The organism is Coleofasciculus sp. H7-2 (genome assembly GCF_042747725.1).
Taxonomy (GTDB): domain Bacteria; phylum Cyanobacteriota; class Cyanobacteriia; order Cyanobacteriales; family FACHB-T130; genus FACHB-T130.
On the sequence record NZ_JBHZGO010000114.1, the window covers coordinates 1 to 55,938 of the forward strand.

Annotated in this window: 55 protein-coding genes and 1 tRNA gene (1 of these 56 only partly in view); 29 read left to right on the forward strand and 27 right to left on the reverse strand. The window is 49.1% G+C overall.

Going from position 1 to position 55,938, the window contains the following annotated elements; all coding sequences use genetic code 11:
- A partial coding sequence (locus ACFW2W_RS26670; RefSeq protein WP_378184990.1) for a hypothetical protein occupies positions 1 to 645 on the reverse strand: 645 nt, incomplete at its 3' end.
- Positions 646 to 2,694: 2,049 nt separating this feature from the next.
- On the opposite strand from ACFW2W_RS26670, the gene ACFW2W_RS26675 reads away from it, so the two are divergent.
- Together ACFW2W_RS26675 and ACFW2W_RS26680 are read left to right on the forward strand one after the other, a co-directional pair.
- A complete protein-coding gene (locus ACFW2W_RS26675) occupies positions 2,695 to 3,597 on the forward strand; it encodes an MBL fold metallo-hydrolase (RefSeq protein WP_378184992.1) in 903 nt (300 codons plus the stop codon).
- 57 nt (positions 3,598 to 3,654) lie between these two features.
- Positions 3,655 to 4,776, forward strand: coding sequence for a bifunctional riboflavin kinase/FAD synthetase (locus tag ACFW2W_RS26680; protein ID WP_378184994.1), 1,122 nt, complete (start codon positions 3,655 to 3,657; stop codon positions 4,774 to 4,776).
- On the opposite strand, the gene ACFW2W_RS26685 is transcribed toward ACFW2W_RS26680, so the two are convergent.
- Positions 4,709 to 5,017 (reverse strand): hypothetical protein, encoded by a 309-nt coding sequence (locus ACFW2W_RS26685; protein WP_378184996.1) that lies wholly within the window; start codon positions 5,015 to 5,017, stop codon positions 4,709 to 4,711. The genes ACFW2W_RS26680 and ACFW2W_RS26685 overlap by 68 nt on opposite strands.
- A gap of 90 nt (positions 5,018 to 5,107) precedes the next feature.
- On the opposite strand from ACFW2W_RS26685, the gene ACFW2W_RS26690 reads away from it, so the two are divergent.
- The 3 genes from ACFW2W_RS26690 to secA all read left to right on the forward strand — a co-directional run bounded on the left by ACFW2W_RS26690 (position 5,108) and on the right by secA (position 9,829).
- On the forward strand, positions 5,108 to 6,016 hold the full coding sequence (locus ACFW2W_RS26690) for an AAA family ATPase (protein ID WP_378184998.1): 909 nt from the start codon (positions 5,108 to 5,110) through the stop codon (positions 6,014 to 6,016).
- Between the two features lie 114 nt (positions 6,017 to 6,130).
- Positions 6,131 to 6,754, forward strand: a complete 624-nt coding sequence (locus tag ACFW2W_RS26695; RefSeq protein ID WP_378185000.1) for a diheme cytochrome C — start codon at positions 6,131 to 6,133, stop codon at positions 6,752 to 6,754.
- A 258-nt stretch (positions 6,755 to 7,012) separates the two neighbouring features.
- Entirely contained in the window at positions 7,013 to 9,829 is a 2,817-nt protein-coding gene (gene secA, locus ACFW2W_RS26700; RefSeq protein WP_378185002.1) for a preprotein translocase subunit SecA, read from the forward strand.
- A 55-nt stretch (positions 9,830 to 9,884) separates the two neighbouring features.
- On the opposite strand, the gene ACFW2W_RS26705 is transcribed toward secA, so the two are convergent.
- The gene (locus ACFW2W_RS26705) at positions 9,885 to 12,866 is read right to left on the reverse strand and encodes a GAF domain-containing protein (protein ID WP_378185004.1); all 2,982 of its coding nucleotides are present in this window, start codon (positions 12,864 to 12,866) and stop codon (positions 9,885 to 9,887) included.
- A 374-nt stretch (positions 12,867 to 13,240) separates the two neighbouring features.
- On the opposite strand from ACFW2W_RS26705, the gene ACFW2W_RS26710 reads away from it, so the two are divergent.
- Positions 13,241 to 14,413 carry a quinone-dependent dihydroorotate dehydrogenase gene (locus ACFW2W_RS26710; protein ID WP_378185006.1) on the forward strand — a complete coding sequence of 391 codons (1,173 nt, stop codon included), beginning with the start codon at positions 13,241 to 13,243 and terminating at the stop codon, positions 14,411 to 14,413.
- A 63-nt stretch (positions 14,414 to 14,476) separates the two neighbouring features.
- Here ACFW2W_RS26710 and ACFW2W_RS26715 read toward each other — a convergent pair whose 3' ends face one another.
- Positions 14,477 to 15,664 (reverse strand): PAS domain S-box protein, encoded by a 1,188-nt coding sequence (locus tag ACFW2W_RS26715; protein WP_378185008.1) that lies wholly within the window; start codon positions 15,662 to 15,664, stop codon positions 14,477 to 14,479.
- A gap of 1,483 nt (positions 15,665 to 17,147) precedes the next feature.
- Here ACFW2W_RS26715 and ACFW2W_RS26720 point away from each other — a divergent pair.
- The 3 genes from ACFW2W_RS26720 to ACFW2W_RS26730 all read left to right on the forward strand — a co-directional run bounded on the left by ACFW2W_RS26720 (position 17,148) and on the right by ACFW2W_RS26730 (position 18,878).
- Positions 17,148 to 17,405, forward strand: coding sequence for a DUF1816 domain-containing protein (locus ACFW2W_RS26720; RefSeq protein WP_378185010.1), 258 nt, complete (start codon positions 17,148 to 17,150; stop codon positions 17,403 to 17,405).
- Positions 17,406 to 17,801: 396 nt separating this feature from the next.
- Positions 17,802 to 18,017: a hypothetical protein gene (locus ACFW2W_RS26725; protein WP_378185012.1), complete on the forward strand. Its 216-nt coding sequence runs from the start codon at positions 17,802 to 17,804 to the stop codon at positions 18,015 to 18,017.
- A 189-nt stretch (positions 18,018 to 18,206) separates the two neighbouring features.
- Positions 18,207 to 18,878, forward strand: a complete 672-nt coding sequence (locus ACFW2W_RS26730; RefSeq protein WP_378185014.1) for an alternative oxidase — start codon at positions 18,207 to 18,209, stop codon at positions 18,876 to 18,878.
- A 28-nt stretch (positions 18,879 to 18,906) separates the two neighbouring features.
- Here ACFW2W_RS26730 and ACFW2W_RS26735 read toward each other — a convergent pair whose 3' ends face one another.
- Positions 18,907 to 19,905, reverse strand: coding sequence for a DNA polymerase III subunit delta' (locus tag ACFW2W_RS26735; protein WP_378185016.1), 999 nt, complete (start codon positions 19,903 to 19,905; stop codon positions 18,907 to 18,909).
- Positions 19,906 to 20,056: 151 nt separating this feature from the next.
- Positions 20,057 to 20,719 carry a dTMP kinase gene (gene tmk / locus ACFW2W_RS26740; RefSeq protein WP_378185018.1) on the reverse strand — a complete coding sequence of 221 codons (663 nt, stop codon included), beginning with the start codon at positions 20,717 to 20,719 and terminating at the stop codon, positions 20,057 to 20,059.
- A gap of 48 nt (positions 20,720 to 20,767) precedes the next feature.
- Between tmk and ACFW2W_RS26745 the strand changes: the two genes are divergently transcribed.
- Both ACFW2W_RS26745 and ACFW2W_RS26750 read left to right on the forward strand, forming a co-directional pair.
- Positions 20,768 to 20,926, forward strand: a complete 159-nt coding sequence (locus tag ACFW2W_RS26745; protein WP_378185020.1) for a hypothetical protein — start codon at positions 20,768 to 20,770, stop codon at positions 20,924 to 20,926.
- Positions 20,927 to 21,025: 99 nt separating this feature from the next.
- Positions 21,026 to 21,373 (forward strand): hypothetical protein, encoded by a 348-nt coding sequence (locus ACFW2W_RS26750; RefSeq protein WP_378185022.1) that lies wholly within the window; start codon positions 21,026 to 21,028, stop codon positions 21,371 to 21,373.
- A gap of 61 nt (positions 21,374 to 21,434) precedes the next feature.
- On the opposite strand, the gene ACFW2W_RS26755 is transcribed toward ACFW2W_RS26750, so the two are convergent.
- The 5 genes from ACFW2W_RS26755 to ACFW2W_RS26775 all read right to left on the reverse strand — a co-directional run bounded on the left by ACFW2W_RS26755 (position 21,435) and on the right by ACFW2W_RS26775 (position 26,629).
- Positions 21,435 to 21,857: an FHA domain-containing protein gene (locus tag ACFW2W_RS26755; RefSeq protein ID WP_378185024.1), complete on the reverse strand. Its 423-nt coding sequence runs from the start codon at positions 21,855 to 21,857 to the stop codon at positions 21,435 to 21,437.
- A gap of 69 nt (positions 21,858 to 21,926) precedes the next feature.
- Positions 21,927 to 22,121 (reverse strand): hypothetical protein, encoded by a 195-nt coding sequence (locus ACFW2W_RS26760; RefSeq protein WP_378185026.1) that lies wholly within the window; start codon positions 22,119 to 22,121, stop codon positions 21,927 to 21,929.
- Between the two features lie 112 nt (positions 22,122 to 22,233).
- Positions 22,234 to 24,684, reverse strand: coding sequence for a heavy metal translocating P-type ATPase (locus tag ACFW2W_RS26765; protein ID WP_378185028.1), 2,451 nt, complete (start codon positions 24,682 to 24,684; stop codon positions 22,234 to 22,236).
- Positions 24,685 to 24,829: 145 nt separating this feature from the next.
- Positions 24,830 to 24,958 (reverse strand): hypothetical protein, encoded by a 129-nt coding sequence (locus ACFW2W_RS26770; RefSeq protein WP_378185030.1) that lies wholly within the window; start codon positions 24,956 to 24,958, stop codon positions 24,830 to 24,832.
- Positions 24,959 to 25,084: 126 nt separating this feature from the next.
- Complete coding sequence (locus tag ACFW2W_RS26775) at positions 25,085 to 26,629, reverse strand: type II CAAX prenyl endopeptidase Rce1 family protein (RefSeq protein WP_378185032.1); 1,545 nt, start codon at positions 26,627 to 26,629, stop codon at positions 25,085 to 25,087.
- 259 nt (positions 26,630 to 26,888) lie between these two features.
- Here ACFW2W_RS26775 and ACFW2W_RS26780 point away from each other — a divergent pair, with 259 nt between their 5' ends.
- Complete coding sequence (locus tag ACFW2W_RS26780) at positions 26,889 to 28,232, forward strand: histidine phosphatase family protein (RefSeq protein ID WP_378185137.1); 1,344 nt, start codon at positions 26,889 to 26,891, stop codon at positions 28,230 to 28,232.
- A gap of 69 nt (positions 28,233 to 28,301) precedes the next feature.
- Positions 28,302 to 29,567, forward strand: a complete 1,266-nt coding sequence (locus ACFW2W_RS26785; protein WP_378185139.1) for a dihydroorotase — start codon at positions 28,302 to 28,304, stop codon at positions 29,565 to 29,567.
- A 94-nt stretch (positions 29,568 to 29,661) separates the two neighbouring features.
- On the opposite strand, the gene lepB is transcribed toward ACFW2W_RS26785, so the two are convergent.
- Positions 29,662 to 30,258 (reverse strand): signal peptidase I, encoded by a 597-nt coding sequence (gene lepB, locus ACFW2W_RS26790; protein ID WP_378185034.1) that lies wholly within the window; start codon positions 30,256 to 30,258, stop codon positions 29,662 to 29,664.
- Positions 30,259 to 30,516: 258 nt separating this feature from the next.
- On the opposite strand from lepB, the gene ACFW2W_RS26795 reads away from it, so the two are divergent.
- Positions 30,517 to 31,848: a dihydroorotase gene (locus ACFW2W_RS26795; RefSeq protein ID WP_378185036.1), complete on the forward strand. Its 1,332-nt coding sequence runs from the start codon at positions 30,517 to 30,519 to the stop codon at positions 31,846 to 31,848.
- Between the two features lie 195 nt (positions 31,849 to 32,043).
- Here ACFW2W_RS26795 and tsaE read toward each other — a convergent pair whose 3' ends face one another.
- Positions 32,044 to 32,496, reverse strand: a complete 453-nt coding sequence (tsaE, locus tag ACFW2W_RS26800; RefSeq protein WP_378185141.1) for a tRNA (adenosine(37)-N6)-threonylcarbamoyltransferase complex ATPase subunit type 1 TsaE — start codon at positions 32,494 to 32,496, stop codon at positions 32,044 to 32,046.
- 35 nt (positions 32,497 to 32,531) lie between these two features.
- Complete coding sequence (gene yvcK / locus ACFW2W_RS26805; protein WP_378185038.1) at positions 32,532 to 33,923, reverse strand: uridine diphosphate-N-acetylglucosamine-binding protein YvcK; 1,392 nt, start codon at positions 33,921 to 33,923, stop codon at positions 32,532 to 32,534.
- Positions 33,924 to 34,309: 386 nt separating this feature from the next.
- Here yvcK and ruvC point away from each other — a divergent pair, with 386 nt between their 5' ends.
- Both ruvC and ACFW2W_RS26815 read left to right on the forward strand, forming a co-directional pair.
- Complete coding sequence (ruvC, locus tag ACFW2W_RS26810; protein WP_378185040.1) at positions 34,310 to 34,840, forward strand: crossover junction endodeoxyribonuclease RuvC; 531 nt, start codon at positions 34,310 to 34,312, stop codon at positions 34,838 to 34,840.
- A gap of 292 nt (positions 34,841 to 35,132) precedes the next feature.
- Positions 35,133 to 35,837, forward strand: a complete 705-nt coding sequence (locus ACFW2W_RS26815; RefSeq protein ID WP_378185042.1) for an SH3 domain-containing protein — start codon at positions 35,133 to 35,135, stop codon at positions 35,835 to 35,837.
- A 222-nt stretch (positions 35,838 to 36,059) separates the two neighbouring features.
- On the opposite strand, the gene ACFW2W_RS26820 is transcribed toward ACFW2W_RS26815, so the two are convergent.
- The 4 genes from ACFW2W_RS26820 to mgtE form a co-directional block, all read right to left on the reverse strand.
- On the reverse strand, positions 36,060 to 36,374 hold the full coding sequence (locus ACFW2W_RS26820; RefSeq protein WP_378185044.1) for a hypothetical protein: 315 nt from the start codon (positions 36,372 to 36,374) through the stop codon (positions 36,060 to 36,062).
- Positions 36,375 to 36,541: 167 nt separating this feature from the next.
- Complete coding sequence (locus ACFW2W_RS26825; protein ID WP_378185046.1) at positions 36,542 to 37,039, reverse strand: molybdenum cofactor biosynthesis protein MoaE; 498 nt, start codon at positions 37,037 to 37,039, stop codon at positions 36,542 to 36,544.
- Between the two features lie 140 nt (positions 37,040 to 37,179).
- Entirely contained in the window at positions 37,180 to 38,226 is a 1,047-nt protein-coding gene (locus tag ACFW2W_RS26830; RefSeq protein ID WP_378185143.1) for an aspartate carbamoyltransferase catalytic subunit, read from the reverse strand.
- A gap of 97 nt (positions 38,227 to 38,323) precedes the next feature.
- Positions 38,324 to 39,673, reverse strand: a complete 1,350-nt coding sequence (mgtE, locus tag ACFW2W_RS26835; RefSeq protein WP_378185048.1) for a magnesium transporter — start codon at positions 39,671 to 39,673, stop codon at positions 38,324 to 38,326.
- A gap of 216 nt (positions 39,674 to 39,889) precedes the next feature.
- Here mgtE and ACFW2W_RS26840 point away from each other — a divergent pair, with 216 nt between their 5' ends.
- Positions 39,890 to 40,462, forward strand: coding sequence for a sporulation/spore germination protein (locus ACFW2W_RS26840; RefSeq protein ID WP_378185050.1), 573 nt, complete (start codon positions 39,890 to 39,892; stop codon positions 40,460 to 40,462).
- Here ACFW2W_RS26840 and ACFW2W_RS26845 read toward each other — a convergent pair.
- The gene (locus tag ACFW2W_RS26845; RefSeq protein WP_378185052.1) at positions 40,459 to 41,052 is read right to left on the reverse strand and encodes a DNA-3-methyladenine glycosylase; all 594 of its coding nucleotides are present in this window, start codon (positions 41,050 to 41,052) and stop codon (positions 40,459 to 40,461) included. The genes ACFW2W_RS26840 and ACFW2W_RS26845 overlap by 4 nt on opposite strands.
- A gap of 289 nt (positions 41,053 to 41,341) precedes the next feature.
- Here ACFW2W_RS26845 and ACFW2W_RS26850 point away from each other — a divergent pair, with 289 nt between their 5' ends.
- Positions 41,342 to 43,003 carry an MBL fold metallo-hydrolase gene (locus tag ACFW2W_RS26850; protein WP_378185054.1) on the forward strand — a complete coding sequence of 554 codons (1,662 nt, stop codon included), beginning with the start codon at positions 41,342 to 41,344 and terminating at the stop codon, positions 43,001 to 43,003.
- A gap of 72 nt (positions 43,004 to 43,075) precedes the next feature.
- Here the strand turns inward: ACFW2W_RS26850 and ACFW2W_RS26855 are convergent, their stop codons facing one another.
- Positions 43,076 to 43,387: a DUF6679 family protein gene (locus ACFW2W_RS26855; protein WP_190414032.1), complete on the reverse strand. Its 312-nt coding sequence runs from the start codon at positions 43,385 to 43,387 to the stop codon at positions 43,076 to 43,078.
- A gap of 93 nt (positions 43,388 to 43,480) precedes the next feature.
- Here ACFW2W_RS26855 and ACFW2W_RS26860 point away from each other — a divergent pair, with 93 nt between their 5' ends.
- Positions 43,481 to 43,702, forward strand: a complete 222-nt coding sequence (locus ACFW2W_RS26860; protein WP_378185056.1) for a hypothetical protein — start codon at positions 43,481 to 43,483, stop codon at positions 43,700 to 43,702.
- A 411-nt stretch (positions 43,703 to 44,113) separates the two neighbouring features.
- Here ACFW2W_RS26860 and ACFW2W_RS26865 read toward each other — a convergent pair whose 3' ends face one another.
- Positions 44,114 to 44,356 (reverse strand): hypothetical protein, encoded by a 243-nt coding sequence (locus ACFW2W_RS26865; RefSeq protein WP_378185058.1) that lies wholly within the window; start codon positions 44,354 to 44,356, stop codon positions 44,114 to 44,116.
- A 350-nt stretch (positions 44,357 to 44,706) separates the two neighbouring features.
- Between ACFW2W_RS26865 and ACFW2W_RS26870 the strand changes: the two genes are divergently transcribed.
- The 4 genes from ACFW2W_RS26870 (at position 44,707) to ACFW2W_RS26885 (ending at position 47,571) form a co-directional block, all read left to right on the forward strand.
- A complete protein-coding gene (locus tag ACFW2W_RS26870; protein WP_378185060.1) occupies positions 44,707 to 45,576 on the forward strand; it encodes an aldose epimerase in 870 nt (289 codons plus the stop codon).
- Between the two features lie 84 nt (positions 45,577 to 45,660).
- Positions 45,661 to 45,732, forward strand: a tRNA-Lys gene (locus ACFW2W_RS26875).
- A gap of 340 nt (positions 45,733 to 46,072) precedes the next feature.
- A complete protein-coding gene (gene fba, locus ACFW2W_RS26880; protein ID WP_378185062.1) occupies positions 46,073 to 47,152 on the forward strand; it encodes a class II fructose-bisphosphate aldolase in 1,080 nt (359 codons plus the stop codon).
- Between the two features lie 293 nt (positions 47,153 to 47,445).
- Complete coding sequence (locus ACFW2W_RS26885) at positions 47,446 to 47,571, forward strand: hypothetical protein (RefSeq protein WP_378185064.1); 126 nt, start codon at positions 47,446 to 47,448, stop codon at positions 47,569 to 47,571.
- A gap of 219 nt (positions 47,572 to 47,790) precedes the next feature.
- Here ACFW2W_RS26885 and ACFW2W_RS26890 read toward each other — a convergent pair whose 3' ends face one another.
- Positions 47,791 to 48,603 carry a carbon-nitrogen hydrolase family protein gene (locus ACFW2W_RS26890; RefSeq protein ID WP_378185066.1) on the reverse strand — a complete coding sequence of 271 codons (813 nt, stop codon included), beginning with the start codon at positions 48,601 to 48,603 and terminating at the stop codon, positions 47,791 to 47,793.
- Positions 48,604 to 48,862: 259 nt separating this feature from the next.
- On the opposite strand from ACFW2W_RS26890, the gene ACFW2W_RS26895 reads away from it, so the two are divergent.
- Entirely contained in the window at positions 48,863 to 49,075 is a 213-nt protein-coding gene (locus tag ACFW2W_RS26895; protein ID WP_378185145.1) for a hypothetical protein, read from the forward strand.
- 359 nt (positions 49,076 to 49,434) lie between these two features.
- Positions 49,435 to 50,028, forward strand: coding sequence for a MarC family protein (locus ACFW2W_RS26900; RefSeq protein WP_378185147.1), 594 nt, complete (start codon positions 49,435 to 49,437; stop codon positions 50,026 to 50,028).
- Between the two features lie 255 nt (positions 50,029 to 50,283).
- Here ACFW2W_RS26900 and ACFW2W_RS26905 read toward each other — a convergent pair whose 3' ends face one another.
- Together ACFW2W_RS26905 and ACFW2W_RS26910 are read right to left on the reverse strand one after the other, a co-directional pair.
- Positions 50,284 to 50,715, reverse strand: a complete 432-nt coding sequence (locus tag ACFW2W_RS26905) for a hypothetical protein (RefSeq protein WP_378185149.1) — start codon at positions 50,713 to 50,715, stop codon at positions 50,284 to 50,286.
- Complete coding sequence (locus tag ACFW2W_RS26910) at positions 50,643 to 50,813, reverse strand: hypothetical protein (protein ID WP_378185068.1); 171 nt, start codon at positions 50,811 to 50,813, stop codon at positions 50,643 to 50,645. The genes ACFW2W_RS26905 and ACFW2W_RS26910 overlap by 73 nt, the downstream gene beginning before the upstream one ends.
- Before the next feature lie 303 nt (positions 50,814 to 51,116).
- Between ACFW2W_RS26910 and rplU the strand changes: the two genes are divergently transcribed.
- The 4 genes from rplU (at position 51,117) to ACFW2W_RS26930 (ending at position 54,178) form a co-directional block, all read left to right on the forward strand.
- Entirely contained in the window at positions 51,117 to 51,560 is a 444-nt protein-coding gene (gene rplU / locus ACFW2W_RS26915) for a 50S ribosomal protein L21 (protein ID WP_378185070.1), read from the forward strand.
- A gap of 51 nt (positions 51,561 to 51,611) precedes the next feature.
- Positions 51,612 to 51,917 (forward strand): 50S ribosomal protein L27, encoded by a 306-nt coding sequence (rpmA, locus tag ACFW2W_RS26920; RefSeq protein WP_378185072.1) that lies wholly within the window; start codon positions 51,612 to 51,614, stop codon positions 51,915 to 51,917.
- 309 nt (positions 51,918 to 52,226) lie between these two features.
- A complete protein-coding gene (gene hemB / locus ACFW2W_RS26925) occupies positions 52,227 to 53,204 on the forward strand; it encodes a porphobilinogen synthase (protein ID WP_378185074.1) in 978 nt (325 codons plus the stop codon).
- A 512-nt stretch (positions 53,205 to 53,716) separates the two neighbouring features.
- Positions 53,717 to 54,178, forward strand: a complete 462-nt coding sequence (locus ACFW2W_RS26930; RefSeq protein ID WP_378185151.1) for a GNAT family N-acetyltransferase — start codon at positions 53,717 to 53,719, stop codon at positions 54,176 to 54,178.
- Here ACFW2W_RS26930 and ACFW2W_RS26935 read toward each other — a convergent pair.
- The 3 genes in view from ACFW2W_RS26935 to prmC are tightly spaced (at most 36 nt apart) and all read right to left on the reverse strand, a layout consistent with a single transcriptional unit that may run on beyond the window.
- Positions 54,162 to 55,001, reverse strand: a complete 840-nt coding sequence (locus tag ACFW2W_RS26935) for a sensor histidine kinase (protein WP_378185076.1) — start codon at positions 54,999 to 55,001, stop codon at positions 54,162 to 54,164. The two genes, ACFW2W_RS26930 and ACFW2W_RS26935, sit on opposite strands and share 17 nt — an antisense overlap.
- Positions 55,002 to 55,037: 36 nt before the next feature.
- Entirely contained in the window at positions 55,038 to 55,625 is a 588-nt protein-coding gene (locus tag ACFW2W_RS26940; protein WP_378185078.1) for an L-threonylcarbamoyladenylate synthase, read from the reverse strand.
- Between the two features lie 35 nt (positions 55,626 to 55,660).
- A protein-coding gene (gene prmC / locus ACFW2W_RS26945) for a peptide chain release factor N(5)-glutamine methyltransferase (RefSeq protein WP_378185153.1) crosses the window boundary here: on the reverse strand, positions 55,661 to 55,938 show its end. 625 nt of this gene lie beyond the right edge of the window; the window shows 278 of its 903 coding nt (coding positions 626-903); the start codon falls outside the window, past its right edge; it ends in the stop codon at positions 55,661 to 55,663.

A 55,938-nucleotide genomic window follows, 5' to 3' on the forward strand; every position in this document is an offset into this window, starting at 1 on the left:
GGGGGCTGGTGCGGGGGCTGGTGCGGGGGCTGGAGCCGGTGCTGGTGCTGCGGTTGCGATTAGTTTGCTACTTCCCTCACGATTGTTTCCAGTGCCTACGCTCATCACGCGCACTCCGAAGTCCTGACCGTAAAACTGAGCGAGGGTTAAAGCTGTTGTGGCATGGGACAGGGTAAAAATGGCCGTTTGAAAGTCGTCCTTACCGCCCTTCAAACCTTGCTCACCAATTTCTATACCAAATTCAAATGAGTGATTGCCTCCATCGCCATTCAAATTAGCTTGACCAACGCTGCTAAGGTTCCCGCTGGTGTTATAGGCAGTCGTCGTTATTAATGGGTCTTTACCTGCTTGGTTCTGACCAACTACGCTTAGACCGCTTAGGAGCGAGTTATCCAGAATGTTAAAGAAGACTCCGCGTAGGTCGGCAAGCGATACGCTTGTGTCAACATCCACTTTGAACTGAACTTTGCCTGCTCCTGCTATGGTGTCATCCAAAGTATAGTTGACCTTAGCCACAGAACCTGTGAAGGGAGAGGCGCTAAAAGTCATAGAGGCAGCATTGGCTGGGGAAAATGCAGAAGATGCGATCGCAACACCAGCAGCCACGAAGGAATAACCAAGTAAAGTCGGAATTGTCCTTTTCATCGTAATTAAAACCTTTACCAATTTAAGAGTGAAACGAAGTTGCGCTATGTAATCTGCGATCTTTGCACTACAGTGCAAGGTTGTATATCACAGGATGTTTAACCATCAATGAAATGCCTTGAACTTGTAGATTCCCCCTGGCTTTTTTAGAAGCTAATCATAATTTATCTGTCGTAACCTTACTTTAGAGATTATTTTCGGGCTTGTCTATCGATTATTTAAAACTTCTTCATATCTTTATTTAAAAGAAGCTTTAGATTAATTTTTTGCAAATCTTGCGACATCTAACTAGACACTTACTTACAAAATCTGCTGTGAGCAGAACAGATATACTGCGTTTAGAAACCCATGCCCGTCCTTAGTTCTGACTGTTAATAACAGAATTTTGACTTTTGCGATTATTGCCAATAACCGAGATTTCCTATTAAGTATTTCACATTTACATCTGTAATGTCTTCAGCAGAACCACGCACTTATTTTAATGATGCAAATGTAAAGAAAACAATTTTAAGTGTTTACCGAATAGAAACACTGGGTTGAATATTTTCGGGGAGTTAATCAAACACCGATTTTATAAGTAAATAGTTTTTGGCACTGATATCAATACGGATTTATTTAGCGACAAACTAAATAAATCCTGCTTGCTTTGAGTATTTACCGAGGGTAAACAGCCTACTCAAGGGTGAGTGTGCGAATCGCTGAAGCGGCATTGCTCCTATACAGAGATTAGGTTTAGATAAAATAAACAACGTTGAAACTGATATCTGGCACCATTCTCAACAAGCCGCCAATCCCGCTCGGAATTCAAGTTCTGGGCTAACAGAATCAAGCCCATTGAAATGTACTTGATTCTTCCCCAGTCCACGAAACGTGGACCTTAGCTATAAGCTGTGGGGTTTGAACCCCACATCTGGCGGGTTAATGCCATAGGTGCAAGATGTGAGGCTATCAACTTGAGCAATCTTGTCAGGACTTACGCAACATCACCACATATGGGGGCAACCACAGGGGGATTGAACCGACAAGAACCCTATATGTATAAGCTTTGCGTAAGTCCTACTTGTTAAAGGCAATCTCAGTAGTGAGCCGGGTGCCCTCGGTGCTTGGCAAGCGATGAGTGAACGATTTACGGCTTACAAGACCTGGTAGAAGGCAGATATCTGTCCTTGCCTATAGCTGCTGCGGATACCGAGCTAACGAAGGCTGTTGAAGAAGCAGACCTTCTCAGCGCACGCTACGCAATCAGTGACGACAGAAGTGAAGGAGTTTACTGATGAAAGCGCCTGAGTGCCATAGTGCCCGTCGCAAAAAGCGCTTTTTTGATGGCTCTGATACTTGGCTCTGATACTTGGCTCTGAATTGATAGGCAGCATTCCCAAGAGACACCCTCAATCTATACGTGGGCAAAGAGTTCAGGAGAGCATTGTGTTTCTAAGTCAACTCTAACTAAAAAAGTTTCGCTCAACTAAGCGGCAGGCAATCCAGGCTCAGACTTGGTAAGATCCATATAGAGAGGTAGAGGCAAGGCCGCTCCTCTTGGGAAATTTTGCTCTCCAGGTGTGCAACTTCATCTGTCTACACAAGGCAAGTTCTGTCCTCTAGCAACTTGTTTATATTTTGAAGGTGAGCTAGATCACAGATTACTGTTGCACAAGTGCCAGACGTTTTTACAACTAAACTGCTAAGCTTTTTAAATTAATCCAAAAGCTAGCGTCCTCCTAGTTTGGATGCGTGTCCTACCAGAGGCAGTAGCGTAACCTAAAAAGTTTCCTTAAGAAACGCTTGCCAAAGCGGCATCTGCAATCATGCCAGTGAGCAGTTTTGAGTCATACTCAAATAGAAGAATAGGGTCTTCTGCCGAATCACTCTCTAGTACGTCAGCAGCTGAATTGTTGAGCCTGGTTTGGCAACCAAGGCTTTTTGGGATTGGCTGGACTTTCCTCAAGCAGGCACGGTCACAATCTCGCGCAGGCTTCTGGTACAAAACTATATGAACAATCAGTAAAACCTTTCTGATGAACCGCGATCGGAATCCTACAGGCAACACCCATGTCTAGCATGCAAAACCTATTCACAATTCACTTTTGGGGAGTAAGAGGAAGTATCGCCTGTCCGGGGCCGGAGACAGTCCGGTATGGAGGCAATACGCCTTGTGTTGAGATGAGAGTGGGTGGTGAACGCCTGATTTTCGATGGCGGCACTGGCCTGCGAGTCTTAGGGCAATCCCTGCTATCTCAAATGCCGGTGGAAGCTTATATGTTCTTCACCCACTCCCACTGGGATCACATTCAAGGGTTTCCTTTTTTTGTTCCTGCTTTTATTAAGGGGAATCGGTTTCATATTCATGGAACGGTTGCTCCGAATGGTTCGACGATTGAGCAGCGCCTGCGCGACCAAATGCTTCACCCAAATTTTCCCGTGCCTTTACAAATCATGGGAGCCGATTTGAAATTCTACGATTTGCCAATCGGGCAAAAGGTTCAAATTGGAGAAATTACAGTCGAAAATGCCCTGTTGAACCATCCCGGTGAAGCTGTGGGATACCGCGTTAACTGGCGGGGGTGTGCGGCTGCCTACGTGACCGATACAGAACATTCCCCGGCTCGCATAGATGAAAAAGTTTTGTGGCTGGCTCGGAATGCAGATGTCCTGATTTATGATGCTACTTACACGGATGAGGAATACGACTCACCCAAGTCTTCAAAAGTAGGTTGGGGACATTCGACCTGGCAGGAAGCGGTGAAAGTGGCTCGTGCCGCGAAGGTGAAAAAACTGGTGATTTTCCACCACGATCCGTTGCACAATGATGATTTTCTCGATAGGGTTGGCGAACAAGTGGCGCAGGAGTTTCCTGAAGCGATGATGGCGCGGGAAGGCTTGTCAATTCAGCTAGTGCCACAGAATCATCTGCCAAATGCGATCGCTGTACAAGAAGCGGGGGTTTCTGCCTAAATTGGTCATTGGCTAATGGCTAATAACTAACGACTAAATTATGTAAAAATGTAAAGCGTGTGGGTAACTTCTTCTCCTGACACTGCTCTAAAACCAACCGCTGTTGCCTTGGGAAACTTTGACGGTGTGCATCGTGGGCATCAACAGGTCGTCAAACCGATTTTGAAGGTCTCTGACGCTCCTGCTGTACCGACGCTTCCTCCATCGTCCCTTGAGCGGCGGTTAAAATACCGTTGGCAAAGCCAGAGTGAGGATAGCGAACGGTCGCCTGAGACGAAAATTCTCAGTTCAGATGAACATCCCATCGCTACAGTGGTGACGTTTAATCCGCATCCGCAAGAGTTTTTTACAGGTCAACGCCGAGGACTGCTGACACCCCGACCCGAAAAAGTGCGACAACTAGAGGCATTGGGTGTGGAACAGCTAGTGTTGTTGCCGTTCGACAGGGAACTGGCTGCTTTGAGTCCGCAGCAGTTTGTGGAAAAGATTTTAGTGCGACAACTCCGAGCGCAAAGTGTCAGTGTTGGAGAGGATTTTCGCTTTGGGTGCCAAAGAGCAGGAACGGCAGCAGACTTAAAAGCGATCGCTCACTCTTATGGCATCCATGTCACCTTAGTGCCGTTGCAAACCTGTGAAGGCGAACGGATTAGCAGTTCAGTCATCCGTCAGGCGCTCCAAGAAGGAGACTTACAGCAGGCAAATAGGCTATTAGGGCGTCCTTACACTCTCACCGGATTAGTCGTGAAAGGACAACAACTGGGCAGAACCATCGGATTTCCTACCGCCAACCTGCAACTCCCTTCAGAAAAGTTTTTACCCCGGCAGGGCGTTTATTGTGTCAGAGTTTATAGCGAAACCGAGGATGATTCGGAAGCCACCGAGCAAACGGAAACAGGGACTGGAGAAGCCAAAGTAGCGGCGGATTGTGGTTCCTTGCCGATGGAGGGCATCGGCGTGATGAATATTGGCTATCGCCCAACGGTGGACGGTACCACCCCCACCGTAGAAGTTCACCTGTTAGGTTGGGTCGGAGATTTATATGGAAAGACCCTAACCGTGAGCTTGGAACAGTTTTTGCGCTCCGAACAAAAATTTGCTTCCCTAGACGCGCTTAAGACACAAATACAGGCAGACTGCGAGGCAGCAAGAGCCTTTTTAGGGCTGAGGGCTGAGGGCTGAGGGCTGAGGACTGAGGACTGAGGAGGGAAAAGTGAGGACTGAGGACTGAGGACTGAGGACTGAGGGCTGAGGAGTGAGAAGTGAGAAGTGAGGAGTGAGGAGTGAGGAGTGAGGAGTGAGGAGTGAAAAGTGAGGAGTGAAAAGTGAGGTGAGACGCAAATACAGGCAGACTGCGAGGCAGCAAGAGCCTTTTTAAGGGTGAATGGTTAAGCGATCTCATTCGTCCATAGTCAATCGTCATCAGTTATTGTCAACTGTTCGCAGACAAGGGACAACGGACAACGGACAATGGACGAATTCACCACTGACGAATGACTAAAAACTAAAGAATATGAGACAACGTATTGAGCAGCTCAAGCAAAATCTGGGTCGCACGATTGTCGGTAAAGCAGATGCCATTCGCTTAGTGCTGGTAGCGCTGCTTTCCGGTGGTCACGCCCTGTTGGAAGATGTCCCTGGCGTTGGTAAAACCCTGCTGGCTAAATCGCTGGCACGCTCGATTGACGGAAAATTTCAACGCATTCAATGTACCCCGGATCTTTTGCCCACCGATATCACCGGCACGAATATCTGGAATCCCGCCGGACGCGAGTTTGAATTTCTAGCAGGGCCCGTGTTTGCGAATGTGCTGCTGGCAGACGAAATTAACCGCGCCACCCCCCGCACCCAATCTGCTTTATTAGAAGTGATGGAAGAGCGACAAGTCACCGTCGATGGGGTTTCTCGCACCGTACCCAATCCGTTTTTTGCGATCGCTACTCAGAACCCAATTGAGTATCAGGGCACGTTTCCGTTGCCAGAAGCCCAAATGGATCGCTTCACAGTTTCCTTAACTTTGGGCTATCCCAGCGAGCAAGAAGAACTCCAAATGCTGCAACGGCTCGCTGAAGGCGTTACGGTAGAAGACTTACAGCCCTGTATTTCTCTGGAAGACGTGCTGGAGTTACGGCGTCTGTGTGGCAGCGTGAAGGTTGAGGCGTCTTTGCAACAGTACATTCTCGACTTGGTGCGGGCGACTAGGAAAGATGAAGAAATTACGCTGGGTGCCAGTCCTCGCGGTACAGTTGCCTTGCAGCGAAGTACCCAAGCACTGGCTTTTTTGGAAGGGCGGGATTATGCTATTCCCGATGATGTGAAGTTCCTGGCACCTCACGTCCTTTCCCATCGTCTGATTCCATCGGGCGGTCGCCGTGCTAAGACGATTGTGGAGCGTCTGCTGCGCTCGATTCCGATTCCATAGACTTTTGTCCTTTGTCAGTTGTCTTTTGGTAGTAGGTAGTAGGTAGCAGGTAGTCGGTGAATTAACCCACAACCCACAACCCACGACCCATTACCCATTACCCAAGCACCCGTTATGCCAAAGCTTGTCCGGTCAAAAACCCGCTCCCGCGCTTTCCCAGGGCGAGAAGCTGCGCCTAAGGGCATACGCAAGCGATCGCTATTTACTTTATTTTTGCTGCTCTTAGTCTGGAGTATCATCCTGGGATGGGGAATGGCAATGGCAATGGAGGTTCAGAGCAAAGTACCCATCGCCCAAATGTCAACAGCCACTGCCAACAGTGCAGCCACAGAAACAATTGGCACCGTCGATCCAGTTATCAGTCGCCTCGAATTGGCACAACAACTTTACCTGAATAACTGTTCCACCTGTCACATTGCCGTCCCCCCAGCCGTTCTGCCGATGGAAACCTGGAAAAATCTGCTGCAAGAGACACAGCAACATTACGGGAAGCAGCTACCGCGCATCATCACTCCCTCGCTTTTACTGATTTGGGATTACGTGCGGACTTACTCTCGCCCCCAACTAGAAAAAGAAGCAGTGCCCTATCGGGTTACAGAATCTCGCTATTTAAAAGCACTTCATCCTCGCGTCGAACTGCCCCAACCCGTAAAACTATCCAGTTGCGTCACCTGTCACCCTGGCGCTAATCAATACAACTTCCGGGGTCTGACTGCTGAATGGGAAAATTCACCCTAAAGTTAGACGGGATGCCCGTACCATCTCAGCCTAAGTGGAAATGATACGATGATTGATAAATGCCGAAGGTCGTTGGAGGCATAAAACCGCAAGGCAGAAAGATGAATTAAGTAGGACTTCTCTGCTGACTTCTGACTTCTGACTCTTAAGTTCATCCTTCATCCTTCATCCTGCGAAGAAAGCGCCGCTATAGGCTTCGCCATACGCGACAGCGAATCGCTAACATCCTTCATCCTTCTAAAGTCTCCTTTTGCTGCTATGTTTAAAAAAATACTGGGCGATCCCAACGCACGCAAGCTCAAAAAATACCAACCTTATGTTGTAGATATCAACATCTTGGAAGAAGAAATCCAAGCGCTGTCCGACGAACAACTGACGGGCAAGACGGCAGAATTTAAACAGCGACTGGAGAAAGCCAAGACAGATCGGGAACGCCAAGAACTGTTGGATGAGTTGCTCCCAGAAGCTTTTGCAGTCGTGCGGGAAGCAGGGCGAAGAGTTTTGGGAATGCGCCACTTTGACGTGCAGATGCTAGGTGGTATTGTTCTGCACAAAGGTCAAATCGCCGAAATGAAAACAGGGGAGGGAAAAACCCTGGTATCAACGCTACCGGCTTACCTCAACGCCCTGACTGGCAAGGGAGTCCACGTAGTCACGGTCAACGACTACCTGGCGAGGCGCGACGCCGAGTGGATGGGTCAGGTGCATCGGTTCTTGGGCTTGAGCGTGGGGCTGATTCAATCAGGAATGGGGCCAAACGAACGCCAGAAAAATTACGCTTGCGATGTTACTTACGCCACGAACAGCGAACTAGGTTTTGATTACCTGCGCGACAACATGGCAACCTCAATGGCGGATGTGGTACAGCGTCCACCGAACTATTGCATCATCGACGAAGTAGACTCGGTGTTGATTGATGAGGCGCGGACGCCGCTGATTATTTCCGGGCAAGTCGAACGCCCAACCGAGAAGTACATGAAGGCGGCAGCGATCGCTTCGGCGCTGGAAAAGGAAGTTGAGAGCGACGGGAATAAGCAAGGGCATTACGAGGTAGATGAAAAAGCTCGTAACGTTCTGATGACGGATGAAGGGTTTGCCAGAGCAGAACAGTTGCTGGAAGTCGAGGATTTGTACGACCCTAACGATCCGTGGGCGCACTATATCTTTAATGCGATTAAGGCAAAAGAGCTGTTTAAAGTAGATGTGAACTATATCGTCCGGGGCGGGGAAGTCGTGATTGTGGACGAATTTACGGGGCGGGTACTGCCCGGTCGTCGCTGGAGTGACGGACTCCACCAAGCAATTGAGGCGAAAGAGCGAGTAGAAATTCAGAATGAGACGCAAACGCTAGCGACAATTACCTATCAAAATTTCTTCTTGCTGTATGAAAAGCTAGCCGGGATGACCGGAACGGCAAAGACAGAAGAAGCCGAGTTTGAAAAAATCTACAAACTGGAAGTTACGCAAATTCCTACCAATAGAGCGAGCGGACGGGGAGATATGCCCGATGTGGTCTACAAGGTAGAGGCAGGGAAGTGGCGAGCGATCGCCCAAGAGTGCGCCGAAATGCACAAAGTTGGACGACCCGTCCTGGTGGGAACAACCAGTGTGGAAAAATCGGAACTGCTGTCGACTCTGTTGAGCGAACGAGAAGTACCGCACAACCTGCTGAATGCCAAACCGGAAAATGTGGAGCGGGAGTCGGAAATTGTCGCCCAAGCCGGTCGCCAAGGGAAAGTGACGATTGCGACGAATATGGCGGGTCGCGGAACCGACATCATTTTGGGCGGTAATGCGGACTATATGGCACGGCTGAAGCTGCGGGAATACTTGATGCCCAAGATTGTGCAGCCGGAAGAAGAAGATAGTTTTGCCTTAAGCCAGGTGGCGGGAGCGCCAGGACGTACGCCAGCGCAGGGGTTTACTCCTGGTAAGAAGGTGAAAAGCTGGAAGGTTAGCCCGCAAATTTTCCCGACCCAGTTATCAAAGGATACGGAACAAAAGCTGAAAAGTGCGGTGGATTTTGCCGTACAGCGATATGGAGAGCGGAGTCTGCCAGAGTTGGAGGCAGAGGATAAGCTAGCCGTTGCCTCAGAAAAAGCACCGACGGATGACGCGGTAATCCAAAGGCTGCGGGAGGTTTATAACTTAATTCACAAAGAGTACGAACAGTTTACTAGCGCCGAACACGAAGAGGTGGTACGGCTAGGGGGTTTGCACGTTATCGGCACAGAACGCCACGAGTCGCGCCGGATTGACAACCAGTTGCGGGGTCGCGCCGGACGACAGGGAGACCCAGGCTCGACGAAGTTTTTCTTGAGTTTGGAAGACAACCTGTTGCGGATTTTTGGCGGCGATCGCGTGGCGGGATTGATGGATCGATTGCGGGTAGAAGAGGATATGCCCATTGAATCCGGGATGCTAACGCGGAGTCTGGAAGGGGCGCAGAAAAAAGTCGAAACCTACTACTATGACATCCGGAAGCAGGTATTTGAGTACGACGAGGTGATGAACAACCAGCGTCGCGCTATCTATGCCGAACGCCGCCGCGTCTTGGAAGGACTGGATTTGAAAGAACAGGTGATTCAGTATGCCGAGCGGACAATGGATGACATTGTGGAGGCTTACGTCAACCCAGAATTACCTTCGGAAGAATGGGACTTAAACAGCCTTGTCGCCAAGGTGAAGGAATTTGTCAATCTGTTGGCAGATTTGGAGCCGTCCCATCTCGAAGACATGAGCGTCGGAGAAATCAAAACTTTCTTGCAAGAAGAAGTGCGAAAAGCCTACGACCTCAAAGAATCGACCGTCGATCAAATTCAGCCTGGTTTGATGCGCCAAGCCGAGCGGTTTTTTATTTTGCAGCAAATTGATACCCTCTGGCGAGAACACCTACAAGCAATGGACGCCTTGCGCGAGTCGGTAGGTTTGCGCGGCTACGGTCAAAAAGACCCGCTGATTGAGTACAAGCAGGAAGGGTATGAGATGTTTCTGGACATGATGACGGATATTCGCCGTAATGTGGTTTATTCGTTGTTCCAGTTCCAGCCGCAGGTTCAGCCGCAAGCGGTGTGAAAGAATTAAAAATTAAAAATTAAAAATTGGGCATTCAATTTTTAATTTTTAATTTTTAATTGACCATTGGTACTAACAACCGGGTTAAGTAGCGGTGTCCTTCCATCTGGTAAAACTGGAGATCGCCTCCAAAAGAGCGCACGAAGCGTTGGCAAATCTTCAGGGTAGGTTCGAGATTGAAACCCGCAGCTACGGGTGTTGTAAAATCAAAACTTTCCGAATCGGTCATTAACAATTCCACTAGGGAAGTGCTTTCCTCCTGGGGAATTTTAACTTCAGCCTTGAGATGAATTCGGCTGCCAGCGGTTGCCTGACGAGCCGCGATCGCTAACAGTTCGCAGAGAACGCATTCCAGCTTGAGCGGGTCGCTATAAACGTGAAGGTTATTACTCACCCCTCCTATGGATACCTGAATTTGGCGCTGATGGTATATGGGTTGAACGAACCAGAGCGATCGCTTCAGCACATTCACTAACGGCACCTTTGTCAATCGGCGCTTCAGCTGCCACTGTTCCTCATCCACGAGCGGTGCGAACTCCCCAAGGATATTCCCTAGCTCGCGGATGAGTTGCAAAGAGTGCATACGCGCTAAAGACTTATCTGGAGGATGCCCTCTAGAAGGTACAGTACTGTCTGCACGATTGGTTTGTTCTCCTGCCGGGATGTCTGATAACCCCCCCTCTGTAAGTTGATTCAGGCGGCTAAGGCGATCGGCGGCAGCCTGATGCAAGCTTGCCATGCAACGATGTTTATACCAGTTCAGCTGTTCTAGGTTTCTTACCTGTCCGTACAAAGTAGCGTTTTCCAAGGCGTACTGGCGAATCCGGGCGAACTGTCCCATCAAGGTTTCCACAACGGGAAGTAAGTGGTCTGGCCACTGACGCTGTGGGCTATCTGCAAGCAGAACCAGACCACCGGAAGCATGAAGAGGAGAATTTTCCTCCTTCATCCTTCCTCCTTCATCCTTGGGGAGAGCCATGACCAGCAAGCAGCCGATACCGGGACTACTCAGCCATTGCCGGGATCTACCTGGGATTGCTAAGCCCCGCTTTTCTAAAAGCCCCTCGGTCGTTAGGGCTTCCTGAATCAAGGCATCGTTGAGTGGAACCGAGAGGTCTGGGGGAAGGGCAAAGCGCGAGTTTGCCATCACCGCCGCTGCCACCTTCGCGTTTTCAAGACTAGAATCTTTCCGGGTGCCTCCCCAAGTGAGCAGGAGCGCCAGGGGAGATTCCAGCATCTCAGATAGGAATTGCACCCAAGCACGATCGAACCCGGCTGGGTCTAGCGGTGCCGATAAGAGAATATTTAAGCCTGCCTGGAAGAAGGATTGGGCTGACTCGGAGAGTTGGGTGGAGGTTCTCATCTCCAAGGTGCGGACCGCCAAACCTAATTGTTGGCTGACAATGCCTAGTAATTGGCGCTCGGTTTGGTTCCAGGTTCGGGGAGTGCTATGACCAATGACAACAAGAGGTAACTTCTCTTCCGAGTCTGGGTCTAGCTCAGAGGAGCTGTCGCGACTGGACATCCGGCAGACTAAAAGCGATCGCACGCCTAACCCCACCAAGCTTTCCCGCCAGCTACCCAGTCGCGGGTCTTGTTCCCAATCTTCAATCGCCAGGGCTTCCGGACTTGGCTCGATTAGCTGCCAGTCAGCACCTGTAACAGCGCTGAGGGCAGTTGTTAAGGGTCTTCTATTCAGTGGCTGGCGCTGGTAAACAACCGAATAATTTTGAGTTTTCAGTTTTGAGTTTTGAGTTGAACCTGGGGGAATGGGGGATGGGTCTTCTTCCCCATTCCCGATCAACCATGACCCATGACCACTTCTGGGTTGTTGTAGTACCAAAAAACGCTCTGCCCCCAGTCGCTTCAGCAGCAGCTGGGCACACTCATCCAACGCTTTCTCAGCGTCCGTGTTGTCGGCGAGGACACGGGCACACTCTGCCACCAGTTGGGCATCCTGTTGGGTGCGCTGGAGCGTTGCTTCTATTTCCTCACTTCCTGCCCCTAGGGAGATCAACTGGGCAGCCGCACGAATGTAGTTTTTTTCTGCTTCTTCCCAGATGCGAGCTTCATTGCCTTCCACCGCCAGAAAACCCACCAGTTCCTGCTTTACCCGAATCGGTGCCGCCAAAAGGGAGCGTGCCCGCAACCTGGAGAGCAAGCGCCCGGTCACTTCGGCTTTCAGGGGGCTTCTACCAGCGCCAATGGCAATTAGCCGATTTTCATTCAGAGCTAGATAAAATTCGCTGACTTCTTGGACAGTGAGACCAGCAGCAGCACTGACGGCTGAGGAAGCGAGTCCCCTAGATGTCTGGCGGTTGCCGACTCGGTGCCAAAAGTAGCGTCGCTCTGGGGAATACCAGTAGACGCTGGTGCGAGTTGGCCCAATAAATTGCTGCGTCATGGCTACCACAGCCTCTAGGCGTTGATCCATCGCTGGCATCCGTGCCATCTGGTCTAGCACCTGAAATAGTGGCTGGTCGGGGCGCTTGGTCGAGGAGTGCTGCCAGTCGAGTTCAATCTGGTACAGGGCGGCGGCTAATCCCCCAAACAGCATTGACATCTGGGCTTTTTCTCCCGGTCGAGGAGTGGCACCCCACAAGGACGATCCCAGCAGCACGACCCCGAAACAACGGTCTTTGCAGCGCAAAGGATAAAAAAACGCACCTTGAACTCCAAATTGTTGAGCTGCCCGACGCCATTCTCCAGCCCGCACTTCTTCGCTGAGATTCGGGACGCCTACGGATCGCTGTTGGATGACCACTTGCTCCAGAAGGTCGCCGGGACTTAGGGTAAACTTACTTTTAAGAAATTTGGTGTCGCCGGTGGGAGTGACGCCGCCTTTGCCAAATAAACGGTGATCTAAGCGATCGTAGAGGCCAATCCAAATCAGGCGATAGTCAAACTCGGAGGAGAGATAATTCAGGGTGGTTTCGATGAGAACGTCAACATTCTCCTCTTCCCGCATGGTCTGAAGGACGCGCCCCAAGGCAACAAGTTGGTTTTCGTAGTCTGCTGGACTTTGGTGTTGATCCATGTTATTTAACCGCGACCCGACCCATTGCGATCGCGCGATCGCTTGTCAGGTGTCTCACCTGAAAATAGGACTGTTAGCGTAGCGGCGCTCTACTCGCGGATTGTGTCAAAAAACCAGAGAGTCCCAAAAGGAAAATAGATTTTCATCTTGTTAGTTGTGAGACTTCGCTCATGGGTGAGTGTCTTGAAAGTCGGAAGTCGGGAGTCAGGGAAAGAGACTTTCATGTTTTCGGTGTGAACTTTGTTCGTGGATGCCTCTGGCAAAGCTTGTAATATCTAGAATGCCCTTAATTGAGGATAGTCGGTTGTCAGATGTCAATTGTTTTTGTTTTCTTTTTTGTCAATGACTAATGATTAACGACGAATGATTAAATTATGGATATCTATCAACTCGCAATTCGTCCGGCGTTATTTTCTGGATTGAAAGCCGATCCAGAATGGCTGCATCAACAGACTCTCCATCTGTTCAGCGCTCTTGCCCGCTCGCCTTCTCATCCTCCCAAAAGCTGGATTGTTGCACAATTACAGCAATCTTACGTCAAGAGAGATGTTCGCTTAGAACAAACCCTGTGGAAGCTAAAATTCCCCAATCCAGTTGGTCTAGCCGCTGGATTTGATAAGGATGGCGTCGCCGCTGGCATTTGGCCCAGTCTCGGCTTCGGCTTTGCGGAACTCGGCACCGTAACGTTACAGGCGCAACCTGGAAACCCCCGTCCTCGCTTGTTTCGCTTGCCGATGGACAAAGCTGCCCTCAACCGGATGGGATTTAATAACCAAGGGGCGCAGGCAATGGCGCAAAGGTTGGAAAGTGGGAAAGTGGGAAAGTTGAAAGTTGAAAATTCCCACCTTCAACCTTCAACCTTAAACATTCCTCTAGGAATTAATCTAGGTAAATCTAAGATAACGCCACTAGAGGCGGCGGCTGCTGACTATCTGGGTAGTTTTCGCCTTTTGAAGGATTTGGGAGATTACTTTGTCGTTAACGTTAGCTCACCAAATACACCGGGATTGCGAAGTCTCCAGTCCTCGGATCAGCTGAGCCTGATTCTAGATGCCTTGCAACAGGAAAATCAAGGACAAAAACCTCTACTGGTAAAGATTGCACCAGATTTGGAGTGGGAAGCGATCGCTTCTGTGATTGAACTGGCTAAAAACTACCAGCTGGCTGGGATCATCGCCACTAACACTACCATCCGGCGCGATCATCTAAAAACCCAGATACTTTCGCCAACTGGCAACTCAGTCAGTGAAGAAGCCGGTGGCATCAGCGGTGCCCCCTTAAGAGAACGTTCTACCGAAGTCATTCGCTTTATCTTCACGCAAACTCAAGGTCAACTGCCCATTATCGGCGTCGGCGGCATCTTCACCGCCCAAGATGCTTGGGAGAAAATCGCTGCGGGTGCCAGCCTGATCCAGGTTTACACTGGCTGGATTTATGAAGGCCCCTGGATGGTGCGCCGCATTCTGGAGGGTCTGTTGCAAAAATTGCAAGAACAAAGCTTAGCTTCCCTCTCTGACGCCGTTGGCATAGACAATCTTGAGACTTGATTTCAAGCTATCGGCTGTCACTTAATCAACAAACAACTGACAACTCACCACTAACAGTTCACTCTAAAAGCTTCCCTCTTTGAGGATAATGTGGTATTTGGAGTCAAAGGAAATCTTCCCTTCTTGCTGTAACTTCCCTAACAAACGGGTAATCGTCACTCTGGTAACGCAGCAGGCATTGGCAAGGTCTTGATGGGTGAGACGAACGCTCAAACGAGTTCCCTGCGCCACTGGTTCACCCACTTCCTGTTTCAGCAGCAACAATAGATTCTGCAAGCGGTCTTGCAATCGTCGCTGACCAGAAATTGCTAAAAGCGATTCTGTCTGCCGCAGCCGCAAATTAATTTTAGGTAAAAGAGTCTGGGCAAGATGAGGAGAGGCTGCTATCTCTGAGAGGGAAATGTTAACTATCTGCACCTCCGAGACAGCGATCGCTTGATAGGTTGACAGGGCAGTTAAACAAGAGCCAAAAGGCATGGAGGGGCCTACTAACCCCACCAGCACCTCTTCACAATTGTCACTCATCGTACTCAGCTTCACCAAACCCCGACACACTAACCACAGGTTTTGCGGGTCGAGGGGAATTATCTCTCCTTTGGAGTAAGCCTGCACAGGGCGATCTTGCTTGAGGTCGTAGTTATTCTTTTCTAGCGCCTTCTCTACCCGCTTGCGCTCGGTAATATCGCGGATCAGCCAGCGCAATGTGACTGCTTTGCCTTCCCCATTGTGGGTGGTGGCGACTGTTATCGCCGCGTCAAAAATCTCACTTTTACTCGGCTGTAGGCGTACTGTCCACTCATATACTCGTTGCTGCTCATGCAGTCGAGTCAGTTCGTTACGAAAGATTCGACGTTCTTCTTGAGGAATAAAGATGACCAGCGGTTTGCCCACTAGGAACTCTGGCGACACATTGAGCAGTTTAGTAGCAGCGCGGTTGGCTTCTCGGATTGTCCCTTCTGCATCCGTCACCAGGTAGCCTTGCGGTGCCAACTCGAACAGCTCTTGGTAGCGGTGGCGTTCGGCTTCCAACTGCTCTCGTGCGGCGGCAAGTTCCTCATTCTGCTGACGTAGTTCCTCTAGCGCCACTTGTAGTGTTTCTGAGGCGATGCCCAACTCCTTGAAGGCGACTGGCAGCAGCTCTGGCTGAGGTTTAGGTGTGGCGATCGTTGCCCCTTTGTACAGCTCAGCTAATCGCCAGTTAATCTGCTGTATTTGTTGGGCAAATAAGTTCACATTTATGTCATTTTTCATAGTTTCACCTTCACAAAGGGCATGATTGAGAACTTTTTACCCTATATCAAGTTCAACGCTTTTTTCTTTTTACCATTCCTTTCTCTGATTGCTACCTTCCGAAAGAGGCAATCCTCGCTCCCCCTATTTATCTAGTTAATGGATAAATTAAATATGAAAATAGAAGTAAAAATTAAATTTTATTTAACTAATGTACAGTATAAATTATTTTTTGAGATAATAATTGAATTGATTAGGGTTTTGTAACTAGGTATCTAGCAATCAGAAAATCCCTGATGTACAACACCCTGTGGTGCGGAACTCAGCGCCAGCCTAGTGAAGCGATTCTATCGCTCTCCTTTGGATACGCTGCGCGATCGCTTCACAGAGTTGATCCATGCTAAGCACCGCTTCGCTGCGCGATCGCCATCAAGAGTTCGCCTCAAAAGGACAGTATTAAAAAAGTAGCGCGGGGTGTGAAGAGACAAGTTTTTAAAGAACCGAATCAAAACTCTTTGTAATTCTGAATCCGAATACATATTAAATTTACATGAATCTATTTCTTCAGATAGATGCGATAAAAAAATATCAGATTTATGTCTTAGATAATCGTTATCCTGCCGCAAAGAAGCTGCAACGGGATATACTGACAGACAACACCAAGCTCCTAGAAGGCAACTGATAGGGGCTTTTTGTATTCAGAACTGCCAATGAATTTAATGTTCCCTGATTCCTCTAGTGTAAGGGAAAAAATCAAGTTGAACAGGAACAATTCTGCTAATTTAGCTGCGATACAATTTTAGCTAAACAGTTCCCAAACCCTGTCGGAAATGGCAAGTAATCTTTAATTAGCTTACCTCTTTATCAACCATAAAATTAATTCCTTAGAAAGTTCTAATATGCCGCCGAATATGAATAAATTGAGCTTCCTCAATCCCCAGAGTCGTTATTGGGATATTTTCACTCCAGAGGAGCTAGCTTTTAATGCAAACTTGCAAGAATTTACACATAATATTTCTTATATATCTGCCTGACAAAGCGGAGAGACGATTTCTTCCGAGCTGGCATACCAAGATATTAAGTATCTGTGGTTAAAGAAAAGTAAAAAAGAGCTAGGCATTGGAGCAAATATCCCAAAAACAGAAAGCTAGTGATGCTCAATGGTCACGCTGCTAATGTCAGGGTTTATTGATTATTCAAAATATCTGGAACTTTAAGGTTGTATTGCATACACTTCTGCCAAGTTAAATTCGTTAAACTAGAATTCAAGACACCAAGTTTTGCGTTTTATATTCTTTAATTTTCTCTAAAAAATATAAAACCTAAATTTGGCGATCGCATCCGAGTGCGGTAACGCAGTTGTAGGAAGGCAGAATCGTACAACTCTGACCCTACTGCCAGGTTATCCTATCGAGCTGGGCAGAACTGTTATTCAGTTCAAACGAGAATTTCAATGCCTCTCTCTAGTTTGTCTAGTACCTAATTCTCTTAATCATCACTTCCTATGGCACTGCTCAAAACGATCAAAGAGGTCTTGACAGGATTTGCACAAGGTCTTGGGATGTCTTGGTGGGTGGAAATCGCCACTACTGAGCCTCGCTGTATCTATTATTTTGGCCCGTTTCACAACTCGACTGAAGCAGCGGCGGCGTGCCCTGGCTATATTGAAGATATCCAAAGTGAAAAAGCTTGCGGGATCGAAGTCGCGATCAAACGCTGCAAGCCAAACGTGTTGACGATGTGCGAGGAAGAAGTCAACTAAGAAAGAAAACTCTCTGAGAGCTACCATTCAGTTGTTGGTATACAAGATCACCAAGAGTTTTAACGCAATGCCCACTCCTCCGGTAGAAGTTGAGGGAAAGAGTAGCAGTTAACTTGGTGAATAAGGACAACAAATGAATGGCAATCTCCCTCTGGGAGTTTCTACACGGTACTACACGGTAAGGGGAACGATTATTCTCCGGAAACGCTAGCTCGGATGGCGATCGCGTCTTTGTTAACCCATTCCTTGTCGAACCTTCCGGTTAGTAAACTCCCAGCTTCCCTCTTAAGGGGGTGTTTGTAAAGTAGACTTGGTGGCGCTATTGCCTAATTTTTTGTAGCTTAACGTCCCTATAAGTTTATATTTATAAACACCTAGTGAGGAGACAAAAAGATTATGAATCAACATCAGTTCCATGATGAATTGACCCTTTCGGAAACAGCAGAACAATTTGGGAAAAAAGCTCTAGATTTAGGTCTTATCCCTAGTTTTGTCGTCCGCTACTTTCCAGATAGCAGACAATTCTATATTCCTAACGAAAACGAATCTGAACCGCTGACCCCAGAACAGGCATACCTGCGTCTGAAAAAATTAGTGGAACAATCTGGTTAATAAGTGTTTTCCACACAGCAGATGTCCGGCAATATCAGTAGGTGGGCATTAGCTGAGTATAAAAATATAATATCCACTAACCCGTTGCGTTGAATCAAGGGGGTTTATCAAGTTGCCAATACTTTTACATTTATTTATAATTATCTATGAATTTCAAACCATTAGTCGTCTTAAAAGCAGAGTAGGAGAATGATTCGTCTACTCGTTAATTTCCTAGAATTTATTTTGAAAACTTTTTACCAAGATCGTTGGTATGCAAGATTTTATGTGCTAGAAACGATCGCTCGCGTTCCCGGTTTTGCTTATATATCGGTTCTTCATCTATATGAAAGCCTCGGCGCGTGGCCTTATACTGATTGGATCAAGGTTCACTTTGCTGAGTCCTGGAATGAGTTACATCATCTCCGGATAATCGAAGCATTGGGTGGGGGTAAATGTTGGAGCGATCGCATGATTGCTCGGATTGGCGTCCTGGGTTACTACTGGATTCTAGTCTTTGTATACATGATTGCCCCCAAATCGGCTTACTACTTTAATCAGTTAGTGGAAGAAGGTGCTTACCACACCTATGAGAAATTTCTAACAGAGCATGAGGCTGAACTCAAAACTCAGCCAGCGCCACAGGTGGCTATTGATTACTACCACAAGGGCGATCTTTATATGTTTGATGAATTTCAAATCTCTCATACACCGAGGGAACGCCGCCCAAAAATTGAGAATCTTTACGATGTGTTCGTTGCCATCCGCAATGACGAAAGGGAACACATCACAACCATGATTGCCTGCCAGCAACCAAACGCCAAAGAAAATATCAAAAGCCCCCATTCTCCTGAATTTAATCCCTCGTCTGACGAGAGTTAAGGCAATGCGTGTCCTGCAAAATGGTGGCTTAAATCATTTTCAATAGCGTCACTTCCCAGACGAGTCGCGGTTGAGCATAACTAAGGAGAGATTGGCGGGCTTTTTCTAGTTGCTGGAGGGGCGATTTATGAATTACACCGTTCAAGAATTGCTGCCAGTAACTGTGCTGTAGATAATCAACTAACCACAGTTGGGCTTCTGTATCTAGAGTTTTATCAATCCGTTTGGCAAGTTCAAGGGCGTCACGAAGCGATTTGGGCAGATGGATAACGTCTTGAAGTAAGTCTTGGGGAATCGTTTGGAGTTGCTGCCAGGAAGCGATCGCATTTCCCGGACTGCCTTGAGCGATCGCTAACACCGTCGGATGCTCCAAAATCTCTTCGTGACCCGTCTTCCGCAACACCTGCTCCATTGCCGCCGAGTCTAAACCGTAGAAAGGAATGCGCTGACAACGCGATACCAGCGTCGGCAACAACGACGACTCTGCTGGTGCGATTAAAACCAGCGTTGCCCGTCCCGGTTCTTCCAGGGTTTTCAGCAAGGCATTTGCAGCCGCTTCTGCCATCGTTTCTGCTTGTTCCAGCACAACTAGCGATCGCGGTGCCTCCAGCGCCGAACGTCCTAGAAATTGAGTAATTTCCCGAATTTGCTCCAGCCGTATTTGCGGCGGAGCCTTGCGCTTGATACCGGCTTCGGCGGCTTCGGCAGCAGATAATCGTTGACCCTGATGCAGATAGGTCGGTTGCACCCACAATAAATCAGGATGATTGCCCTGACGCAAGCGGTTTTTTATAGACGCAATACTCCCCTTGCTTCCCCCCTTGATCGGAGATTCGGGGGCGTCTGGCTCAGTTGCAGGTACGTTAGCGCAAAACAAAAGTTCCACAAAGCACCGAGCCGCCATGCTGCGTCCGATGCCTTCGGGACCCGCAAATAGATAGGCAGGAGCAATCCGATTTTGAGCCACTGCCTGAGTTAGTAACTCAACCGCTCGGTTTTGTCCTACAAGTTCCGCAAAAAAATTCATTGAACCACTAAGAAAGGCAAAATTCAAAAAATTTGCAGCAGTACCATTTACCCTAGAGACACGATATATCGCCTCTGGAACAAACCCTCAAAATTGTCTTGACAATCTAATACCCACCACCTAGAAATTCTAGATTTTTAATTTTTAATTTTTAATTTTTAAGAGACCATTCCCGGAACCGTTGAGTCAAAATAGCCTGAATTTGCTCTTGTACTTCTACCTCAGTACCACTGGCATCCACCCGCACAATCCGCTGGGGATGGGCTGCTGCTAACGCTCTAAACCCCTGCTGTACTCGTTGGTGGAACGCCAAATCTGCTTGTTCCATTCGATCGGCAGCTCCCCTGGCTTTAGCGCGTGCTAGACCCATTTCAACGTCAACATCTAGCCATAGAGTGAGGTCGCTTTCCAGTCCGTCGGTCGCCATTTGGCATATCTTCTCGATTAAAGATAGGCTAAGACCCCGACCATAGCCTTGATAGGCGATGGTGGAATCGGTGTAGCGATCGCACAAAATAATTCCTCCCGCCGCCAGCGTTGGTTTTAGCACCTCCTCAACGTGCTGCGATCGGTCTGCCGCATACAACAACAGTTCTGTCCGGTCTTGAATGGGGTGAGCAAGATGCCCTTCTAGCAACAAGCGGCGCAAAGCTTTACCCAATTCTGTACCCCCTGGCTCTCTGGTGATCGCCACCTGCGGGAAAGTCGGAGATTCCTCCTTCATCCTTTCCAGAAGCCAGTCTCGCGATCGCTGCATCTGAGTTGTTTTGCCGCTTCCTTCCACCCCCTCAAACACAATCAGCTTGCCCTGCATTCCCCAATCCTTATCATCACAGCCTCTTTTTTCTTACTCAAAATCGGGATGAAGTTGCTCGCCAGCACCTTGGATGAATCCACAACCAACTCCTGCATCCTTCATCCTTCCCAAGTATCGGTCAACCCCTACCCGTGCTGCGCGATCGCTTCCTCACTTAGTTCTTCCGGAGGATCTACTGGTATGCTAGAAGCTAATAAAGGCTAAGTAATGGCTCTAGTCTTAGAAGCAAGCATTCCTTGTCTGACCCGAAACGAAGGTTCGGTATGATAAGAGGGTCGAGGGATCTGACGTCGGGGATTTTTTATGGCTCGCTATACTTGTTCATTTATCGTTGCAGTTCCCCTTGAGCGTCTCCAGCAGGTGCTCATAGAAGTTTTGGAGTCCTGCAATTTCGATATTATTTACAACACTGGAGACTACTTGATGGCTCGCGAGATACCGGGTCACGTCTCCTTTGCCAAGTTGGTGACGGTGGAAGTGCTAATCGATAAATCGACCGCTACCGAGCGAGAAGCGCGGATGAATTTTGTAGTGAAAAATGAAGAATTGCCCCTGCAAGTGGATAACCACTGCCACCAGATGTTCTATCAGGTGCATGAAGCGATCGCCCAAAATCGCCATTGGCAACTGGTTGAAAGCGTTGCCGGATAGACAAGCTGCCCCCTGGGAAGCTCGCAGGCAGAAAATTCATGCAGAAAATTCATGCAGAAAATTAAGGTTCTTCCCCGTCGCCAACCATATTAGGACTAATCAGGGTAATGTCCCACTCATCTGGAGGTCCCGTGGGAATGGATTCTCGCTTCAGGTGGAAATAGCGTGCCCGCACTTGCGGTCCAAACACAATCTCATCTTCATCTTCGAGATCGTGAGCTTGGAGTTTTCGACCATTGATCAACAGACCATTGGCGCTTGGCTTGCCTTTGTCGCCATCGACAATCCGGTAATAGTAAGAGCCATCCCCACGCAATTTTTGCACTAAAGTTGCGTGCCGACGCGATACAAATTGCGAGTACAACCGGATATCACACTTCTGGTCTCTGCCAATGCAATATTCGGGCTTTTCTAAGGGAAACTCCTTACGTCCCTGATCATCTTCAATAATCAATATATGGTTCAGATGCAGTTTTACAGCCATTGAAAAATTATTTAGAGAGGGCGGTTGGTTTGTGAAAAACAGTTACTTAGACTAAAAGTGGCACCATTCTCAACCGGCGGGATCAGCGCCTGTGCCTGCACCCTGAATATCAACACTCGACCGAGCATTATCTTGAGGAAAACAAGAGGCGCTTTGGCGGAGGTTGGCAGGACTCCAGCGTAACACCCTCGCCTTCCCTAAAGCCAGCGTCGTCAGCTTGGAACAGGCTTGATGTGTTTGGAGGGTTAAAACTCCTCTAATCATATTGTGGCACACCGGGTTAGCGGTCAATTGTGAGTTGGCAGTTGTGGAAAAGCGGGTTTAATTAAGATATTTGTAAGTAACCAATCCTACTGATAAACCCGCCTGTACTCAATCAGTTGTCAGTAGATAGAGATTTACGGAGCAAAAGCGAGTTAGTGACGACACTGACAGAACTAAAAGCCATCAATGCTCCGGCGGCAGATGGGCTGAGAACAAGCCCGAAAGTGGGTAGCAGCACACCCGCAGCGACGGGCAAAGAGATGGTGTTGTAGGCAAACGCCCAAAACAGATTTTGGCGGATCTTGTTGAAAGTCGCACGGGAAAGCTGGATTGACTTGACAACATCCAGAAGGCGATCGCGCATCAGCACAATTTGAGCGGTTTCAATAGCGACATCGGTTCCCCCTTGGAGGGAAATGCCGACATCTGCTTGTGCCAAAGCGGGGGCATCGTTGATGCCATCGCCAACCATTGCGACGTGTTGACCCTGAGCTTGTAGCTGGGCAATCGCGGCTGCTTTGGCGTCTGGACGGACATCTGCTAAGACATCTGAATCTGGATTCATTTCCAACTGGGACGCGATCGCCCTAGCCGCTTCCAGTCGATCTCCAGTCAGCAGCATCACCCGCAATCCCATTTGTCGCAAGCGAGACACCGTTGCTTTCGCATCCGGTCGGAGGGTATCGGTGACACCAATCAACCCCGCTAATTGACCGTCAGCGGCGACATAAACCACCGTTTTACCCGCAGATGCCAGTTGTTGAGCCTGGTTTTGTTCTGAATCGCTTAGGGAAATGCCTTGCTGAGTCAACCAGTCTGCATTCCCCAGTAAAACCCGCACGTCTTCGACCAAAGCCGATACCCCTAGTCCCGGTTCCGTATAAAACTCCTGGGCTGTGGGAATCGTTAACTCTTGGCGGTGCGCTTCTTCCCCGATTGCCTTCGCTAGGGGATGGGTGGTGCCACTTTCTGCCGCCGCCGCCAGTTGGAGGAGGATTTCCGGGATGAAATTCTCCACCGGCAAGCAATCAGTCACGATAGGATGACCCGTGGTGAGAGTACCCGTCTTATCAAATACCACGATATCCAGGTGGTGTACCCGTTCCAGCACGTCGCCGCCTTTGATCAACAACCCTCGTTCTGCCCCCAGACCCGTTCCTACCAAAATTGCCGTGGGGGTCGCTAAGCCTAAAGCGCAGGGGCAAGCGATGACGGAGACAGAAATTGCTAGCTTTAAACTGAGTAACAAAGCTGAGTGCTGTAGGGGTGGGGTTTCCCCGCTCATGCTGATGGCTGAGTGCATGACTGAGTGCATCGCTGAGTGGCTTTCTATCCCCACTCCACTCAACATCGTGACATCAGGCCAAAGTTGAGAGCCGATAAAGTACCAGAATAGAAACGTTAATGTTGCTGCTGCCAGGACGCCGTAGGTGAAGTACCCCGCCACCGTATCCGCCAATAGCTGCACGGGGGCTTTCCGGATTTGGGCTTCTTCGACCAGTGCGACAATTTGCGCCAGAGTCGTGTCCTTGCCGGTGCGAGTTGCCTTAATCGCGATCGCTCCCGACTGATTCAGCGTCCCAGCTGTCACCGAGTCTCCCGGTTGCTTCATGACCGGCATCGGCTCCCCAGTCAGCATTGACTCATTCACCGTTGTCTGACCCGCCACCACTTCTGCATCGACCGGGATCTGCTCTCCCGGCAAAACCCGCAACCATTCACCCACCCGGACTTGCTCAATGGGGATTGCAATGCCCCCGAAGTCGCTCCCCTTGCCTCCTCTGGGCGTAGAGCCAGCCGCCGTTGGATTGGCAATTAAACGAGCGACTTTCGGCTGGAGCGCCAACAATGCCTGAAACGCTGCGGCGGCACGACCTCTCGCCCGTTGCTCTAAGGTGCGCCCTAGCAGGATAAAGCCTAACAGCATCACCGGCTCATCAAAGAAACATTCCCAACCCAGATAAGGGAATAGCAACGCCACACAGCTAGCCGTGTAGGCTGTAAGCGTTCCTAGCGCCACCAGGGTGTTCATATTGGGAGCATTTCGCCGCAAGCCACGCCACCCATCTACTAATATCTGGCGTCCTGGAAAGAGTAACGCTGTCGTTGCTAATCCCCAGTGAAACCAAATGTTGGTCAGGGGTGAAAAATCAGCGGGAAAAGAGAAGAAGTGTTGATTGAGATGACCAATTCCAGATAGCACAATCAGGACGCCCGCAATGAATAATTGCCACAACTGCTGGCGATTTTCTAGGGCGTGCCGTTCTGCTGTCAGAGCCTCTTTTGTTTTTTCGCCTGCCGTGGTGGCGAGACGAGGCTGCGTCGGAAATCCGGCTTCTGTCACCTGTTCGGCTAACGCCACTGGGTCAATTGCACCAGCAACGCATTCTACGACAGCGACTTCTGTCACCAGATTAACGCGGGCGGAAATGACGCCTGGATGCTGGGTTAGCTGCTTTTCTACCGCTTTCACGCAGCCTGCACATTTCATGCCTGTGACATCCAGGGCGATCGTCTCTACCGGCGATGCAGGGGTAGCGACTACGGTTTCTGGGGATTGCATAGAGAATCTTGGGACTTTCCACGACACCTCAACGCCGGACTGTTCTGGCGTCTCTATTTTGAGGGTAGGCGAAAGTCCGGGCGATCGCGCAAAAATTCTTAATCTTTTTTAAGTTAGTGTCAACGACTACTCCAGCCAACATACATCACAAGAGACAAGTTGAACCCCAGAGATTGACGCCGGAAGCCCGACGCCAAGCTAAAGCCCCGATCAGAATCCCGCAGACTCCAGCGGCGATTTTTTTACTGGCATCCGTAGAGTTTCGATTCGTCATTTGTGTGAACCTTAAAGAAATTTGCTTTCCGCTTTTATGGTTTTCAGTTGAGTAACGCATCTATCACAAGACGGAAAGCATTCATTCTTATTAACAATTCTGCTTAACAATCAGCGGAAGGAAACATCACGCAGATCCACTACCCAAGAGGAAAAGACTCAGCAAAGTGCCGCCATTCCAGAGAGAGTGGAGGAGCATCGGTGCAAGGAGGTTGCGCGATCGCGTATAAACCACTCCCAAAACCATCCCCAAAGTAGCCAGGGGCAAGATTTCCGAGAGATTGAGGTGAACAATCGCAAAAAACAAGCTACTGAGCGCGATCGCTCCCCAAACGGGCAGATAACGGGTAAGAGATGGCAACAGAAAACCGCGAAACAAGAACTCCTCAAACAACGGTGCCGCCACCGCCGCCGTCAAGAAAAAGATCGCCAGCGCCACGCTATCTCGCCCCTCTAGAGCAATCGGTAAAATCGGATTACTACCTCCCTGTCCCTGCCACAGCTTTTGGTTAATCAGCGACACCACAATCACCAGAGGCAGCGCGACTAAATAGCCACCTAATCCCCAAAGAATCCAGTTTCCTCGCCAATTGAATCGAAACCAACCTTCTGGCAACGGCAAAAAAGAGCGGATGGATAAATACAGAACCAGCAGACACTCAAACGCCAATATCGCGTAAGTAGCCAGAACAAAAATAGCTTGCGTCCGAGTATCGAAGCTAGCTCGGTTCAGCGGCAGTAAGCTAAAAAAGAGCGGCAGCAGAAATTGACCGATAAAGAAAAAGCCCACGACGAACACCTGCCAAATAATTTCGGCATCCCAAGGGGTTGTCCAGGGAACATCGGCATTTTGAGCGAGGATGGCTTGTTTTCCCTTAATCAGCACTCCACCTAGCAGAAAAATCAACAATCCGACTCCCACCAATACTCCCACTAGCGGGATTGCTCCGACAATCGCTAATTTTACAATGGCTGCTTCGGCGCGTTCCTGTTCTCGTGCCTGGAGTGCCGCCAGCTCCTCCTGACGCTCCTGTACTTGGTAGAGTTTAGTGAAAGCGCGATCGCGGAACCAGCCGTCTAAATGCTGTTGAATTTGCGGCTGAGCATCCAACATCAGGCTGGGTGGATTGCTCCAAAGTCCCACCAAAACCGCTGCTGGCTTAATCTGTAACTCTCTGGACGCTTGCTGTTTAGACCGATTGATTAATGCAGTCCAAGTTTTAATCGCCGCCTCCGTTTGTCCTTGTTGAGCTTGTAAAATTCCTAACCGCAAGTCAAGCTCAGCAATCAGCTGTTTTAGCTTGTCGATTGACGCCAGCAATTGCTGCTGTGATTTGGCTGCATCTGGGTTCAAATCAACTTCAGATTTCAGCTTTTCGAGCCGCCCTTGCAGCTTTTCCAGAGTGGTTCGATCCTCCGAACGCGCCTCCTCATACTGCTTTTGGGCAGTTTTTAAAGGGTCTTCACCTAAAAGAGCGTTCCGGGCGTTTATCAAATTGGCATCACCAGCTTTGTCGCCCTGCCACTCACTTGCTTGGAGTAACAAATTCGTTTGGTACAGTTCCAGGCGACCTTGAATCTGAGGCTGATTCCAGCTATCCAGTAATGACTGGCTAATCAGAAACAAAGCCAAAATTGTCAGCAACCCCAAAAGCAACCGCTTAATCGTCATGAAAACTCCTATAGGCTCTTAGTGTCACCGCACCTATGAGGAATATCTTAGATGCGTGTCCGGGACAGGTTAAAATTCTCCTGAACCTTTTTGCTCTTGATGATGGGCGTGGATTTCTCGCCTAGATTTCTCGCCTAGAGCATTAGGGGAACTTTACCAAACTGAGGCAGAGCCGACCTAATTCTTCCTAGCTGAGCCAGCGAACAAGAATATGTAGGCTGCTGTCTTTGCAGTGCTAGTTTCCACGGAGGATATCACCCTGAATACTCGAGTCATTCTCGTGCGTCATGGTCAGAGCAGCTATAACAGTGAGCGTAGAATTCAGGGCCGCTGTGATGAATCAATTTTGACGGAAAAAGGTGGCGCTACTGCCCGTCAACTTGGCGCTACTCTGAGTAATTTGAAATTTGATGCGATTTACAGTAGCCCCCTGCAACGGGCGAAAACAACCGCAGAGATCGTTCAATCCAGTTTGGCGACGCCTGTCCCTTTAATAGCGTCTGATAACTTGATGGAAATCGATTTGCCCCTTTGGCAGAAAATGCTTTCCGTGGAAGTGCAGGAGAAATTTCCTGAAGATTACCAATGTTGGCATGAGCGTCCCCAGGAATTTCGGATGAGCGTCCCGACGCCGGAGGGATTAAAAGAACACTTCCCAGTCTTAGCCATCTACGAGCAAGCGCGACAATTCTGGCAGGAAACTTTATCCCGCCATGCGGGAGACACGATTCTAATTGTGGGGCATAACGGCATCAACCGGGCTTTGCTCAGCACGGCAATTGGAATATCGCCACAGCGCTACCATTCGATTCAACAGTCGAATTGCGGCATCAGCGTGCTAAATTTTGCCGCTGGTTGGGGCAAACCGGCGCAATTAGAGTCGATGAATCTAACTGCCCATGTGGGAGAAGTGCTGCCAAAGCCGCGTCCAGGTCATCGCGGACTCCGTTTGTTGCTGGTACGCCACGGGGAAACCGACTGGAATCGCCAGAAACGCTTTCAAGGGCAAATTGATGTTCCGCTCAACGATAACGGTCGAGAACAAGCCCGGAAGGCGGCGGAGTTTCTCAAGGATGTGCCAATTGATTTTGCCGTGACTAGCCCGATGCTGCGTCCTAAAGAAACAGCCGAGATTATTCGGAAATATCACCCCAACGTCCAGATTGAACTACAGGCACCTTTGGCAGAGATCGGTCATGGGCTGTGGGAAGGGAAATTTGAAGAAGAAATTGAGCTGTCGTATCCAGGGATGCTGGAACAGTGGCGAGAGTTTCCGGAGACGGTGCAGATGCCAGAGGGGGAAAACTTGCAACAAGTTTGGGATAGAGCGATCGCAGCTTGGCAAGATACGGTCGCGTCTTATTCTGGAGATCGGCCGAAAACAGGTTTGGTGGTCGCTCACGACGCCACGAACAAAGTCTTGCTCTGCTACCTTTTGGGTTTAAATCCAGAAAATTTCTGGAGCATTAAGCAGGGTAACGGGGCAGTGACTGTAATCGACTATCTTCAAGGGCCAGAAAGTATGCCGGTGCTGCAAGCGATGAATATCACGACTCACTTAGGTGGGGGCGTTCTCGATCAAACGGCTGCCGGTGCATTGTAGAGTGATGAGTTATGAATTTTGAGTTTTGAATTAAGAAACTTTTTAACTCAAAACTCAAAACTCGAAACGATTATGAATGAACTGCTCCAACAAGTACGGGTCATCGACCCAGTTTCTGGAACCGACAAGATTGCCGATATTCTGATTGCTGACGGTTATATCCAAGCAGTCGAAACTGAAATTTCTGACTTGTCCGCTGACACAACCGTGCGGGATTGTCGTGGATTAGTCGTAGGACCTGGGTTAGTGGATTTATACAGCCACTCTGGTGAGCCTGGGTTTGAAGAGCGGGAAACCTTAACATCGCTAGTTGACGCGGCAGCTTCTGGGGGCTTTACTCGGCTGGCAATCTTGCCAGATACCGTACCCGTTCTTGACAATCTAAGTGGTTTAGCCTACGTTCAACAAGCCAAAATCCAAAATCCAAAATCCAAAATTGAATTTTGGGGGGCGCTGACTCTTGGTATCCAAGGGCAGCAGATGACCTCCCTGGCTGAACTGGCGGCGGCTGGGGTGGTAGGCTTTGCAGATGGTCAGCCAGTGCAGAATCTGGCGCTGCTGCGACGCCTGTTGGAATACCTCCAGCCGTTAGGAAAACCTGTGGCGTTGTGGCCTTGCGATCGCGCTTTGAGCGGCAATGGAGTGATGAGAGAAGGCACGGCGTCGATTCGCTTTGGGTTGCCAGGAAATCCAGCGATCGCAGAAACATCGGCGCTGGCTGCTTTGCTGGAACTGGTGGAAGCTACTAGCACCCCCGTCCATATCATGCGCGTTTCCACTGCTCGCAGCGTTGAGCTAATTGAGAATGCCAAGGCGCGGAGTTTACCGATCGCTGCGAGTACCACCTGGATGCATTTATTGCACAATACGGAGGCGGTAGGCAGTTACGACCCGAACTTGCGACTAGAACCCCCCCTCGGCAATTCTTCAGACCAGGCGGCACTGATTCAGGGGATACAGAGTGGTGTATTAGACGCGATCGCGATTGACCATACTCCCTACACCTACGAAGAGAAAACCGTCGCCTTTTCCGAAGCACCCGCCGGCGCAATTGGTCTAGAGTTGGCTTTGCCGCTGCTGTGGCACACCTTTGTCGAGACTGGCGACTGGTCAGCTTTAGAACTGTGGCGGGTTTTAAGTACCCATCCGGCGGAGTGTTTGCAGCAAAAACCCGCAGCGATCGCGCCCGGTCAACCGGCTGAACTGGTCTTATTTGACCCCCAGTTGAGCTGGACAGCGGACAGACAAACCCTGAAATCCCGCTCAGAGAATACCCCTTGGCTAGGGCGATCGCTGACGGGTCGCGTTTTACAAACTTGGGTAATGGGTAATTAGTTTGTCAAACCGAAGAAACCTCTGACTGTAGGGGCGGGTTTATCCAGCGGGGCAAGCGACTCACAGATATCTTGGTAAAACCCGCCCGTACTCCCTACTGTTCCTTGGAATCAACCGGAGTGCTATCCACTTCTCCGGCACGTTGGAGGGGCCAGAAGCGCACCACAGCACGACCAATAATTTTTTCGCGTGGGACATAACCCCAATAGTGGCTGTCGTAACTGTTGTTGCGATTATCACCCAGTACCAGGTAGGAGTTTGCTGGCACCGTCACCGGACCATAGGTATACTGTGGCTGTTCTTCAATATACTTTTCTGACAGGGGTTTATCGTTGACATACACCCGTCCCCCTTTCACCTCTATCCGTTCTCCAGGTAAACCAATCACGCGCTTGATGAAAGCATCGTGGAAGTTTTGCTTTTCTAGCGCTTCGGTCGGCGCAAACACCACTATGTCGCCCCGCTGTGGAGATCGGAAGTTGTAACTAACCTTGTCTATAATCAGACGGTCATTGATTTGTAGTGTAGGCAGCATTGACCCCGAAGGAATGTAGCGTGCTTCCGCCACGAAAGAGCGAATCCCAAAGGCCAGAATGGCGCTCAAGCCAATGGTTTTAATTCCCTCTACGAAGGGATTTTCGGCTTTTGGTTGGGGTTTATTGTCAGGTTGTTGATTCTGCACGTCAGTCATAAACGGTTAATCACTCAAGCAAATGAATGAAATTGATTCCCTAGGTAATTGTTTATCTTAAGGAAGACGGATGATTAGCTACATATATTGTGTACAAATTTTGTCTAAATATATCCGGCTAATATTACACATATTTAGCTTCTGTAGTTTGCCCGGTCGCTGGATGGTCAGTTTAGAAAAGTGCCATCTTACGGTAAAGCCCGATCGCAGCCTACAATTGTCGCTCACACTTAACCACTGCATCAACAACTGATTGCCATGTCTTCTATCCCCTCTCTGTTGATTCGCAATGCTCGAATTCTCCTGCCTACTGGTGAATTTTTGGTTGGGGAGGTGCAAACCTTGGGTCGGGAAATTGTCCGGGTTGCACCAGAAATCTTAGCATCTGATAGTTTACCAGTGGATAAAGAGGTAGACGCCCAAGGTCTGACTTTGTTGCCGGGAGTCATCGATCCGCAGGTACACTTTCGAGAACCGGGACTCGAACACAAAGAAGATTTGTTCACTGCGAGTTGTGCTTGTGCTAAGGGCGGGGTAACGTCGTTTCTGGAAATGCCCAATACTCGCCCTCTGACAACCACGCAGGCGGCTCTCGATGATAAGCTGCGACGAGCTGCCGAGAAATGCTTAGTTAATTATGGCTTTTTTATTGGAGCAACAGCAGAAAATCTGCCGGATCTTCTAGAGGCGCATCCAACTCCTGGGATCAAAATTTTTATGGGATCGATGCACGGTCAATTGCTCGTGGATCGAGATACGGTATTGGAGTCTATTTTTGCCAAGGGAGATCGCTTAATTGCCGTTCACGCAGAAGACCAAGCTCGGATAAACCAGCGACGGCAAGAATTTGCTGGAATTAACGATCTAGCCATTCACTCCCAAATTCAGGATAATCAAGCCGCTCTTTTAGCTACCGAATTGGCGCTCCATCTATCTAAAAAATATCAGCGACGCCTGCATATTTTACATCTGTCCACCGCCCAAGAAGCCGACTTATTGCGTCAAGATAAACCGGGTTGGGTGACAGCGGAAGTGACGCCGCAACACTTGCTGCTGAACACCAGTGCTTATGAAAAAATTGGCACCCTGGCGCAGATGAATCCGCCATTGCGATCGCCCCACGACAACGAAGTTCTTTGGCAAGCGCTACTCGATGGCGTAATTGATTTTATCGCCACCGATCACGCCCCCCACACCCTGGAAGAAAAAGCCCAAGAATACCCCAATACCCCCTCTGGAATGCCTGGAGTTGAGACATCGCTACCCCTGATGCTGACGCAAGCAATGCAGGGACGCTGTAGTGTTGCACAAGTGGCGAACTGGATGTCTGCGGCTGTTGCCAAGGCGTATCAGATTCCCAAAAAAGGTGCGATCGCTCCCGGTTATGACGCCGATTTAGTTCTGGTAGATTTGGACAATTATCGTCCAGTATTGCGCGAAGAATTGTTAACCAAATGCGGCTGGAGTCCCTTTGAAGGCTGGAATTTGACGGGATGGCCTGTTCTTACCATTGTTGGCGGTCAGGTTGTTTATGAGCGCGGGAAGCTGAATCTAGAAGTGCGGGGCGAAGCCTTGACATTTAACGAATAATTAAACGCTCTCGGTTCGCCAAGGTAAGCGCTCTCGGTACGCAAACAGGACTTACGCAACATCACCACATTTGGGGACAACCGAGAGAGGGATTGAACCGACAAGAACTCTATATGTATAAGCTTTGCGTAAGTCCTGGCAAAGGAAAGACGCGATAAGTCGGTGTCTGAACGAACGAGAGCGAACCGAGAGCGTTTAAAATTCTATTGACTTAAAATCAAACCCACCCACTGGAATTAGGTTGGCTTGGCGACCATTATCCGCACAATAGGTTAGATGGACCCTTAAAAAGCTTGGCGGCTGATACGGCAACCGTTCTGCCCACTCAATCGCCACAATTCCCACCGGCACCTCGAATCCTTCCCAGTAGGTTTCTAAGTTCAACGCCTCGACTTCTTCTGGTTGCAAGCGGTACAAATCCAGGTGATACAGGGGGAGGCGTCCTTGTGCGTACTCGTTAATTAGAGTGAAGGTGGGACTCACAATCGGCTCGGTAATGCCCAAACCCTCGCCAATTCCTTGTACCAGCGTGGTTTTGCCAGCGCCCAAGTCTCCTTCTAATAAAAGTACACTACTGGCGGGGAGGGATTGACCCAGAGCAATCCCAAGCGATCGCGTCGCCGCCGCATCGGCAAGAAAAATGACGATAGACTCGAAATTACTCAAAACTCAAAACTCAAAATTTAAAACTCTACTGCTTGGGCGCGACTATACCACCTCAGCAACACCCGTGCCAGCCGCTCAGGATTGTGGCGCACATAACCCGTCTCTGGGTCTTCATCCATTACGTTGGTTAAAACGATGCGACGCTCCAGCTGCCCGATGGCTTCTCGATCTAGAAAAACCGGATGGGAACCTTCTTGAGCATAGCGAATCAAGGCATTCGCAGTCGGAACTTTCCTCTGCACCAAAACGGCGTTAAATAGCGGTCGTCCGCAGGCGGCGTCAATGGCGCGAATGTGGTCTGCAACCGTGTAACTTTGGGTTTCTCCCGGTTGGGTCATGATGTTACAGACGTAGATGCAGGGAACTTGCTTTTGGGCGATCGCTTCGGCAATTTCTGGCACCAATAAATTGGGAATCACGCTTGTATAAAGGCTCCCAGGCCCGATGATTATGTAATCGGCTTCAGCGATCGCCTGTACGGCTTTGGGCAAAGCGGGGGGATTGCTGGGAATGCAACCAATTTTCTTAATCTGACCATTGGCTTGTGTAATGCTCGATTCTCCCTCAATTGTGCGTCCATCCTCTAACTCAGCCCAGAGGCGAACATCGCACAACGTTGCCGGTAGCACTCGCCCTCGCACAGCTAAAACTTGAGAACTGGCAGCGATCGCTTGCTCCAAATCTCCGGTAATATCGCTCATTGCCGTCAGGAACAGGTTGCCAAAACTATGACCGTTCAGACCATCCCCAGCTTTAAAGCGATATTGAAACAATTCGGTTAATAACTTTTCTTGGTCTGCCAATGCCGCGATACAGTTGCGAATATCTCCCGGCGGCAGGACGCCAATTTCTCGCCGCAGACGACCCGACGAGCCGCCATCATCTGCCACCGTTACTATCGCCGTAAGGTGGGCGCTGTATTCTTTCAATCCTCTGAGCAAAGTAGAAAGCCCTGTACCGCCGCCGATTGCCACAATTTTTGGCCCCCGGTTGAGTTTGCGATGCGCCAGCAGCACATCAATCAGTTCTTCATCCTGGGAAGGCTTCAGCACCTCGGTAATCGCTCCCATTGAGCGGGTTTGTCCTAAGAAAATTAAAAATAAACCCAAGCCGATCGCGATTGGACCGGACACATAATTGGGAATAATCGTAGTAATCGCTTCCAGAATGTTCCCAATGAACTGAATCAATAAGAAAATTGGGGTCAGTTTCACCCAAATTGCCAAACCTAGACTGGTTAGCAGCACGCCTCCTACACTGATCAGCAACCAGCGTTTTACTAATAGTCCGGGCGCTAACCACTTAAACCAGCTATTGACTCGCTGGGGCGTCCTAGGCTTAAAACTCCAGACCATCTGCGAATCTTGTTTGAGAGTGCGTAAGGCTTGTTTGAAAATAACGTTTGACATTGCGGATTCCTAGGGGACACAAAGGCAAGACTCGACTTTAACGTTGCTCGGCGAACCCACTTAAGTAGGCGCGATTGATGAATCGTCTCTAGGGTTTGATTGGACTGGCACGGGGTTGTCAAAGTTGCTACTCACTTGATTGAGCAACACTAAGGCTGTGCCCATCAGAATACATTTTCACGCTTGCCACTCAGATGTGACATACGAAACTAAGAAAGAGAGGATCGGATTTTTCAACTCAGCTTATGATAGGTTGCGACGGTTAGCTGCTTGCATCAGGAATCAAGGTGTTACTAACTGAGTGATTAGACCCGCTTGTTGCTTCTGAGCGTTCAATTTACCGATTGCAGTTCCAAGCGTGAAGTGAATCCCCGAAGCTAGGCTAGATGGAAAAGCGAATTTTAGGATTAGATCCCGGACTTGCCAGATTAGGATTTGGGACAATCGTCTGCCAAAAGGTAGATTATGCAGCAGTGGCAGGTGGCGATCGCGCCAAGCGCCAAGTAAAAACTGCGTCTGAGGTGGTAAGTTTGCTAGATTTTGGCGTGATTCAGACCTCGGCAAAGACGGAGATGGGGGAGCGACTCCGCACGATTTACGACGATTTGCACACGCTGATGGAGCAGTGTCAACCCCATTTGGTGGCAATCGAGAAATTGTTCTTTTATCGGATGGGAAACACGATTGTGGTGGCTCAAGCACGGGGGGTGCTGATGTTGGTGTTGGCGCAGCACGGGGTTCCGTTTGTTGAGTTTACGCCTGCCCAAATTAAACAAGCCCTGACTGGCATGGGAAATGCCGATAAGTACGAAGTGCAGCAAGCAGTGGCGCGGGAGTTAAATTTGGACTATATTCCCAAGCCGGATGATGCCGCCGATGCGCTTGCTGTAGCGTTGACGGCGTGGTTTCAGGAGTAAGCGCGATCGCTTGTCGGTAGATCAGGTGACGTGATGCCTAAAGAGCGATCGCCCTTACTCTTGACATTTCTGCCTTCTTTCCGATGATTTGCATTAATCTTTACTTGTATGCTATTTGACGAGGAGACTTCTAAAAGATTGACTATCTATCATGCTCGGTAGCGTCAAGGCTGAATAGATATGCTTGGCGACTGAGCCTAGCCATCTTCAAAAACTTGATTCTACCGTCAATAGGTTTTTCTTTTGTGAAGTCTCTAACAAAAACATTTTGGTGAGATGAGGAGTTGACCGTATGAAAAAGATGAGTCGCTGGGACAAGCCTATCGCTCTCTTTACTTTAGGATTGAGCGTCGTGGGAAGTCTAAATTTTCCCACCCCTGCCATTAGCAGTACCACAACTGCTAACACGATTCAACAATCTCCAAGCGCCTCAGTTCAGCCTGGGGGAAATTTACAACTAGCGCAAGCACTGGTGGGACAATGCCGCGCCGCGAAAGTGCGGATTTTTGTCTATTCGCAGCGATCGCTCTCCAGCCAAACGCTTAGAACTCTCGCTGCCAAAGAACAAGTTACGCTTGCAGACAACGGCAGCGCTGGTTGGATAGCCATCAGTGCCCCCATCACCGGGTATGTACAAGCAAAAGACCTCACAACCTGCTCTGGAGTAGTTGTCAACCCTACCCCTAGACCAACCCCTACCCCTACTCCCAGCCCTACTCCCACCCCGACTCCCACCCCCACTCCCACAACAAGTCGCTGCCGCGTCATTACCTACAAGGGCGCTGAAGGGATGGCTGTCCGTACCGCACCCGGAAAAAACGGTACTAGAGTTGGCGGAGTTAAGTTAGGAGATAGAGTTACGCTCAGAACCAGTCCTCCACCGTTCACCTTCGACAACGAACGGCGTGCCTGGGTTGAGATTACAGCCCCTGTTGCTGGATGGATTTCTTACGGGTTTCCTAGTTCAAACTCAACCAATCTCGGTGTTTGTCGCTAGGTTTCATAGTCTATTAAGCTAAAGCCGTAAAAGCAAAATCACCCCATTTAAATTGCCAAAATTTTGGAAATGGGGTGATTTTCTATGTTAAGAGTTAATTCAATTTTACTATTCGGTTTTAATGAGGGTATCAACCCCGGTTAATTGAACATCAAACCATTAGCCTGTATTGCCTCAGAGTGAAGTCTGACGGTAATTTTAGGGATTCAGACAGAGCTTATACTACTCTACTTGCCGAACTGACATCCGGTGCAGCGGCAGAGTCAGGACAGAAGTAAAAGTCAATAAGTAAGAAAAAGCAGCAGTTAACTTCAAACTCATCAACAAAATATCCCACTCAGGTTGGCTAAACTTCAGGATACCGACAACAACGCAGTAAACTATCCAGTAAGTAAAGCTCATTGTCAATAGTATTTGCTCCGTTTCTTCAAGCTCATCCACTTGAGTTGGTTTGCCAGCAGATAGTAAGAAAAGTCCAGCAATACTACCAACAAAAGAAACAAAAAGTAAATATTCGTGCCAGTTCAGATTTGGCATTAGCCTATCCCCTGTATCCCCAAATTATGAATTGGGGATCAGTCTAAAGGATAATTTTCCTGGGATAAAGCAATAGTTACAAACTGCAATCTAAAGCCCTGGAAAGTTTAAACTTTTGTAAAAAATCTCGGTCAATGGCACTCTTTTAAGCAGCAGCAGGAAGCGACTTAACACCCCTCTTGCTGAGTTTCACAGGCACCGATACTCACCCAGCTGCTAGAACCATCCGCCCAATGTTCCTTTTTCCAGATGGGGGCATTGTGCTTCAGGGTATCAATTGCATATTGGCAGGCTTCAAAGGCTTCCGAACGGTGAGGACAACCCACCGCCACCAACACGCTGATTTCGCCAATCTGCAAGCGTCCGATGCGATGGTGAATCACCACTCGATTGACATCTTGCCAGGTTTTGCGGATATTGGCAGCAATTTGACTAAATATGTGCAAAGCCATCGGTTCGTATGCTTGATACTCCAGAGCAACCACCGGCTTGCCATCAGTTTGATTGCGTACCATTCCACTCATTACTACCACGGCTCCGTTCGCTGGATCGTCCGCTAGTGCGTAGACTTCCTCCATTGATAAGGGAGCAAAGCTAATGGTAAAACTATCTTTCGCGGAGTGTTGATGGGGAAGGTTTAGGAGAGTGGTGACGCCAGAGTTCATTACTTCACTTTGAAATCCTGAGAAAGGAACTGGATCTATTTTGATCGATCCAGCACCTGTATTACCCTAACTCATCGCTCCTTGGACTTGTGGTTCCAGATTTTGTAGGTCTACCCCAAGATTGTGCAGAATCCTGGCTGCTAAATCTTGCCACCGCCCATGAGATACAGTAGCGCCATGCGGACAGCTACGCCGCTAGTCACTTGCTGGGAGATTAAGCTGAACTGGGGGTCGTCCATCAAGTCAGAGCTAATTTCTACGCCTCGGTTGACTGGTCCTGGGTGTAGTACCTTAACGTCGGGTTTGCAGAGTTTCAGGCGATCGCGTGTTATCCCATACCGCTGATGGTACTCTCGCAAACTGGGCAGCAAATGCTGCGTCATGCGTTCCTTTTGCAGCCGCAACGTCATCACAAAATCAGCATCTTGTAAAGCGGGTTCCACATCCCAGTGCAGAAAAAGCTTGCGGTTGGTAATGGGGGATTGGTCATGGGTAATCGGTAACGGCTCCTTTGCTCCCTGGTTCCCCTCCTGAGTGCCATAGGCGGCAAACAACTGGGGTAGAAGCGTGGGGGGTCCCGCTAAGTGAACCTCTGCACCCGTTGCAGTTAAACTCCAGATATTCGACCGGGCGACCCGCGAGTGGAGAATATCGCCAACAATGGCAATTTTTTTATCTTTGAGCAGTTCAAGTCGCGGGTGGTCTGGGTCTAACAGGGTACAGATGGTGAAAAGATCCAGCAATGCTTGGGATGGATGTTCGTGCTGACCATCACCAGCATTGAGGACGCCCACCCTTGAACCTAAGCGATCCATCTCGGCGGCGATCGCTTGCGGCACTCCCGCCTCCCGATGGCGAACCACCATCATGTCCGCACCCATCGCTAAATAGGTTTTCGCCGTATCTAAAATGGTCTCTCCTTTCGTTAGAGAAGACGTTGCAGCGGCAAAGTTAAGGGTATCAGCAGAGAGACGCTTTGCCGCCAGTTCAAAACTACTGCGGGTGCGGGTAGACGATTCAAAAAATAGATTTGCTACCACCTGACCCTGTAACGTTGGCACTTTCTTAGTGCGCCGCGACAGTACCTCTCGAAAACTGGCGGCAGTTTGCAACACAGTATCGTATTCAATTGGGGTGAAATCAGCCAGAGAAAGAACGTGGTGACGAGTCCAGGTAGTTGTAGCCATTGCATATAGGTCAGTAGTCATTGGTCAGTGGGTACGGGCACGACACTGCCATGCCCGTACAGTGGTTAGTCGCCACGAACCACGGACAACTGACCGATCATCTAGATACTACCCTCAAAGCGACTGAAACCATTGATAGGAATGTGAAGAACCCGATTGCATCCAGCGTTGTGGTCAATAGCGGCCCACTAATCAGGGCTGGATCGAGTTTTAACCGCTTCAAAGTCATTGGCAGCAATGTTCCCAGCGTTGCGGCTACCAACACATTGATTACCATCACCGCCGCCGCCACGAAAGACACCCAGCGTTCTTGGGGAGGCGACCAAATCAGCGAGAGTATACCGAGGGCAAGACCTAATGCTAACGCTGTACCCAATCCCGCTAAAATTTCCTTGCGGAGAATTTTTAGCGTATCATCTGGTGTTACTTCACCCACACCGAGTCCCCGGACTGTCACCGATAAAGCCTGAATGGCGACGTTGCCACTGGTGTTGGACAAAATTGGCATGATCACGGCTAGCACAGGCACCAAGGCAATGACTTTCTGAAACGGCGCGATCGCACCTGCGGCTCCCACATACAGTCCAATATTGGCAATCAGCCACGGCAACCGCTTGCGAAGCGTCACCAGAGGAGGCGACAAGGCTGCTTCGTCGCCTCCTCTGACTCCCGCCAGTTTCTGAATGTCTTCTGTGGCTTCCTCCTCTAGAATGTCCACCACGTCATCAATGGTGACAATCCCCACCAGCCGTTCTTCCCGGTCAACGACAGGGACTGCGATTAGGTCATAGCGCTTCATCAACTGCGCCACTTCTTCCTGGGGCATTTCAGTTGTAGCTTTGACAACGCGATCGCTAGCAATATCTCCGATCAGGGCGTTGGGAAGCGAAAACAACAGCTGCCGCAAGGATACGACCCGAACTAGCTTGCGGTTGTCGTCGGTGACGTAGGCGTAGTAAATGGTTTCCTTATCTTCGTCACTCACCCGGATTTTGCTCAAGGCTTCTCCAACCGTTAAGCCTTCGCGCAGCCGTACATATTCCGTCGTCATTACCCGACCCGCCGTGCCTTCGGGATAGCCCAGAATCCTGGCAGTTGCCTGCCGTTCTTCAGAGCTGAGTTGCTGCAACAGCCGCTTGACGATGCCTGCGGGTAGCTCATCAAATAGTTCCGCCCGGTCATCCGGTCGCATTGCCTCCACAATCTGACACACCTGGTTATCGTGCAGCGAACCAATCAGTTCTTCCTGCACTTCCGGCGGCAGATATTCAAAGACATCAATGGCTGGCGCTTTATTGAGTAAGCGAAACGCGATCGCTCGCTTGGATGGGGGCAATTCGACAATGTAATCCCCCACATCAACAGCCGGTAAGCGATTTAGCTCAGACTTGAGCTGATTTAAGTCAGCAATATCTGACAGTGCAACACGTCCTTCCTGAGTGAGCATGAAACCTCCTAGTCTCCCCCCGCGCTGGGAGAGACTGGCTCGCCCAGGCGCTAGAGGAGCTTACTACTGTCACCTAATGGACTTCGGTCCATAAAATCCGCAGAAATCAACACTGATATTGCTCAGCAGTATCAGTAAATCTATGCTATCCCCTCAAGGTGCCATTCACAATTGAGGACTATCAAAAAATCTATCTAAAGACGGATTTCAAAAGCTATGAGCCGTATGAACAAGTATTTGGTTCCCCTGTTAACTGGAGCGATTGTCGCCAGTCTGAGTAGTTGTGCTTCTTCACTGGCAAACAGCGAAAGAGACAAAGCTGGTTTACCTCCCGCTCAGACCATTGAAGCCAGCAAAACGACGACGAAAGCTTCAGATGCCAGCAAATCCTTGACGGGTGCGATTAGCCAAGCAACGACGACTGCTCCCTCAAAAAACACCGTCACCGTCACCATCTATCAACCCGATACTCAGTGCGAAGCTCTAGTGCCAGAAAAAGTAGACGTTTCATCTGTTGAAAGCGTCCAAGCAACTGTAGGCAAAGTTTTGGAAGAGCGAGACACAGCCGACTTTAATTTAGCTGGGTATCGCGTCAGCGTGAATCCAAACAATGGCGTCGCCACGGTTGATTTGCGAATTGCACCCGGTTCTCAGCGGAAATTTGTCTCTCTCTCCAGCTGCGAACAATTTGGTCTGTTCGGCAGCCTCAGAAAAACCCTCACCGCTAATTCTCAATGGAAGATAAAAAAGGTCCGCTTCACAGAGCAGGGCGAAGACATCTCCCTTTAAAGTTTGGAGACAGCAGAGCAACCGCGTAGATACCACCGCCACGGCAAATCGGTTCCCTGTGATAAACCAATCCGAGTTGTTTGGACGAGTTCCGGCGTAAATTGTGAGCAACGATGCTCTATCCACAGGGGTTGACCGGGTTGTAAAACTTGTGAATTCAGCGTGCTGTCAATTTGTAGGGCGCGGCAGAGTTTACCTGGTCCTGCGGCAATCCGATGGGGTTTCGCGCGATCGCTATCTTTGATCCAGGGCGGTATAGACTCTAGCTGCAAAGCCCGAATCAAGACAGCACTGGGAACGCTGTCCCGATCTGTGACAATGTTCAGGCAATAGTAAATTCCGTAAATTAAATAGACATAACTTCTCCCGGCTGGCCCGAACATCACCCAATTGCGCTGAGTGCGTCGCCGATAGGCATGGCAAGCCGGATCTTCAGGGCCATAAGCTTCCGTTTCCACGATTAGCCCTCGGATGATTTCTCCATCAGACATTCGCACCAACGTGCAGCCCACCAAATCAGGTGCGACTTCAGTGGATGGACGCTCTAGCCAACAAAGTTCTACAACCTGAGTATTTTTGATCGGATTCATCGTTAAATATACTTAAGATATACGAAGCCACCCCGTTCAATTCATAAAACCTCATGGATGTCAAGCTGGTTTTAGCAGTCTTAACACTTCTTTTTACTGTATCGTGCCTATTTTTTGGCACCAAAAATGGATTTTACGATTCAGACAACTACCACGGAAACGGTTCTGCTCACTAAGATCGCTGTTAGCCAGTCAATTTTGGATTTTAGAGTTTGCGGAGGTCGGAGTTTCTAAGCCTCCGATGATTTTGGATTGTATCTAAAATCCAAAATTGAAAATTGAAAATCGAATGATGAGTCAACCCCCCCCGGCATCCTCTCACGGCTATGACGATTTAGCCTATTTTCCCTATGGCGTCGGTCATGGCGACGAAGGCGTGTGCTTGCTGGTGCGGATGGGGCCACACCGCATTCTCCTAGACTGTGGTTTGGCGGACATTTCCTCGCTCAAAGGCGAGGGAATTTCCCCAGCAGATTTAGTGCTGTGCAGCCACGCCCATGCGGATCACGCCAGGGGATTGCTGGCGCTGCATGAAAGCTTCCCCCAGCTGCCAGTGTATGCAAGTGAGTTGACAACCCAGCTGCTGCCACTGAATTGGCCTGAGATAGATCCGCAGAATCTCCCGCAATTGTGTCAGGCATTGCCGATGCGATCGCCTGTCGAATTCAAAGAGGGGCTGAGTGCGGAATTATTCCCAGCCGGACATTTACCAGGCGCATCTGCCATCTTGCTGACCTACACGACTCGCCACCGCTCTTACACCGTACTTTACACGGGTGATTTCTTCCTTTCAAACTCGCGGCTGGTGGAGGGGTTGCCGCTAGAAGCATTGCGAGGCTTAGAGCCAGATGTGCTAATTGTGGAAGGCAGTTACGGCACAGCGCGTCATCCCCACCGGCGGAACCAAGAAAATCAGCTGGCAGAGCGAATTAATCAAGCGATCGCTCAAGCTAATTCTGTCTTGATGCCTGTGCCGACTTTGGGACTTGGGCAAGAACTGTTGATGCTCTTGCGGAGTCACCACTTGTTCACGGGTCGCAACCTCGATATCTGGGTGGATGGCAACATAGCTGCTGGCTGCGATGCCTATTTGGAAATTCTGACCAACCTCCCAGCCTCCGTGCAAAATTTTGCCCGTCATCAATCCCTGTTTTGGGATGAACGGGTGCGTCCTAGAGTGCGTCGGTTGCTCCCAGAACAACGTCCCTCTGTCGGTCAGTCTCCCTGCATTATCCTGACTGAGGAAAACCACGATCTCAGAGAATACTGTCAACCAGGCACCGGGCCGTGGGTTTTATTACTGCCCCAGCAACCCAGGTTCTCCCAAGAGCCTAGTTACTCATCGTTGACTATACAAAACTATTTACTTGCCCAGCATTCTGACGGACTGGGAACCACCCAGCTGATTCACAATATCCGTCCCCAGCACGTAATTTTTGTTCATGCCTCTCCCACCTACCTGGCTGATTTGACCGGGTTGGAGGAGTTGCACAACCGTTACCACTTGCATTCTCCACCGGCTGGGACGCTGGTAGAACTCCCGATTGGCGAGACGTTTGTGCAACCGGCGGCACCCGAAACCAGTTACGAAGGGGAACTGACGGAACTGGGAACGGTAGTTACCATCACCCTACCGGAGGCGATCGCTGCCGATCCCCGCTGGCAACACTTTGCCGATACTGGCTTAGTGGAAGCCCGGTGGCAGGGTGAGGAACTGGTATTGCGCGGATTATCCCAACGAGAACTTTTGAGCCAGAGCAGCGATGCCAGAGTTCCCATGAATGTTGAGTGCTGCGGCAACTGCCTGCACCAACGGGGTCAGCGCTGTTGGAACCAGGACTCCCCCCTGTATGGATTTAAAGTGACACCTGAAGGATACTGTCCAGTTTTTGAACCGGCGCATCCCCCTTCGATCCCTTCAGATGCCGACGTAGAAAGCCTCGAAGATTGAAAAAAATTAAAATTTAAAATTTAAAATGAAGCATCCCCCATTTTAAATTTTAAATTTTGCATTTTTAATTCCTCAGTCTGGATTCGAGTCGGGGAAACGCGGACGAATTTGTTCGGCTTCCGGACAATCGTCAGAGACAAGGGGTTCAGCATTGCCTCTGGGCACTGAAGCCAGCTTCTGTGTCACAGCACCAATGCTTTCGAGGCGAACCATTTCTTCCCAAGAACAAGCTTCATCTTCTTCTTCGGTTTCATAGCGGAGCGTGACTAAATCTCCTTCAATGTCAACGATGCGAGCGCGTTCGATCCAGCGTTGTTGGTCCCGCAAGAAAATACAGACCTCACGACCATCGCAACAGAGTTGATAAATCTTGCGGTGTAGCATGGGTTGCTTCTCCTGAGCAGATAAGTTGTGCAATTCTTAAGGAACCTGTATACCTTTTTTTAGGTATCCAGCTTCTCTCAAACGTAATCGGGGTTGAATCCTGCCATTCTCCCAGGCTCCAGTCCTCATCTTTACCTATTTTCCCCAAAAGCCTGGAATGTGGGATTTGGGTTGGGTTTCTTAGGGGCGCAAGGCTTTGCATCCCTAAAGCCTGGGAATGCCGATTTTGGATGGGCAAGGACGCCTCTTGGTCAGCCCCGTGCCGATTTTTGGAAAGATGTGGGAATCGAGGGTAGGGACAAGGGTTCAAAGTGAGCGTTCTAAATGATATTGCCGATTTAATTTCAAAGTTTAGCTTGAATCTTGCGGCATTTAAGATAGGGATTGTAGGATACTCCCTCTGGTAGAATGCGCGCACTCCCATCCTCATTCAGGGTTTTTAGCACTAAGGGAAACTTGAATCAAGGCAGCTACGAGTATCAATGAGTCTTTTGAGATGAGTAATGGGAAGGGAACTGGTGACAAAAAGCCTTGACTGGCAACCAGTCAAAGCCTGTAGCAATCCATTGAACTATCCTAACTCTCGCTTTGTTTAGGAAGCGAAGCTAGCTGAGATTGGTAGTTCTTATTAATCATTCTAATAATTCTTGGGCCAGGTCGGCGGCGGATAAAGAAAAATTCTATCAATATCAAAGTTTTTCTGGCGTTGTGGCAGCCGTGCCGCGATTACGATGCCTTGTAGTTATCAAAGAACGGTTTCAGGGCTTGTATGCGAGGTGATATCAGCGCCACGCTCTGCCGTGCTTCTCGTTGAATCTCACCTGTATTCAGTGCCTTGTGCAGGCTGTCAAGAGCCTCTAAATCCGTTGATTGGTAGCCTTTCATCACTAGCACTTGGCGAATCAGACCCTCAGAAGCAACACTGAGGCAACCTGTTTGGAAAGCCGACTTTACAAGTGTGCGAATCATGGCGACCTGTTTATCCTTGAGTTGCTTAGTTGTCTATCTTTAACTATGAAATACTTTTCAACATTAGGAATTGATTGAAATCTGCCATTTTTTGTGATTTTAGACCGTATTTTTATGTGATCGAGGTCACAAGGAGCGAAAATAAGCGGATGCTTGACAAACTGAGGGTTTACTGCGGTTGTTTCTGCACTGAGCGGGCTTCCGATTTAACCCAACAGATAGATTGACCTTATAAAACAGCTTAGAGTAACGACTGTTAAGAATGTGTAAAGTAGATAGGGGAATTTCAAGAAATGTTTGTTAAAGTTTGAGACAATCAGCAAATCCTCAATAAAAACGGAAAAAGACGGGTGTACGCGATCGCCATTAAGCAGCAGCTCTACAAAACCTACATCCTCTCAGACCAAGCCGCTCAGTCCCGTCTGGAGGTCGTTCCAGAGCGAGGCGGTATCGTCACCAGCTTACGCATCCAAGGACAGGAAATCCTCTACCTAGATGCAGAGCGGTTCGCCAATCCAGACTTGAGCGTTAGAGGCGGGATTCCCATTCTGTTTCCCATCTGCGGCAACTTACCCGAAAGTAAATACACCTATCAAGGTCAGCCCTACACCCTCAAGCAACACGGCTTTGCCCGCGATATGCCTTGGGAAGTCACCGACCAAGTAACTCAAGACCTGGTTAGCCTTACTCTTGTCCTCAACAGCAACGACCAGACACGCGCCGTTTACCCCTTCGACTTTCAACTCGCCTTCACCTACCTTCTATTAGGCAACACGCTAGAAATTCGGCAGCGCTACACTAATCACTCAGCCGAGCCGATGCCCTTCTCCACGGGTCTGCATCCTTATTTCTGGACACCCGAAAAAACCGGGATCAAATTTGAAATTCCCGCCGCCGAATACCAAGATCAGCGCACCCGCCAAACCCATCCTTTCACGGGTGCCTTTGACTTTAACCAAGATGAAATTGATGTCGCCTTTAAGCAGTTGAGCGGTCAAGAAGCCACTGCCTCCGACCCCAGCCGCCAGTTGCAGCTCACCCTCAGTTGGGACAACCCCTATTCCACCTTTGTCTTCTGGACGGTCAAAGGCAAAGACTTTTACTGCATGGAGCCTTGGAGTGCCCCCCGCAATGCTCTGAATACCGGAGAGCAGCTACTTCGTCTAGAACCGGGGGCCAGTTTGGAGACATCAGTTCGTTTGACCGTAACTTTTTTATAAAAACAAGTTTTTTCTAAAAACTCTTTCCTATTTACAGTAATCTGTGTTACCGTTGTAAACGTTGTCTAAACAACTGAAGTTTTCGGGTCGCTAACTCAACGGTAGAGTACTCGGCTTTTAACCGAATAGTTCCGGGTTCGAATCCCGGGCGACCCATAAAAAAATTGAGATAATAAGCGAGAAGCGCTCTGACAAGCGATTAGTTTTCTCATTTCCTAGCTAAAACCTGGAGAATATACGCTATTGAGACTACAATCTCTTGGAGAAAGCATTCTCAGGCAGCAAATCGGGAACGAGAGCAAAACACCAATTTTAGAAAGCCTAAAGCTGTTGTTAACCCTCCACCATCAGGCAATCTTATAAATGCAGTATTCACTGCTAATCTCGGAATTATAAAGATAATTCCCTAGAGACTGGTAAACTATCTTAAGATTATTGTAATAATTTCGCTGTCCAGAACAAACTAACTGACGACCAGTCAATAGGAGGACTATTTATGGCGCTCGTACCCATGCGGCTGATGTTAGATCACGCGGCTGAGAATGATTATGGCATCCCAGCTTATAACGTTAATAACATGGAGCAAATCCAGGCGATCATGCAGGCTGCTAACGAGGCAAATGCGCCGGTGATTTTGCAAGCTTCTCGTGGCGCTCGGAATTATGCAGGAGAATATTTCCTACGCCATCTGATTCTGGCGGCAGTTGAAACCTACCCCCACATCCCCATTGCCATGCACCAGGATCATGGTAATGCCCCAGGCACCTGCTACTCTGCCATGCGCCACGGTTTCACCAGCGTGATGATGGATGGCTCCTTAGAGGCAGATGCGAAGACTCCAGCCAGCTTCGAGTACAACGTGGAAGTCACCCGCAAGGTGGTGGAAGTCGCTCACTCAATTGGCGTCAGTGTAGAAGGCGAACTGGGTTGCTTGGGTTCTCTAGAAACAGGCATGGGTGATAAGGAAGACGGTCACGGTGCGGAAGGAGTTCTCTCTCACGACCAGCTGTTAACCGACCCAGACGAAGCCGTTGCCTTCGTGGAACAAACTGGCGTGGATGCTTTGGCAGTTGCGATTGGCACCAGCCACGGCGCTTACAAGTTCACCCGCAAGCCGACTGGCGAAATTCTGGCTATCAGCCGGATTGAGGAAATTCACAGCCGTCTGCCGAACACCCACCTGGTGATGCACGGTTCCTCCTCTGTGCCGGAAGATTTGCTTGCCATCATTAACCAGTACGGCGGTACAATTCCGGAAACCTACGGCGTACCCGTTGAAGAAATCCAAAAAGGCATTAAGAGCGGTGTCCGTAAGGTGAATATTGACACGGATAACCGTCTGGCGATTACCGCTGCGGTGCGTGAAGCCTTGGCTACCAATACTAAGGAATTTGACCCCCGCCACTTCCTCAAGCCTTCCATCAAGTATATGCAGAAGGTTTGTTCCGATCGCTATCACCAGTTCGGCGCTGCTGGTCAGGGTACCAAGATTAAGCAGATGACTTTGGATGAGTTTGCGGCTAAGTATGCCAAGGGCGAGTTGAATGCTGTTACCAAGAAGGCTGTAACGGTCTAACGAAAGTTCAGATTTTGGATAAATTTAGAATCTAAAATTTTAAATTTTCCTGGTCGGGTGGCTTGCGAGTCACCCGTTTTTTTTGTGTTAGGACTTACGCAACATCACCACATCTGAGGGCAACCACAGGGGGATTGAACCCGAAAAAACGCTGCTATATGTAAAACGCTATATGTATAAGCTTTGTGTAAGTCCTGTGTGTGTAAGAAGAGTTTTTTGGCAAACTTTCAGGAACAGGGAATGGCTGCTTTGTATAAAGGCATAGCGTTGCTTTTTAAGAGTTTGTCAATCTTATGGCTAACAATAAATTTAAGCCTTCTCCCGATCTAGGTAAGCCCAAAAGACGGGGTGGTAGCGCCCCTAGAGTCACTGGCAATCCGAATAGTAATCCTCCCAAGCGCAAGAATTCTGGTAAGTAAGGTGCCGGATGCGGCTTCTTTACTATTGGGTAATACCGGCGGTTGGCGCAATGTCTAACAAGAGGATTTCTTTCATACATTCTGGCTTTTAGATTTGGGATTTTTGATTAGAAAACCAAAGCTAAAACAAGATTGGAAGATTTAAAATCTTGCAAATCTAAAAAATGGTATTAGAAATTCGCGCCCATCGCCGATCTATTTTTTATTTTGCCAAAAAGCTCAGATAAAAACCCGATGTTGCAGGGATGGCATCTGGCGGCGGATTTGTTCTAGGCGAGAGGGGTTGATTTCTGCGATCGCTACTCCCGGTGTATCTCCGGCATCCGCTAAAATAACGCCCCAAGGGTCAATAATCATCGCGTGTCCGTGAGTGTGACGTAGGGCGTAGTGCTGCCCAGTCTGAGCCGGAGCTATCACGTAGCAGGTGTTTTCGATGGCTCTGGCTTGCAGTAAGATTTGCCAGTGATCTTTGCCAGTGTAAGCGGTGAAGGCAGCTGGGACAAATAAAATGTCGGCTCCCATCTGCGCCAAGTGCCGGTACAGTTCTGGGAAGCGGACATCGTAGCACACCGAAAGTCCCAATGTACCCAAATGTTTGGAGGGATAAACGGGTGGTAGCCGCATCCCAGCCATGACGGTGCTAGATTCTTGATAGGTATTGCCGTCGGGCAAATTGACATCAAATAGATGTACTTTTTGGTAGCAGGCGAGTTCTTCCCCTGAAGGATCGATGAGCAAAGCGGTGTTGTAGACTTTGCCGCTGTCAACGGGAACGGGAAACCCGCCACCCAAGATGGTGACTTGGAAGCGCTGAGCCATTGTTTTGAGGAATTTTTCGCTCTTGTGCGCGATCGCCTCGGATTGGGCTATCTTCTCCTTCTCTTCTCCCAAAAATGAGAAGTTTTCTGGCAAGCCTACTAACTCAGCACCCTGACGCACGGCAAGCTCGATTAGTTCTTCTGCCTGAACCAGATTTTTTTCCACATCTGGCAGGCTTGTCATTTGTATGGCGGCGGCGAGATAGGGCTTCATTATGACTCTCGTAATTTAATCTAAATCAGTCTAAATGCTGGTGAGGCTGAGAACATCAGAATATATAGTATTACTTCGTTGCCTGTCTAGGCATTGATGAAGTGTTGGTTCAAACAATCCGGTGGAGCATACCGAGCGTACTTATTTAGAGATATATTTACTCTGCTGAGTAGGTATGCTGACACAAATTATAGGGACGTGCGTCTTCAGTGACAAAGATGCTGTTTTGAAATCATCGTGTGTTCTGGTAGCAATGGCAATGAGTCTGATTAGTAAAATTGTGCAACAAGCTTTGATCACGGGCTATCTAACGGTTGAAGCCGAAGAGCAGCTACGTCAGCTTTTAAAAACCAAGTATGACTTTGAAGACTTTATGGCTTTCATTACCTTACAAAAAGAGGCGATGGAAGGTCGGGTTCGTCAAGAGTCTCGTGAGTTGCTGCACTCTAGGCGTGTTTCTGCCTTAGTTTAAATGGGGAAGAGATCGCTTCTTTTGAATCTCCAGTGCGCCCCGCAGCCGCGCTACCGCAACACTTGCGCTTCTGCTGTCTGCCGCTAGGTTAAAGAAAGTATTCACCGGCTCTAGACGCTTCAGAAAGAGGGAAAAACCGGGCGATCGCTTTCTCCGATCAGATGAGCGATCGCGTCACTGTATTGAGGTTTAAATTATAACAACGAATATTATTGGTTGACACAAAGACAACTCTATGATTTAGAGTCATCGGCTGGCACAGAGCATCTGACCTGTTTTAGATCAACCTTCGGAATGGGGAAACGGCAAGGCATCCACGTTACGGTTTAGGAAATATTTTCTAAGGGTCAACTGTGGAGCTGGATATCTCTGTTCTGGTGAAAACTTTTGTAGCTGTGTTTGTCTTGGCAGATGCCTTGGGCAATGCACCGATCTTTTTAGTCTTGACGAAGGGCATGGAACCGGAGCAAAGAGACAATGTGGTGAACCGCGCCAGTATCGTGGCGACAGGAGTGCTGTTGGTATTCGCCTTTGGGGGTCAATCGGTTCTAAATTACTTAGAAATCAGCATGGGGTCTTTGCGGGTTGCTGGGGGACTGCTTTTACTCTTAATTGCCCTACAAATGCTACACGGAGAACTAGATACACCGATTGTCGAGCAACAGCGCGATGTCGCGATTACTCCGATGGCATTGCCGCTGTTAGCTGGACCAGGAACGCTAACCACGGTGATGCTGTTGATGTCTGAATCTCCGAATGCTCATCTGAGCGTGGTGGTCGGTATTGTATCTGCGATGCTGGTGACATGGTTGATTGTGCGTCTGGCAAACCGGATCGACCACTTGCTCGGTGCAGAAGGTGCAGTGATTATTACTCAACTTTTAGGTTTTCTGTTAGCAGCACTGGCAATAGAAATCGGCAGTGCTGGGATTCGGGAACTGTTTCTAACTTAAGGTGCGATCGCATTCGTAGGGGCAAACGGTGGGCGATCGCGTTTGTGAGATGAGGTGCGCGATCGCTATAAGCTGTTCCACATTCAATTTGTATCTATTCAAAAGCTACAAGTCTTGCTAGCTTAGCTTTTCATAATCTATGCCTTTGTAGTTTGTACTTTTAACTTGCTTAGCACTACCCTCCTACTGGTAAATCTAGTTCAACTCTAGCTGTTGCTTCAACGCTTCTGGCACATTCTTGGTTGTTTTAACTTGTTAAAATTTCAGGGCTATATGTATAAACTTTGCGTAAGTCCTGAATACCTGATTTAAAACTTGGGCTAATTCCGATTCGTGGAAGCAGGTGAGAACATTTCTAGCGAGATATTCATCTAGTTGAAATTCTCCCAGTTTTTCGCTTTGCTGTTGGGCGATATTTGCAGGAGGCGTTGCACTTGCTGGCTGTAAATTAACTCGCTGTAATAAATCATTGCTTTGCACCAATTTATTAAAGCTTTCTAGATAAGCCAGGGGAGAAGCGATCGCTACCCATTCCTCCAGTGTTGGCTCTTTATTTGTCTTTTTTCGGTACAGCCTCACGCCTTGGATCGCTAGTTTCGTCCCTGATAGCCCTGCTATAGTATAATTCCCGCAGGAACGGCAATTGTAGAGAACAAACCTAAAGCGAGTGCCAATTCCAGGGCGAATTTAGTAATCTCTGTCCCTGTCTCAGCGACATCTCCGGGTTTCCCTAACTCCCGAATATCAGTTTTCAAAAACTCCCAAACCTGCTTGAGCTTCTTCATGCGATCGCTACTCTCTGTGCTGATGAGTCGAAGATAACTTAACTATTAAGCATCTGCCCTCAGTTGGATATTTCTCATATTTTCTGGAGAAAGAGCGATCGACTTGACACAGTTCCAGGTAATCATGGATGATGAAAGATTGTCTGTCTATTCCTGCTCGGATCAGGTTAAGACATTCCAAAAGCTGGTTGGTCATTGGTCAAGAAGTCATTAGTCATGGGTCAATAGCAGCGAATCTAAAGACTAAGGACAACTAACAATCACCTATTCAGCTACCTGTACGGCAACCCCTAGGACTATCCCATGAGTTACGCAATTATTGAAACTGGCGGCAAACAACTGCGAGTCGAACCTGGTCGCTTTTACGACATCGAACTGCTTCCCTCGGAACCCGACACGCAAGTTACCATTGATAAGGTTTTGTTCGTTCAGCACGACGGCGATGTAACCATCGGTCAACCTTTCATCGAAGGGGCGACGGTAGAAGGCACGGTGATGCGACACCGGCGCGGTAAGAAAGTCCTCGTCTACAAGATGAAGCCCAAAAAGAAAACCCGCCGCAAGAAAGGGCATCGCCAGGAAATCACCCAGCTGATGATTAACTCCATCAACATCAATGGCTCAGTGGTGGCTTCCGAACAACAGGCTTCCCCAACCCCCGTCGCTGAGGAGTCAGAAGAAGCTCAAGAAGCTGTGGCAACGGTGGTTGTTGATGAGACAGATACCGAAATGGCTGCGACCGAGTAAACCGCTGAGACTACAGCAAAATAGTAAGTAGTAAGGACAATTGAGGAAATTATGGCTCATAAGAAAGGTACGGGTAGTACTCGCAACGGTCGTGATTCTAATGCTCAACGCTTAGGCGTCAAGCGTTTCGGCGGTCAGACCGTGAGAGCAGGTAGTATTTTGGTGCGTCAGCGGGGAACTTCGTTTCACCCTGGCAATAATGTTGGTGTAGGCAGAGACTATACCTTGTTTGCCCTCATTGATGGCATCGTGACCTTTGAACGGAAGGACAGAAGCCGCAAGAAGGTAAGCGTTTACGCTGTGCCAGCGGTGGTGGAAGCATCCCCTGAGAATGCACCCGTCGCGGCTCAGGTATAAGTATCGAAGAGGACTGAGGACTGAGGGATGAGTGCTGAGTCTGAGAATGAACCCATCGGGGCTCAGGTATAAGTATCCAGACCTAGTAGTTGGATAGATTGAGAAAGCAGGGGCAATTCATAAATTGCCCTTTTTTTTTATAAGGCATTTTTTTATAACGCGATCGCGCTTGTTGGTCAAAATAAACGTAATATGTGATTCTGAGCGCCAGCGAAAAATTTCATCCCCTATTTTGCTTGGCTCAATGTGACAAATTGTTACTTTTTTAGACTGCTTTAGTTACTAACAACTATTAACTACACAGACGCCATGTTTCCCATTCATCGCCCTCGCCGCCTTCGTACCTCAACCCAGCTGCGCCGGATGGTGCGTGAAACGGTTCTTGCCAAGAGTGACTTAATCTACCCTCTGTTTGCCGTACCGGGAGAGGGCATTGCTAAGGAAGTGAAATCGATGCCAGGGGTCTACCAGCTGTCGGTAGATAAAATTGTGGAAGAGGCAAAAGAAGTCTATGACCTCGGCATTCCCGCCATCATTCTTTTTGGCATTCCCGCAGATAAAGATACAGATGCTACGGGTGCGTGGCACGATTGCGGCATTGTCCAAAAAGCTGCTACGGCAGTGAAAGAAGCGGTGCCGGATTTAATTGTCATTGCCGATACTTGCTTGTGCGAATATACCAGTCACGGTCACTGTGGTTATCTGGAAGTGGGCGATTTGACGGGACGGGTGTTGAATGACCCGACGCTGGAATTGCTCAAGAAAACAGCAGTGTCTCAAGCCAAAGCTGGTGCTGATATTATCGCTCCGTCTGGGATGATGGACGGTTTTGTGCAGGCGATTCGGGAAGGATTGGATGCAGCGGGATTCCAAGATACACCGATTCTTTCCTACGCTGCCAAATATGCTTCAGCTTATTATGGTCCTTTCCGGGATGCGGCTGATTCAGCACCGCAGTTTGGCGATCGCAGAACTTACCAGATGGACCCCGGCAATGCCCGCGAAGCCCTCAAAGAAATCGAACTCGATATTGCAGAAGGGGCGGATATGCTGATGGTGAAACCGGCACTTGCCTATATGGACATCATCTGGCGGGTGAAAGAAGCCAGCAACTTGCCAGTAGCCGCCTACAATGTCTCTGGCGAATACGCGATGGTGAAAGCCGCTGCCCTCAATGGCTGGATTGACGAACAGCGAGTCGTGATGGAAACTTTAACTAGCTTCAAGCGGGCTGGAGCCGATTTGATTCTCACCTACCACGCCAAAGATGCCGCCCGTTGGTTGTAGGGAAAAGTCAGGATGAAGGATGAAAAAACCAACAGATTAGCCTAGACTTAGGCATTTTCATCCTTCACACTTTATAGAGCATAGTTATAGCGGGCAAGCAGTTGAGTCCAATAGAGACCTAACCCCCAACCCCCTTTGAGAGCAAGGAAGGGGGAATTAGCCCCTCCCCTTGTAGGGGAGGGGTTGGGGAAAGGTTAGAGTGTATTGCATACAAATGAGAATTGTTATATTTACAGGACTTACGCAAAGCTTATACATACAGCAGTTTGTAGGGGCAATCCCCCTGTGGTTGCCCTCAGATGTCGCGCAAGTTGCGTAAGTCCTGATTTAGCTACTTGTGTTCAAAAGAAATCTGTCTGCTGGTATAGATTTCTTTTTGGGTATGAGTAAGCTAAACGGTAGATTTCGCTAAAAAAGCTGTAAATTATGGGAATTCGGTGCAATTGAACACCAATCCCCAGCTTGTTGATGAGTAGAATGAGCCAGTACGAGACTCTAAATTATTGATGACGATGGATTGCAGTCATATTCAATTTTGTGACCGTAAATCACAAATCGACTTTCAACAACTGCAAGAGCTGTTTCACTTGGCTGCCTTCTGGGCACAGAACCGGCGAATTGAAGATTTAAAAGTGGCGATCGCTAATAGCGAACCTGTGATTAGCATGTGGGATGAAAACAAACTGATTGGATTTGCCAGAGCTACTTCCGATGGCGTCTACCGTGCCACTATCTGGGATGTGATCATACATCCGGCATACCAAGGCGCAGGACTCGGACGCAAGTTGGTGGAAACAGTCTTGAGCCATCCTCGTGTCAGTCGGGTAGAGCGCGTCTATCTGATGACTACTTATCAACAGGGCTTTTACACGCGCATCGGTTTTGAATGTAGCAACCCCAGTACGACGATGGTGCTGTATAATAATCAGCCGCTGACCGAGCCTCTGCCTGCCCAGGTTATGTCGTCTCAATAGGCACTAGGGGAAGAGAAAACTGAAGCCTGGTGAGATGGGCTGCGGCGGAAGTATTAGAGGCGTCTGCTGGTTGCGCTGCCACCACTTCCAGGCGTCCCTGCATAACTTCGATGAGGGTTTGAGCGATCAGTAAATTCATCCCCTCGGATAGGTGTGGCGTTTGTCGGGGCGCTCCTTGGCTGTGTGCCCCTACCAGCTCTGCCTTTTGATCTTTGAGCAAATCTACTGGCTCGCTCCAGACGCTGACCGGGCAATCGGCATCAATCCAGATGTGGATGTACCCAGGAGCTGGTGAGGGGGGAACCCAAACCCGAATGTTGCCTTCGTCCATGCGAGCGATCGCGGTATCTACCAGATTTAGCAGCACCTGCTGCAATCGTCGCGGATCTGCCAAAACGTAAATCCCTCGATCGGGCGGCGATATTTCCAGGCGGATACTCCGATTCGCTGCTTGCAGGTGAGTCAAGTTGTAGACTTCCTCCAAAACCTTCGCAAGCTCGATAGGCTGAATCTCTATCCGACTGGTGCCGTGTTGAGTTTTGGCAACGGCGATAATTTCGTCTATCAGTTGCATCAGCTTCAGTGCGGAGGCGTGAGCCTGAGCAATAAATTCTCGTTCTTCTTCTGGGTTGTCACACAAATCGGACAAAATCAACTGATGCAAGCCAATCAAACTGTTGAGGGGCGATCGCAATTCATGGGAAGTCCGCGCCAAAAATCCAGCTTTAAACTGGCTCATTTCTGTTGCCATGTGGTACGCCATCTGGGTTTGCTTGAGTTCCTCCAGAATGGCTGTCACGTCCGGATTCGCGTCTTGGGGCATAAATTAATTACCAGATTTGCTGATTAGTTGAGTCGATTAAACTACCAATTTAACCGCTCCTTGCCGCAAGATTTCCCAGCCGCTGCCCGTCCATTTGGCGACGGTGGAAGGAACGCAAGCCGTCAGTGTTGTTTCTAACTCCGAAGGGAATAGCGTCAGAACATCGGGAAACTGCGCTGCGATTTCTGCCATCGTTTGCAGAGGTGGCTCTCCCGAACGGTTGGCGCTGGTGGTTGCTAAGGGGCCAGTTGACGACAAAATTGAGAGCGCGACCCCAGAATTCGGCACTCGTAACCCAATCGTGGTCGGGTCAGATGGATTCATGGCTTTGGGAACGCACGCTGAGGCTGGCAATACTAAAGTCAAAGCACCAGGCCAATATTGGTCAGCAACTTGTTGCCAAATCTGCCATTCAGCCGGATTTCCCTTGACAAAAGGCCACAAATCTGAGGCGTTTGCTCCCATTAAAATCAGCGGTTTATCTTGTCGCCGCTGCTTTGCTGCAAAAATTAACTCCGACTGATCCGGTTGTACTGCCAGTGCTGGTACAGTATCGGTGGGAAAGCTAACCAAACTCCCAGAACGAGCGCCTTTAATCAGGGCTGCCATTGAAACTTGTGTCATTTTTCTAGAGTTTTGAATAAATCCCCCACAATTCATCACTCATCGCGTTTCCGATAGGCTAAGGCAAAGCGTTCAATCCCAGCTAAATCGGCGTGAATTTGAATTTGGCAGTAACTGCCTCGATCTTGCAACAGTTGAGCAACTGCATCGGCTTGTCCCGCCATCATCTCAATCAGCCAAATGCCCCCCGGTCGCAGATAGTCTGGCGCTGTTTCTACCAAATGGCGGATGCAATCTAAGCCATCTGTGCCGCCGTCGAGGGCGAGGTGGGGTTCGTGTTTCGCCACTTCCGGTTGCAGGGAGGGCAGCAAAC

What these genes read in the sequence shown, in the direction of transcription:
- ACFW2W_RS26930 (WP_378185151.1), top strand. Translation starts at nt 53,717, where the DNA reads ATGGATTGCAGTCATATTCAATTTTGTGACCGTAAATCACAAATCGAC.
- ACFW2W_RS26820 (WP_378185044.1), bottom strand. Translation starts at nt 36,374, where the DNA reads ATGCCAAATCTGAACTGGCACGAATATTTACTTTTTGTTTCTTTTGTT.
- ACFW2W_RS26760 (WP_378185026.1), bottom strand. Translation starts at nt 22,121, where the DNA reads ATGATTAGAGGAGTTTTAACCCTCCAAACACATCAAGCCTGTTCCAAG.
- ACFW2W_RS26795 (WP_378185036.1), top strand. Translation starts at nt 30,517, where the DNA reads ATGTCTTCTATCCCCTCTCTGTTGATTCGCAATGCTCGAATTCTCCTG.
- ACFW2W_RS26910 (WP_378185068.1), bottom strand. Translation starts at nt 50,813, where the DNA reads ATGAAGAAGCTCAAGCAGGTTTGGGAGTTTTTGAAAACTGATATTCGG.
- ACFW2W_RS26855 (WP_190414032.1), bottom strand. Translation starts at nt 43,387, where the DNA reads ATGCTACACCGCAAGATTTATCAACTCTGTTGCGATGGTCGTGAGGTC.
- ACFW2W_RS26850 (WP_378185054.1), top strand. Translation starts at nt 41,342, where the DNA reads ATGATGAGTCAACCCCCCCCGGCATCCTCTCACGGCTATGACGATTTA.
- ACFW2W_RS26830 (WP_378185143.1), bottom strand. Translation starts at nt 38,226, where the DNA reads ATGGCTACAACTACCTGGACTCGTCACCACGTTCTTTCTCTGGCTGAT.
- ACFW2W_RS26685 (WP_378184996.1), bottom strand. Translation starts at nt 5,017, where the DNA reads ATGACGATTGACTATGGACGAATGAGATCGCTTAACCATTCACCCTTA.
- ACFW2W_RS26755 (WP_378185024.1), bottom strand. Translation starts at nt 21,857, where the DNA reads ATGGCTGTAAAACTGCATCTGAACCATATATTGATTATTGAAGATGAT.
- ACFW2W_RS26840 (WP_378185050.1), top strand. Translation starts at nt 39,890, where the DNA reads ATGAGCCGTATGAACAAGTATTTGGTTCCCCTGTTAACTGGAGCGATT.
- ACFW2W_RS26865 (WP_378185058.1), bottom strand. Translation starts at nt 44,356, where the DNA reads ATGATTCGCACACTTGTAAAGTCGGCTTTCCAAACAGGTTGCCTCAGT.
- ruvC (WP_378185040.1), top strand. Translation starts at nt 34,310, where the DNA reads ATGGAAAAGCGAATTTTAGGATTAGATCCCGGACTTGCCAGATTAGGA.
- tmk (WP_378185018.1), bottom strand. Translation starts at nt 20,719, where the DNA reads ATGCAGGGCAAGCTGATTGTGTTTGAGGGGGTGGAAGGAAGCGGCAAA.
- rplU (WP_378185070.1), top strand. Translation starts at nt 51,117, where the DNA reads ATGAGTTACGCAATTATTGAAACTGGCGGCAAACAACTGCGAGTCGAA.
- ACFW2W_RS26825 (WP_378185046.1), bottom strand. Translation starts at nt 37,039, where the DNA reads ATGAACTCTGGCGTCACCACTCTCCTAAACCTTCCCCATCAACACTCC.
- hemB (WP_378185074.1), top strand. Translation starts at nt 52,227, where the DNA reads ATGTTTCCCATTCATCGCCCTCGCCGCCTTCGTACCTCAACCCAGCTG.
- ACFW2W_RS26775 (WP_378185032.1), bottom strand. Translation starts at nt 26,629, where the DNA reads ATGACGATTAAGCGGTTGCTTTTGGGGTTGCTGACAATTTTGGCTTTG.
- ACFW2W_RS26735 (WP_378185016.1), bottom strand. Translation starts at nt 19,905, where the DNA reads ATGAATTTTTTTGCGGAACTTGTAGGACAAAACCGAGCGGTTGAGTTA.
- ACFW2W_RS26845 (WP_378185052.1), bottom strand. Translation starts at nt 41,052, where the DNA reads ATGAATCCGATCAAAAATACTCAGGTTGTAGAACTTTGTTGGCTAGAG.
- ACFW2W_RS26935 (WP_378185076.1), bottom strand. Translation starts at nt 55,001, where the DNA reads ATGCCCCAAGACGCGAATCCGGACGTGACAGCCATTCTGGAGGAACTC.
- ACFW2W_RS26745 (WP_378185020.1), top strand. Translation starts at nt 20,768, where the DNA reads ATGAAGTTGCTCGCCAGCACCTTGGATGAATCCACAACCAACTCCTGC.
- ACFW2W_RS26940 (WP_378185078.1), bottom strand. Translation starts at nt 55,625, where the DNA reads ATGACACAAGTTTCAATGGCAGCCCTGATTAAAGGCGCTCGTTCTGGG.
- ACFW2W_RS26750 (WP_378185022.1), top strand. Translation starts at nt 21,026, where the DNA reads ATGGCTCGCTATACTTGTTCATTTATCGTTGCAGTTCCCCTTGAGCGT.
- ACFW2W_RS26690 (WP_378184998.1), top strand. Translation starts at nt 5,108, where the DNA reads ATGAGACAACGTATTGAGCAGCTCAAGCAAAATCTGGGTCGCACGATT.
- ACFW2W_RS26695 (WP_378185000.1), top strand. Translation starts at nt 6,131, where the DNA reads ATGCCAAAGCTTGTCCGGTCAAAAACCCGCTCCCGCGCTTTCCCAGGG.
- ACFW2W_RS26765 (WP_378185028.1), bottom strand. Translation starts at nt 24,684, where the DNA reads ATGCAATCCCCAGAAACCGTAGTCGCTACCCCTGCATCGCCGGTAGAG.
- mgtE (WP_378185048.1), bottom strand. Translation starts at nt 39,673, where the DNA reads ATGCTCACTCAGGAAGGACGTGTTGCACTGTCAGATATTGCTGACTTA.
- fba (WP_378185062.1), top strand. Translation starts at nt 46,073, where the DNA reads ATGGCGCTCGTACCCATGCGGCTGATGTTAGATCACGCGGCTGAGAAT.
- ACFW2W_RS26890 (WP_378185066.1), bottom strand. Translation starts at nt 48,603, where the DNA reads ATGAAGCCCTATCTCGCCGCCGCCATACAAATGACAAGCCTGCCAGAT.
- rpmA (WP_378185072.1), top strand. Translation starts at nt 51,612, where the DNA reads ATGGCTCATAAGAAAGGTACGGGTAGTACTCGCAACGGTCGTGATTCT.
- lepB (WP_378185034.1), bottom strand. Translation starts at nt 30,258, where the DNA reads ATGACTGACGTGCAGAATCAACAACCTGACAATAAACCCCAACCAAAA.
- ACFW2W_RS26815 (WP_378185042.1), top strand. Translation starts at nt 35,133, where the DNA reads ATGAAAAAGATGAGTCGCTGGGACAAGCCTATCGCTCTCTTTACTTTA.
- ACFW2W_RS26705 (WP_378185004.1), bottom strand. Translation starts at nt 12,866, where the DNA reads ATGGATCAACACCAAAGTCCAGCAGACTACGAAAACCAACTTGTTGCC.
- ACFW2W_RS26725 (WP_378185012.1), top strand. Translation starts at nt 17,802, where the DNA reads ATGAATCAACATCAGTTCCATGATGAATTGACCCTTTCGGAAACAGCA.
- ACFW2W_RS26730 (WP_378185014.1), top strand. Translation starts at nt 18,207, where the DNA reads ATGATTCGTCTACTCGTTAATTTCCTAGAATTTATTTTGAAAACTTTT.
- ACFW2W_RS26770 (WP_378185030.1), bottom strand. Translation starts at nt 24,958, where the DNA reads ATGACGAATCGAAACTCTACGGATGCCAGTAAAAAAATCGCCGCTGGA.
- ACFW2W_RS26715 (WP_378185008.1), bottom strand. Translation starts at nt 15,664, where the DNA reads ATGAAAAATGACATAAATGTGAACTTATTTGCCCAACAAATACAGCAG.
- ACFW2W_RS26895 (WP_378185145.1), top strand. Translation starts at nt 48,863, where the DNA reads ATGAGTCTGATTAGTAAAATTGTGCAACAAGCTTTGATCACGGGCTAT.
- yvcK (WP_378185038.1), bottom strand. Translation starts at nt 33,923, where the DNA reads ATGTCAAACGTTATTTTCAAACAAGCCTTACGCACTCTCAAACAAGAT.
- ACFW2W_RS26710 (WP_378185006.1), top strand. Translation starts at nt 13,241, where the DNA reads ATGGATATCTATCAACTCGCAATTCGTCCGGCGTTATTTTCTGGATTG.
- ACFW2W_RS26675 (WP_378184992.1), top strand. Translation starts at nt 2,695, where the DNA reads ATGTCTAGCATGCAAAACCTATTCACAATTCACTTTTGGGGAGTAAGA.
- ACFW2W_RS26720 (WP_378185010.1), top strand. Translation starts at nt 17,148, where the DNA reads ATGGCACTGCTCAAAACGATCAAAGAGGTCTTGACAGGATTTGCACAA.
- ACFW2W_RS26885 (WP_378185064.1), top strand. Translation starts at nt 47,446, where the DNA reads ATGGCTAACAATAAATTTAAGCCTTCTCCCGATCTAGGTAAGCCCAAA.
- secA (WP_378185002.1), top strand. Translation starts at nt 7,013, where the DNA reads ATGTTTAAAAAAATACTGGGCGATCCCAACGCACGCAAGCTCAAAAAA.